Origin of the sequence: Aliamphritea spongicola (assembly GCF_017051665.1) — a bacterium.
GTDB lineage: Bacteria > Pseudomonadota > Gammaproteobacteria > Pseudomonadales > Balneatricaceae > Amphritea > Amphritea spongicola.
The window spans coordinates 1-57671 of the sequence record NZ_JAFIDL010000003.1 but is presented as its reverse complement, the minus strand read 5'-3'; the positions used below and the strand labels follow the sequence as shown (position 1 = coordinate 57671).

The 57671-nt window shown below is 51.1% G+C and carries 43 protein-coding genes and 1 tRNA gene (1 of these 44 running past the window's edge); 28 read left to right on the top strand and 16 right to left on the bottom strand.

The window, feature by feature from the left end; translation table 11 throughout:
- The 7 genes from rnr to JYB63_RS10280 form a co-directional block, all read right to left on the bottom strand.
- Positions 1-2595, bottom strand: partial view of a ribonuclease R gene (gene rnr, locus JYB63_RS10310; RefSeq protein WP_205657800.1) — the 5' portion only. 96 nt of this gene lie to the left of the window's left edge; 2595 of the gene's 2691 nt are visible here — the first part of the coding sequence; it begins with the start codon at positions 2593-2595; its stop codon lies off the left edge, out of view.
- A gap of 131 nt (positions 2596-2726) precedes the next feature.
- A complete protein-coding gene (gene secF / locus JYB63_RS10305) occupies positions 2727-3647 on the bottom strand; it encodes a protein translocase subunit SecF (RefSeq protein WP_205657799.1) in 921 nt (306 codons plus the stop codon).
- A 13-nt stretch (positions 3648-3660) separates the two neighbouring features.
- Positions 3661-5511 (bottom strand): protein translocase subunit SecD, encoded by a 1851-nt coding sequence (gene secD, locus JYB63_RS10300; RefSeq protein ID WP_205657798.1) that lies wholly within the window; start codon positions 5509-5511, stop codon positions 3661-3663.
- Positions 5512-5575: 64 nt separating this feature from the next.
- The gene (yajC, locus tag JYB63_RS10295; RefSeq protein ID WP_205657797.1) at positions 5576-5908 is read right to left on the bottom strand and encodes a preprotein translocase subunit YajC; all 333 of its coding nucleotides are present in this window, start codon (positions 5906-5908) and stop codon (positions 5576-5578) included.
- A gap of 24 nt (positions 5909-5932) precedes the next feature.
- On the bottom strand, positions 5933-7072 hold the full coding sequence (gene tgt / locus JYB63_RS10290; RefSeq protein ID WP_207758359.1) for a tRNA guanosine(34) transglycosylase Tgt: 1140 nt from the start codon (positions 7070-7072) through the stop codon (positions 5933-5935).
- 195 nt (positions 7073-7267) lie between these two features.
- The gene (gene queA / locus JYB63_RS10285; RefSeq protein ID WP_205657795.1) at positions 7268-8317 is read right to left on the bottom strand and encodes a tRNA preQ1(34) S-adenosylmethionine ribosyltransferase-isomerase QueA; all 1050 of its coding nucleotides are present in this window, start codon (positions 8315-8317) and stop codon (positions 7268-7270) included.
- A 154-nt stretch (positions 8318-8471) separates the two neighbouring features.
- On the bottom strand, positions 8472-8888 hold the full coding sequence (locus JYB63_RS10280) for a VOC family protein (protein ID WP_205657794.1): 417 nt from the start codon (positions 8886-8888) through the stop codon (positions 8472-8474).
- A 181-nt stretch (positions 8889-9069) separates the two neighbouring features.
- Between JYB63_RS10280 and JYB63_RS10275 the strand changes: the two genes are divergently transcribed.
- On the top strand, positions 9070-9630 hold the full coding sequence (locus JYB63_RS10275; RefSeq protein WP_205657793.1) for a TetR/AcrR family transcriptional regulator: 561 nt from the start codon (positions 9070-9072) through the stop codon (positions 9628-9630).
- A gap of 81 nt (positions 9631-9711) precedes the next feature.
- On the opposite strand, the gene JYB63_RS10270 is transcribed toward JYB63_RS10275, so the two are convergent.
- Positions 9712-10077, bottom strand: a complete 366-nt coding sequence (locus JYB63_RS10270; RefSeq protein WP_205657792.1) for a hypothetical protein — start codon at positions 10075-10077, stop codon at positions 9712-9714.
- Between the two features lie 200 nt (positions 10078-10277).
- On the opposite strand from JYB63_RS10270, the gene JYB63_RS10265 reads away from it, so the two are divergent.
- From JYB63_RS10265 to JYB63_RS10220, 11 genes are all read left to right on the top strand, one after another.
- The gene (locus tag JYB63_RS10265; protein ID WP_205657791.1) at positions 10278-11669 is read left to right on the top strand and encodes a PepSY-associated TM helix domain-containing protein; all 1392 of its coding nucleotides are present in this window, start codon (positions 10278-10280) and stop codon (positions 11667-11669) included.
- Between the two features lie 180 nt (positions 11670-11849).
- A tRNA-Leu gene (locus JYB63_RS10260) sits at positions 11850-11934 on the top strand.
- An 839-nt stretch (positions 11935-12773) separates the two neighbouring features.
- Complete coding sequence (locus JYB63_RS10255; protein ID WP_205657790.1) at positions 12774-13700, top strand: hypothetical protein; 927 nt, start codon at positions 12774-12776, stop codon at positions 13698-13700.
- Positions 13701-13776: 76 nt separating this feature from the next.
- Positions 13777-14640, top strand: coding sequence for a hypothetical protein (locus JYB63_RS10250; RefSeq protein WP_205657789.1), 864 nt, complete (start codon positions 13777-13779; stop codon positions 14638-14640).
- 205 nt (positions 14641-14845) lie between these two features.
- Positions 14846-15550: a DUF4102 domain-containing protein gene (locus JYB63_RS10245; RefSeq protein ID WP_205657788.1), complete on the top strand. Its 705-nt coding sequence runs from the start codon at positions 14846-14848 to the stop codon at positions 15548-15550.
- A 51-nt stretch (positions 15551-15601) separates the two neighbouring features.
- On the top strand, positions 15602-15844 hold the full coding sequence (locus JYB63_RS10240) for a hypothetical protein (RefSeq protein WP_205657787.1): 243 nt from the start codon (positions 15602-15604) through the stop codon (positions 15842-15844).
- Between the two features lie 261 nt (positions 15845-16105).
- A complete protein-coding gene (locus tag JYB63_RS23730; protein WP_509149405.1) occupies positions 16106-16462 on the top strand; it encodes a hypothetical protein in 357 nt (118 codons plus the stop codon).
- Positions 16463-16769: 307 nt separating this feature from the next.
- On the top strand, positions 16770-19877 hold the full coding sequence (locus JYB63_RS10235; RefSeq protein WP_205657786.1) for a hypothetical protein: 3108 nt from the start codon (positions 16770-16772) through the stop codon (positions 19875-19877).
- Positions 19878-20672: 795 nt separating this feature from the next.
- Entirely contained in the window at positions 20673-20936 is a 264-nt protein-coding gene (locus JYB63_RS10230; RefSeq protein ID WP_205657785.1) for a hypothetical protein, read from the top strand.
- Positions 20937-21241: 305 nt separating this feature from the next.
- Positions 21242-21718 (top strand): BamJ family beta-barrel-assembly machinery protein, encoded by a 477-nt coding sequence (gene bamJ / locus JYB63_RS10225; protein WP_205657784.1) that lies wholly within the window; start codon positions 21242-21244, stop codon positions 21716-21718.
- A 156-nt stretch (positions 21719-21874) separates the two neighbouring features.
- Positions 21875-22777 carry a serine hydrolase domain-containing protein gene (locus JYB63_RS10220; protein ID WP_205657783.1) on the top strand — a complete coding sequence of 301 codons (903 nt, stop codon included), beginning with the start codon at positions 21875-21877 and terminating at the stop codon, positions 22775-22777.
- Between the two features lie 30 nt (positions 22778-22807).
- On the opposite strand, the gene JYB63_RS10215 is transcribed toward JYB63_RS10220, so the two are convergent.
- Together JYB63_RS10215 and JYB63_RS10210 are read right to left on the bottom strand one after the other, a co-directional pair.
- The gene (locus tag JYB63_RS10215) at positions 22808-23062 is read right to left on the bottom strand and encodes a cytochrome C oxidase subunit IV family protein (RefSeq protein ID WP_205657782.1); all 255 of its coding nucleotides are present in this window, start codon (positions 23060-23062) and stop codon (positions 22808-22810) included.
- 128 nt (positions 23063-23190) lie between these two features.
- Positions 23191-23817: a cytochrome c oxidase subunit 3 family protein gene (locus JYB63_RS10210; RefSeq protein ID WP_205657781.1), complete on the bottom strand. Its 627-nt coding sequence runs from the start codon at positions 23815-23817 to the stop codon at positions 23191-23193.
- A 599-nt stretch (positions 23818-24416) separates the two neighbouring features.
- On the opposite strand from JYB63_RS10210, the gene JYB63_RS10205 reads away from it, so the two are divergent.
- The 5 genes from JYB63_RS10205 to JYB63_RS10185 all read left to right on the top strand — a co-directional run bounded on the left by JYB63_RS10205 (position 24417) and on the right by JYB63_RS10185 (position 31253).
- On the top strand, positions 24417-24905 hold the full coding sequence (locus tag JYB63_RS10205) for a DUF2271 domain-containing protein (protein ID WP_205657780.1): 489 nt from the start codon (positions 24417-24419) through the stop codon (positions 24903-24905).
- Between the two features lie 6 nt (positions 24906-24911).
- Positions 24912-27086 (top strand): PepSY domain-containing protein, encoded by a 2175-nt coding sequence (locus tag JYB63_RS10200; RefSeq protein WP_205657779.1) that lies wholly within the window; start codon positions 24912-24914, stop codon positions 27084-27086.
- Positions 27087-27100: 14 nt separating this feature from the next.
- Positions 27101-28471 carry an ankyrin repeat domain-containing protein gene (locus tag JYB63_RS10195; protein ID WP_205657778.1) on the top strand — a complete coding sequence of 457 codons (1371 nt, stop codon included), beginning with the start codon at positions 27101-27103 and terminating at the stop codon, positions 28469-28471.
- Between the two features lie 200 nt (positions 28472-28671).
- Positions 28672-30108 carry an MATE family efflux transporter gene (locus JYB63_RS10190; RefSeq protein WP_205657777.1) on the top strand — a complete coding sequence of 479 codons (1437 nt, stop codon included), beginning with the start codon at positions 28672-28674 and terminating at the stop codon, positions 30106-30108.
- 122 nt (positions 30109-30230) lie between these two features.
- Positions 30231-31253, top strand: coding sequence for a threonine aldolase family protein (locus JYB63_RS10185; RefSeq protein WP_205657776.1), 1023 nt, complete (start codon positions 30231-30233; stop codon positions 31251-31253).
- Between the two features lie 56 nt (positions 31254-31309).
- On the opposite strand, the gene acuI is transcribed toward JYB63_RS10185, so the two are convergent.
- Positions 31310-32296, bottom strand: a complete 987-nt coding sequence (gene acuI, locus JYB63_RS10180; RefSeq protein WP_205657775.1) for an acrylyl-CoA reductase (NADPH) — start codon at positions 32294-32296, stop codon at positions 31310-31312.
- 283 nt (positions 32297-32579) lie between these two features.
- Between acuI and JYB63_RS10175 the strand changes: the two genes are divergently transcribed.
- Positions 32580-33407 carry a FadR/GntR family transcriptional regulator gene (locus JYB63_RS10175; RefSeq protein WP_205657774.1) on the top strand — a complete coding sequence of 276 codons (828 nt, stop codon included), beginning with the start codon at positions 32580-32582 and terminating at the stop codon, positions 33405-33407.
- Between the two features lie 7 nt (positions 33408-33414).
- Here the strand turns inward: JYB63_RS10175 and JYB63_RS10170 are convergent, their stop codons facing one another.
- Complete coding sequence (locus tag JYB63_RS10170; protein ID WP_205657773.1) at positions 33415-34077, bottom strand: ankyrin repeat domain-containing protein; 663 nt, start codon at positions 34075-34077, stop codon at positions 33415-33417.
- 242 nt (positions 34078-34319) lie between these two features.
- Here JYB63_RS10170 and JYB63_RS10165 point away from each other — a divergent pair, with 242 nt between their 5' ends.
- Positions 34320-35324, top strand: a complete 1005-nt coding sequence (locus tag JYB63_RS10165) for a TRAP transporter substrate-binding protein (protein ID WP_205657772.1) — start codon at positions 34320-34322, stop codon at positions 35322-35324.
- Between the two features lie 205 nt (positions 35325-35529).
- On the opposite strand, the gene JYB63_RS10160 is transcribed toward JYB63_RS10165, so the two are convergent.
- Entirely contained in the window at positions 35530-35871 is a 342-nt protein-coding gene (locus JYB63_RS10160) for a winged helix-turn-helix transcriptional regulator (RefSeq protein ID WP_205657771.1), read from the bottom strand.
- A 144-nt stretch (positions 35872-36015) separates the two neighbouring features.
- Here JYB63_RS10160 and JYB63_RS10155 point away from each other — a divergent pair, with 144 nt between their 5' ends.
- Positions 36016-36753, top strand: a complete 738-nt coding sequence (locus JYB63_RS10155) for a DUF459 domain-containing protein (protein WP_205657770.1) — start codon at positions 36016-36018, stop codon at positions 36751-36753.
- Between the two features lie 112 nt (positions 36754-36865).
- Positions 36866-37429 carry a flavodoxin family protein gene (locus JYB63_RS10150; protein ID WP_205657769.1) on the top strand — a complete coding sequence of 188 codons (564 nt, stop codon included), beginning with the start codon at positions 36866-36868 and terminating at the stop codon, positions 37427-37429.
- 44 nt (positions 37430-37473) lie between these two features.
- On the opposite strand, the gene JYB63_RS10145 is transcribed toward JYB63_RS10150, so the two are convergent.
- Together JYB63_RS10145 and JYB63_RS10140 are read right to left on the bottom strand one after the other, a co-directional pair.
- Positions 37474-39996 (bottom strand): putative bifunctional diguanylate cyclase/phosphodiesterase, encoded by a 2523-nt coding sequence (locus JYB63_RS10145; RefSeq protein ID WP_205657768.1) that lies wholly within the window; start codon positions 39994-39996, stop codon positions 37474-37476.
- Positions 39997-40000: 4 nt separating this feature from the next.
- Entirely contained in the window at positions 40001-41638 is a 1638-nt protein-coding gene (locus JYB63_RS10140) for a FecR family protein (protein ID WP_205657767.1), read from the bottom strand.
- 317 nt (positions 41639-41955) lie between these two features.
- Between JYB63_RS10140 and JYB63_RS10135 the strand changes: the two genes are divergently transcribed.
- The 7 genes from JYB63_RS10135 (at position 41956) to JYB63_RS10105 (ending at position 51293) form a co-directional block, all read left to right on the top strand.
- Positions 41956-42627: a response regulator transcription factor gene (locus JYB63_RS10135; protein ID WP_205657766.1), complete on the top strand. Its 672-nt coding sequence runs from the start codon at positions 41956-41958 to the stop codon at positions 42625-42627.
- Positions 42624-43889: a sensor histidine kinase gene (locus JYB63_RS10130; protein WP_205657765.1), complete on the top strand. Its 1266-nt coding sequence runs from the start codon at positions 42624-42626 to the stop codon at positions 43887-43889. Before JYB63_RS10135 ends, JYB63_RS10130 begins: the two co-directional genes overlap by 4 nt.
- Positions 43890-43954: 65 nt before the next feature.
- Positions 43955-45040 (top strand): DUF418 domain-containing protein, encoded by a 1086-nt coding sequence (locus JYB63_RS10125; RefSeq protein ID WP_205657764.1) that lies wholly within the window; start codon positions 43955-43957, stop codon positions 45038-45040.
- A gap of 39 nt (positions 45041-45079) precedes the next feature.
- Positions 45080-46219, top strand: a complete 1140-nt coding sequence (locus tag JYB63_RS10120) for an efflux RND transporter periplasmic adaptor subunit (RefSeq protein WP_205657763.1) — start codon at positions 45080-45082, stop codon at positions 46217-46219.
- 3 nt (positions 46220-46222) lie between these two features.
- A complete protein-coding gene (locus tag JYB63_RS10115; RefSeq protein WP_205657762.1) occupies positions 46223-49360 on the top strand; it encodes an efflux RND transporter permease subunit in 3138 nt (1045 codons plus the stop codon).
- Between the two features lie 60 nt (positions 49361-49420).
- Positions 49421-50548, top strand: a complete 1128-nt coding sequence (locus JYB63_RS10110) for an ABC transporter substrate-binding protein (RefSeq protein ID WP_205657761.1) — start codon at positions 49421-49423, stop codon at positions 50546-50548.
- Between the two features lie 46 nt (positions 50549-50594).
- Entirely contained in the window at positions 50595-51293 is a 699-nt protein-coding gene (locus JYB63_RS10105) for an SDR family oxidoreductase (RefSeq protein ID WP_205657760.1), read from the top strand.
- A gap of 91 nt (positions 51294-51384) precedes the next feature.
- Here the strand turns inward: JYB63_RS10105 and JYB63_RS10100 are convergent.
- Positions 51385-57671: cadherin-like domain-containing protein (locus JYB63_RS10100; protein WP_205657759.1), on the bottom strand; the 6287-nt coding region annotated here is incomplete at its 5' end.

Sequence of the window (57671 nt, the reverse complement as noted above, 5' to 3'; positions counted from 1 at the left end):
CTGCTCGGCTTTACTCAGAGACGCCCGGACAGACTTCTTCTTAGGCTTCACCGCAGGTACTTCCGGATTCGCAGCCGACTTTTTAGCCGGACGCTTACGGGGGGCTTTGGCTTCCTGACCGGCACCGGCAGCTTTATCGGATGGCCAGGCCGTTACAGACGCTTCAGCCTGAGCAACCACCCGCTCTTCCCGAGCCTGAACCGCACCGGGATGAGCCCGCTTATGACGTTTTTTATCCGCCAGTTTCGCCAGGGTGATATCACCGTCGCGGAGCAACTCACGCTGGCTGCGTTTCTTCTTACCGGATTTAGCATCCGGCCGCATGCTGCGGGCTGTTTCCAGGGTTTCACGCAATTCGAAATCAATCTTACGCTCGTCCAGATCAACCCGGACCACCTGCACCCGTAACTTGTCTCCCAGACGGAAGCCTTTGCCGCTGCGCTCACCTTTCAGACACTGACGGGCAGCATCGTAATGGTAGTAATCCCCTGGCAGTGCCGAGATATGAATCAGACCTTCAACGTAGGCTTCTTCAAGTTCAACAAACAGACCAAAACCGGTTACCGCTGACACCACACCGTCGAACACACCGCCAACCTGATCCTGCATGTATTCACATTTCAGCCAGGACATCACGTCACGGGTGGCATCATCCGCCCGGCGCTCGGTCATCGAGCAGTGTTCACCCAGCTCCAGCACCTGCTCCATGGTGTACTGGTGCAGGAAGGCAGAGTTAGGCTCAAAGCCTTCACAACGATCCAGCTGCTTGCTGTCATTGCCGGTATGAATCAGCGCCCGGATGGTCCGGTGCACCAGCAAATCCGGATAGCGACGGATCGGTGAGGTAAAGTGGGTATAAGCCGGATAATTCAGACCGAAATGGCCTTTTTCTTCCGGGCTGTACACCGCCTGTGACATAGAACGCAGCATCATGATCTGGATGATATGCTTATCCGCACGGCCTTCCAGTGCTTCCGTCAGTTCCTGATAGTCGGTCGGGGTCGGTTCATCACCGCCACCCAGCGTCAGCCCCAGCGGACCTAAATAACTGCGCAGGGCTTCAATACGGGCTTCTTTCGGGCCGTCGTGCACCCGGTACAGGGCCGGCTGTTTCAGCTTACGCAGCAAACGGGCAGACGCCACGTTAGCGCAGAGCATACATTCTTCAATGATCTTGTGGGCGTCGTTACGCACCACCGGAATGATCTTTTCGATCTTACGCTCATCACTGAACAGAATCCGGGTTTCAGTGGTTTCAAAGTCGATTGCGCCGCGCACTTCACGGGCTTTACGCAGGCCGTGATACAGGTCGTACAGGTCTTCCAGATGCGGCACCACACTGGCGTACTCTTCACGCAGCGCCTTACCGTTATCACTGTCCGCTTCCTGCAACATCGCGCCTACCTTGGTGTAGGTCAGACGGGCATGGGACTGGATTACTGCTTCATAGAACTTATAACCACTAAGGTTACCGCTGGCACTGATGGTCATTTCACAAACCATGGCCAGACGATCCACATGGGGGTTCAGGGAACACAAACCGTTAGACAGCAACTCCGGCAACATCGGTACCACAAACTCCGGAAAGTACACAGAGTTACCACGTTTGTGAGCTTCGATATCCAGCGGAGAATCCGGGCGAACATACCAGGACACATCGGCAATCGCGACCCACAGACGCCAGCCACCGGACTTTTTCTTCTCACAGTAAACCGCGTCATCAAAGTCTTTAGCGTCTTCACCGTCGATGGTTACCAGTGGCAGGTGCCGCAGATCGATCCTGTTCGTTTTGGCGGACTCTTCAACGTCGGCACTCAGCTCAGCGGTAGCCTGACGAACATCATCATTCCATTGCTCAGGAATATCGTAGTTATGAATCGCCACGGTAATTTCCATGCCCGGCGCCATATGGTCACCCAGCACTTCTATGACCCGGCCGGTGGGCTTATTACGTTTCCCCGGCGGCATTACAAGCTCAGCCACCACTAGCTGACCGTCACGGTAATCCAGCGGCGTTTCCTCATTGGGAATGATCTGGATATCCTGAGTGATGCGCTGATTTTCCGGCACCATATAGCCAAAGCTGCCGTTGCCCTGATACCGGCCAACCAGCTTATGGGTATTGCGCTCCAACACCTCAACGATGGCGCCTTCTTTACGGCCTTTACGGTCTTCGCCGCCCACCCGGACCAGCGCCCGGTCGCCATCAAATACCTGACGCATCTCACGGGCGCTCAGGAAAATATCATCATTGCCTTCATCGGGAATCAGGAAGCCAAAGCCGTCCCGGTGCCCCTGAATACGGCCACCAATCAGGTCCAGCTTACTCAGCAATACATACTGGGCCTTACGGTTACGCATCAGCTGCCCGTCACGCTCCATGGCACGCAAGCGGCGGCGCAGGGCTTCTGAGGCATCTTCATCCTGAATATCCAGCAGGCTTTCCAGCTGCCAGCGTGTCAGAGGCTCACCCTGTTCATTCAGGGTTTCCATTATCAGTTCGCGGCTGGCAATTGGCCGCTCATATTTATCCGCTTCTCGGGCAGCGTGCGGGTCGACCGCCACACCGGCTTCCGGTAATTCTTTTTTAGGCATTACAAGTCTTTAGGTAATTTTGTCTGCATATCAATATAACACCGATCAGTTATAAACGACGGGTTACTTTGCAACAGAAAAACAAAACCGGCCAAAGATGGCCGGTTTGCAATTAACAGTGACAGAACGGCTTATGGCCGCTCGTCCACTTCTTCATCTTCTTTTTCCGGTGGCATAAGGTCTTCTTTACAGACACCCATTGCCAGCAGCACGTTTGCTGCCACATATATGGATGAGTAAGTACCTACCAGCACACCGATCAGCAGTGCAATCGCAAAGCCGTGGATCAGTTCACCACCAAATACCGCCAGCGCTGTCAGTACCAGCAAGGTGGTTAAGGAGGTAACAATTGTCCGGCCCAGAGTCTGGTTCAGGGAGATATTCATAATCTCCTCCGGCGTTCCCTTACGGACCTTACGGAAGTTCTCCCGGATACGGTCAGATACCACGATGGTATCGTTCAGGGAGTAACCTATTACCGCCAGCAGCGCCGCCAGTACTGTCAGGTCAAAGTCCAGCTTAAACAGCGAGAAGACACCCAGTACGATCAGCACGTCGTGTGCCAGTGCTGCCACCGCGCCCACTGAGAACTTCAGCTGGAAGCGGAAGGCAACGTAGATCATGACCATGAACAGCGCCAGCAACAGGCCTAAACCGCCCTGCTCACGCAGCTCTTCACCGACCTGCGCACCCACGTATTCGTTACGGCGCAGGGTCAGGGTCTGGTCTTCATCCGCCTGCAGCACAGACAGCACCTGATCCCCTAATTTAGGATCATGGCTCTGACCCAGACGGATCAGAATATCCACCGGCGAACCAAAGGTCTGAACCACTGCATCATCATAACCGGCGCTCTGCAGCTGGCCACGGATTTCATTCAGATCCGGTGACTGTTCATAACCCACTTCCACCAGTGAACCACCGGTAAAATCGAGACCGAACTTCAGGCCATTCATTACCAGTGAGGCAACTGAAATCAGCAGCACTGCAATCGACAGGCCCGCCGCAATCTTGCGCAGGGCCATAAAGTTAAAGTTTTTTACACTTGCCATGTTATCCCCCGGGTCAGATCGACAGCTTGTTCAGCGTACGACCGCCGTAGGTTAAATTCACTAACGCACGGGTCACCATGATGGCGGTAAACATCGACGTCACGATACCCACGGAAAGGGTAATCGCAAAACCTTTCACAGGGCCGGTACCCATGGCAAACAGGATAACCGCCGCCAGTAAGGTGGTGATGTTGGCATCAAAAATGGTGGTGAATGCCCGTTCGAAACCGGCATTAATGGCCGACTGCGGTGGCAGCCCGTTGGCCAGCTCTTCTTTTATTCGCGAGAATATAAGTACGTTGGCATCCACCGCCATACCGACCGTCAGTACGATACCGGCAATACCCGGCAAGGTAAGGGTGGCAGACATAATGGACATCACCGCGAGCAGCAATACCAGGTTCAGCGTCAGGGCAACGTTGGCCAGCAAACCGAACACCCGGTAGTACACCAGCATGAACAGCAGTACCAGGGCAAAACCGATCTGTACTGAGGTGATACCCAGCTCGATGTTCTGTTCACCCAGGCTCGGCCCTACTGTACGTTCCTCTACGAAGTAGATTGGCGCCGCCAGTGCACCGGCACGTAACAACAGTGCCAGCTCAGATGCTTCACCTGCCCCGTCCAGACCGGTAATCCGGAAGCTGGAGCCCAGAATGCTCTGAATGGTTGCCAGAGAAATGATGTGCTTCTCAACGTACGGTACACGTTCTGTAACCTGTTCACCGTCAACCGTCTTCACGATATTGCGGCTCTTATGCTCAACGAACAGTACAGCCATGCGACGCTTAACCGCGTTACGGGTAGTACGGTTCATCAGCTCACCGCCTTTGGAATCCAGGGTAATGGATACCTGTGGCTGACCGTTTTCATCAAAGGTTGACTGGGCGTTAGAAACGCTGGAACCGGTGATGATAATGTCTTTCTCAAGGGTTGCTCTGCGCGATGAATCCCGGAAGGTGTAAGTCTCTGTTGATGCGCTGGAGGCATCAGTCTTGGCTTCTAAACGGAATTCCAGATTCGCCGTTTTACCGATGATCCGTTTCGCCGCAGCGGCATCCTGAATACCTGGCAGCTGAACAACGATACGGTTACGGCCCTGACGCTGTACCAGTGGCTCTGCCACACCCAGCTCGTTCACCCGGTTACGCAGGGTGGTCAGGTTTTGCTTGATTGCATAATCTTCAATTTCGCGAACCTTGCTCTCCAGCAGGCTGACAACCACGTAGTACGCGCCGTCGGCATCTTCATCAGTGAGCAAGAATTCTGTGTAATCCTGTTTCAGCAGTTGGCTGGCTTCGTCACGGACATCGGCCTTGGAGAACTTCAGCTCCAGGCTACCGTCTTCACGGTGTACAACTGACCGGTAACGCAGCTTTTCAGCCCGCAGCTTGGCTTTAATTTCGCCAACATACACGTCCAGCCGCTGGGCAACTGCCTGCGCCATGTCAACTTCAAGCAGGAAGTGCACACCGCCGCGCAGATCAAGACCCAGTTTCATCGGGCCGGCGCCAACGGAGGTCAGCCAGTCAGGGGTTGTCGGTGCCAGGTTAAGGGCAACTACGTAGTTATCACCGAGAATACGGCTAACCGCTTCTTTTGCTTCCAGCTGGGTTGCACTGTCGGTGAAACGGATTAAGCCACTGGCGCCGTTTAATTCACTGGTTTTAGACACCAGACCTTCGGCCTGCAGCTGCTTGGTCACGCGGTTCAGCATCTGCTGATCTACGGTATAGGCGGCACGGCTGCCGGAAATCTGTACCGCATAATCATCTGGATATAAGTTCGGCGCTGCATACAGACCACCGATAAGCAATATCAGAACGATCAGCGCGTTTTTCCATAACGGATATTTATTGAGCATACTGCCCTTGCCTTCTGTAATCGAAAACGCCATTACCGGTCAGTAATGGCGTTGCTGTGAACGACTAGATTTCTTTAATTGTGCCTTTTGGCAGCGCCGCACTTACGTGGGTTTTCTGGAAAGTCAGTTCGGTGTCACCGGATACTTCCAGAACAACGTAATCATCATTCAAACGAACAACCTTACCCAGGATGCCGCCGGCGGTGATCACTTCGTCACCTTTGCTCAGGCCAGCCAGCAGTGCTTTATGGTCCTTCGCACGCTTTGCCTGTGGGCGCCACATGAAGAAGTAGAAAATCAGACCAAAGCCCACCAGGAAGATGAGGTTGAACATGCTTGGATCCATACCGCCCGGGGCTGCGCCTTCAGCGTATGCTGGTGAGATAAAAAAGCTCATTAGCTTCTCCTAGTTACTGATTTATTAAACATTATTAACTGATTCTGTGTCGGCCAGCGGCGGTGTTTCCAGCCCCCGTAACCGGTAGAACTCATCGACAAAGTCGCTCAATTTACCTTCTTCTATAGCCTTTCGCAAACCAGCCATAAGTTCCTGATAGTAATGCAGGTTATGGATAGTATTCAGCTGCGATCCCAGGATCTCTTTACACTTATCCAGATGGTGCAGATAGGCGCGGCTGAAGTTCTGACAGGTATAGCAGGAACATTCTTCATCCAGCGGTGCGGTATTGGTTTTATTCGCCGCGTTACGCAGCTTCACGATACCGGTACGGGTAAACAGATAACCGTTACGGGCGTTGCGGGTTGGCATCACACAATCGAACATGTCCACACCGCGACGCACACCTTCCACCAGATCTTCCGGACGGCCAACCCCCATCAGGTAACGGGGCTTGTCTGCCGGCATTTTCCAGGCCAGATGGTCGAGCACTTTTTCCATTTCTTCTTTCGGTTCGCCAACCGACAAACCGCCGATGGCATAACCATCGAAATCAATTTCGTTCAGACCTTCCAGTGACTCATCACGCAGATGCGGGTACATGCCGCCCTGAATGATGCCGAACAGTGCAGACGGGTTATCGCCGTGGGCATCCTTGGAACGCTTCGCCCAGCGCAGTGACAGACGCATGGATTCAGCTGCCTGCATTTCAGTGGCCGGGTAAGGCGTACACTCGTCAAAAATCATCACGATGTCGGAACCCAGGTCTTTCTGAACCTGCATGGACTCTTCAGGGCCCATGAACACTTTGGAACCGTCTACCGGCGACTGGAAGGTCACACCGGCTTCAGTGATTTTGCGCATTGCCCCCAGGCTGAACACCTGGAAACCGCCGGAATCGGTCAGGATCGGACCTTTCCAGTTGGTAAAGTCGTGCAGATCACCGTGCTGTTTGATGATTTCCGTGCCCGGACGCAGCATCAGGTGAAAAGTATTACCGAGAATAATCTGTGCCCCGGTGGCTTCAATGTCCCGTGGCAGCATACCTTTCACGGTGCCATAGGTACCAACCGGCATAAAGGCTGGGGTTTCAACATCACCACGGGGAAAGCTCAGACGTCCGCGACGGGCTTTGCCCTCAGTCGCCAGACATTCAAACTTCATAAAACATTCTCTGCTCACAGCAATTCCTAATCGGTATATTGAGCCGGGAAGCTTCATCGTCCCGGCAAACTTCCCTTAGATATAAGGGCATTATTATCAATCACAAGGTGCCGGCTGAAATACAGTTACCAGCCCCTGCTTTAAAGCTTATGGCGAACGGTTAAATGGCTTTGATTGCTCCAGCCACAAACAGTTTCACCCTTGTGCCACACTTTTATCCCGGCGCTGCAAAAACATCGCATCACCGTAACTGAAGAAACGGTATTTCTCTGCAACCGCTTCATGATATGCAGCCATCATGTTGTCGTAACCGGCAAAGGCAGACACCAGCATCAGCAGGGTTGATTCCGGCAAATGGAAGTTGGTCACCAGCACGTCAACGGTTTTGAACTCGTAGCCCGGGTAAATGAAGATATCGGTATCGCCAAAATACGGCGCAATCTCACCGTCACAGCTGGCGGTTTCCAGACAGCGCACACTGGTGGTGCCGATCGCTACCACACGGTTACCGCGGGCTTTAGCCGCTTTAACCGCCGCACAGACTTCCTCAGAGACTTCGATATATTCCGCATGCATTTTATGCTCGGCAATGGTATCCACCTTCACCGGACGGAAAGTCCCCGCCCCCACATGCAGCGTCACAAAGGCTTTTTCTACACCTTTGTCTGCCAGTTTGGCCAGCAGGGCATCGTCAAAGTGCAGACCGGCTGTCGGGGCTGCTACAGCACCGGGCTTTTCGTTGTAGACCGTCTGATAACGTTCCCGGTCAGACAGCTCGTCTTCACGCTTCATATAAGGTGGCAGCGGCATATGGCCAAACTGCTCCAGCGCTTCAATCAGGTTGCCTTCGGAAAGATCAAAACGCAGCTCAAACAGATCATCATGACGGCCAACCATGGTTGCCTTCAGGCCACCGTCCAGTGTCAGTTCCGCCCCTTCTTTCGGCGAACGGCTGGAACGGATATGCGCCAGTGCAGACTGTTCATCCAGCACCCGCTCGATCAGCACTTCAATTTTGCCACCGGACGCTTTCTGGCCGAACATTCTGGCCGGAATCACCCGGGTATTATTGAAGATCACCAGATCCCCTTCGTTCAGCAGGTCCAGCACCTCATAAAAGTGCCGGTGCACCCGGTCACCACTGTTACCGTCAACACAGAGCAAACGGCTGGCAGTACGGTCAGCGAGGGGATAACGGGCGATTAACTCATCGGGGAGTTCAAAATGGAAATCTTTAACCTGCATGGTGGGATCTGTCGGAACTGAAAAAAGGACGGCTATCCTACCGGAAAACGAAGCATATTTCAGCGCCCTCTGAAGGGAAATAGCACAATTAACCGGCCACAGCAGACCTGTACCCGGTTAATAACTGTTTCACTTGCTGAAACAGCCGGAACAATCAGCCCGCCGGGGCAATAAACTCCGTCCGGATACCGCCTGGAATCAGACACATCATGTGGCGGAACGGTGCTTCTCCCAAGGCTTCCGGCGCAAACTCAATCGTCACATTATCCTGCTGCAACAGGCGCGCATGTAACGCATCCAGCGCTGCTGTATCCGCTACCGCCAGTGCCACGTGATGCAAGCCAATATTCTGTTGCCGGTTAAAACTGACCGGCGTCTCAGCCTTAGCCTGCCAGAGGGTAATCATTGTATGGCCATCGCTGACAAACACCGCCGGATAATCCGGCTTCTCCCCCACCTTATTAAACCCAAGCACCCGCTGGAAAAAATCGGCAGTTATCGCCAGCTCAGGCACAGTCAGCCCTAAATGATTTACACCGCGGGTCAGAGCCCCTTCAGAATTACCGGTCATACTGCACTCCAGAGATATATTATTAATGTTAATGAATAGATTTGTTCAGGTACAAAATACCATAACTGAACAGATCTGTTCATTTTTTATAATAAATCCCCTCAACAGGGTAAGGAGAATACTGGAACCCCACGCCCGGCTGACATACACTCTGCCCATCGAAAATACAGCGGACCCGATAATGGCCAGGGATAAACAACAACTTCTGATCGAAACATCATTACAGCTGTTTAACAGACACGGATTTCACGCTACCGGCATTGATACCATCATGGCGGTATCCGGTGTATCTAAAACCACACTGTACAAATATTTCCGCAGTAAAGAACTGCTGATTCTGGCCGTACTGGAATACCGCCATCAGAATCTGGTGGAACTGTTTGATTCCACCATTAAGACATCACGTGAAGCCCATCCACAGGAAAAAGACAGTTATCACCTGCATGCGTTTTTCGATGCGCTTCAGGAATGGTTTGAAGATGACAACTTCTTCGGCTGCAACTTCATTAATGCCAGCGCCGAATTTGCCGACAAAGATCACCCGGTACATCAGTACGCCTGCCGGCATAAGCACTGGTTACGGGATTGTCTGACAGAGTTGCTGGGTAATGCGGCGCTTGCCGATCAGGTAATGCTGCTGGTTGACGGTGCAATTGTGACTGCTCAGGTCCAGAGCGCGCCCCAGGCTGCCGAAACCGCACGACAGCTCGCTTGCCAGCTGTGTGGACTGCCTGCCCGCTGAGAACACTGCGAAACAATTTTTTAGTTAACAGCCAGAATTTCAGCGGAAGGCTTTTTCGACCACAGCCGCCTGCTGCCCGAACTACTCCAGCCCCGCCTGCAAATGCCCGCCGGGTAAAATAACCACCACCGCGTGCAGAGGCCGGTCAGATACGGCGGCAATGTTACCGGCCGATAATGTACGGCTGTAACCGACACCATCCTCCTGCCAGCTCAGGTTAGCCAGATTCCCCTGCAACGCCCGCTCCGGAAAGCCCAGAGAACATTCACTGCCGGATAAGATGCTACTGCAGCTGACGACCTTACCTGTTTCGGGAATCTTCAGTTTCACCTCATAAACAACCTCTGAAGTACGGTTCTGGATAATCAGTTCATTGACGGTCTGGGGCTTCACCCCGCAGGCGGCCAGAGCGGCACAGGTAATGCACAGCAAGAAACGTGTAACCATATGAATTTCCGGTGTTTAAATCAGTAAGACTTACCTTACAGTACCATAGCCCCAGAATAAAAATATGCCACCTTGCAGGTGCAAATGTGAGATCAGAAAACTCCCCTGCGACAAACCGCCACGCGACAACAGGTCACATTTCCGGACACGTAACCGGTTGCTAAAGTGCCGCGCTTTCAGAGCCCGATACAGGAACAATCATGTCGCCTTCATCTTTACAGCCAGCCCGCTACCGCGCCGCCTGGCGCTGGCATATGTATGCCGGCCTTTACGTCATTCCTTTCATGCTTATGCTCAGCCTCACCGGGCTGATCATGCTGCTGTATCAGCCGGTCATCGCTCCGGCATTGCACGGCAAACTGCTAACCGTTGAACCGGTCGCTTCCGAATACCTGAGCTGGCAAAGTCAGCTGAAGGCCATCACCGCAAAGTATCCACAGGCCACGGTTAACCAGTTTCGTTTACCGGAAACAGCAGAACAGAGCAGCCACTTCACAGTAAAAACCTCTGAGGGCGAAAACCGGAATGTCTATGTGAATCCGTACACCGGGGAAATATTGGGCAGTAATAGTAAAGATGGCAGCCTCTATGCGCTGGCGGACGAAATACACGGGACGTTTTTGCTGGGTGAAACCGGCGACGCCCTTATCGAACTGGCGGCCGGATATACCCTGGTGCTGATACTGACAGGGCTGTTCATGTGGTGGCCCCGCCAGCAACAACACTGGTACCGGCTGTTTATTCCACAATTGAGCAAGAACGGACGCTCACTGTGGAAAGAACTGCACATCAGCACCGGCGCCTGGCTGGCACTGGCGCTGTTATTTCTGAGCATTACCGGCCTTTCATGGACAGGAATCTGGGGGGCCAAAATCGTCCAGCCCTGGAACACCTTCCCTACCGGCGTATTTGGTGGTATTCCAACCTCAGACAAAACCCATGCCAGCCTGAATCCCGGAGTCATCGAAGAGATTCCCTGGAACCTTGAACAGGCCCCTTTACCACTGTCTGGTTCTGCTGCCGGCACACAGGCAATTCCGGCAGGCACACCGGTTAATCTCGATACAGTGACCGGTTATGCACAGCAACTGGGTATGACATCCTTCCGGATCAACCTGCCCCGCTGGGAAGATGGCGTCTACTCCATTGTGGCCGCCACCATGAGTAAAGACCGTATTTCGCCGCTGGATGACCGCACCCTGCATATTGATCAGTACACCGGAAAACTGCTGATGGATATTCAGTTTCAGGACTACAGCCTGATAGCTAAAGCCATGGCGATCGGCATCCCCTTACATATGGGGCTCTGGGGAACAGCCAACCTGATACTCAACACAGTTATCTGTATGCTCACACTGTTCCTGTGCATCAGCGGCATCATCCTGTGGTGGAAAAGACGTCCCATCAAAGCAGGTGTCAGCCTGAATCCTCCGGCAGCGATTGAAGCCAAACGCTGGAATACCGCCCTGATCATCTGGGTAACGATTGGTGTCTGCTTCCCACTCACAGGGGCAAGCCTGATTGCTATCTGGCTGCTGGAACAGATATTCAGCCACCTGTTTAAGCGCAAAGCTAAGCTGCAGCGCAGCTAAACCGGCCGGGCAAACGCAACCTGCTGTTTGCCCGCGCTCTCTCTGCAAATACCTGAAACCCTGCGTTTTTTCAGTTTATTTCTGTTTGCTGATTGACGCCTAACAATGGATTCGTATAATACCGGGCACTTGCTTACGCTCGGACATTTACCGGAATAAGTAAGTTGCGAAATGATATGTGCCGGTGTGGTGAAATTGGTATACACGACGGATTCAAAATCCGTTGCCTTCGGGCGTGGCGGTTCAAGTCCGCCCACCGGTACCACTCAATTAAGCCTCGTTTCTCTTCGGGAGAGTCGGGGCTTTTTTGTGCCTGTAAGAAAGATAATTGGTATACACGACGGATTCGCTTTTCATAACATCTAGCGTTGCCTTCGGGCGTGGCGGTTCAAGTCCGCCCACCGGGGCCACTAACTTAATCAAGTCATCGATTAAGTATTAAAGCCCTGTTCATAGGGTCTACAGAGAAGCGGAGCTTTGTAGCGACCGCTTTTTTGTGCCTGTAATTTCGGCTTCTGGTGCATACCTTATCCCATCTGTGCAATATCTATGCGTCACGACATCCAACGCAATACAACTAATAACTATTAGTTACTCTTTATCTACAATATCAGCTTAAAAAGTGAGACCACCAAATTCCCGATTAAAAACCAGGTCTTTCAGGTCAGCTTTGTGCCATTAGCGGACCTTGGAAATACGTGGCTAGAACGGAAGCTATGCTTCATGCTCGTGACTAAACGTCGTTTCGCGACTTGCTCGACAAAACATAGAAAGCAACCTAGTAGTCAATTTTGGATGACTGAGATATAGTTCTGGTTGATGGGAGAAAGGAGTACCCGTATCAGAGTCTGTGATATTTCTGCGCAATGCAGGTAGTTCAGGCGGGTATTCAGGATGAACACTACTAATCCTTTTTCCTCTCTGGCAGCCCTTGCCCTCGCAAATCGAGCCATAGACTCCTACTACTTTCTGCCTCTTCGGTACATAGCTTTTCTACCCATGAATTTAAAATGTACCTTACAAGGTAGCAAAGCTTGCAAGCTTTTAAACCTTGTAAGGGTGGACCATTAAATTGTTAAGTGAATAGAGAAAGGAATCTTATCTATGATTATCAATAAAAAGAGAATCAGAACGCTTGGTGCATACACAAAAGGATTAGAAGAAGGACAACCTATAGTTGTGAGCGTTGGTATTTCAGATATTGATAGTGACGCAGCTATAGATATTGGACTTAGTCCTGATTTTTCTCCAGGGGAAGTTGTCCTTCCAAGAGCTGTCGGCAACATCACTAAATTCAATGCCGAAGGCAAAGAAATCCCACAAAAGGACGAACCAAAGGAAACGCACTATAGACAGCAAGAATGGACTTGGAAAGAGTTCAGAGGTAGATACGACTTCGAGGAAAAGTCAAAAATTGTAGACATCCCATACGAGCGTTATCCCAGAGAATATATAGAGCCCCCCGCTGTCGAGTTGAATATAGCGACAAATTCTAACAGTGAAAAATTTATCATTTCAGATCCAGTAGAATTTACATCGGAGAACGATGATCTTCTGGTTCATATAATCAACCTATTTTTGGAAATATTTGGGCATTGTGAGATCAGGAGTGAGAACCTTGATTCTATTATTCGTGCTCCTCTTCGTAAGCTAAATTGGGATGTCCTTCCTCCAGGGAAGAAGCCTTGGGGCGAGCTAAAGCCACTTGTACGTGAGGCTACAGGTAATCTTTCGGATGGAAACAAAGTGGTTATTGATAAGCGCCTAGAATCCATCAATGTACATGAACCTGACTTCGTTGCAGTAGGTAGAGCAGGGTTTTCAGGGTACTTGATCTTTGGTTTTCCTGAAAAGAATCTATACATTCTGGAAAGCACGCAAACAAACAACGCTACATACGTTATAGAAAATAATTGGGAAGTTTTGTCTGGGTTAACTAAAGCTGAAATTTTAGAGAATAACCTACATAAAGAACGGGTTTTCCACAGAGAGAGCTGGTTTAATGAAATTAATAGAGTTTTGTGTGGATGAATCACTTAACAAAAACAGTCAGTTGACACGCGATGCGCTCAACTGCTGTAAGCGTTAGGCTCCCAGGAGGGTAAAAATGAGTGAAACTGCGGGTACGATTATAAAGCTACTGGCAGCCCTTACTTCACCAAAGGCATGCGTTAAGTACATAACAGTTGCAGTGGCTTTATTGATCTCCTGGAAATACCTTGAGCCAGTTATCTCAGAGACTCAAATATCCAAAGAACAATTATCAATTGTCCTGCTCCTACTTGGTGTAGGGTGTGGCTCACTTGTAGGACAAGCAGTATCCTGGGCTACTGAGTTCTTATGGAAACAGCATAAGTCAAAAAAAGAAGCGGCGCTTGAACAAGAGATGGAATTAGAAGAAGCCAAGCGTGAAAGAATTGAGAAAGAAGAAAAGGAAAAGTTGCTATTAACAAAGATTAAAAGTTCGTTTGAGCATCTACATTTCGAACAGAAAGCCACCTTAAGAAAGTTAACTCTAAAAAATGAAACTCTAGATATGTCTGAGTTAAATAACTCAGCACTAGAGAAAAATGGGTACATTCAAAGACTAGTACATGTCAGGATTACAGATTACATGACCCAAATTAATCCCCTGATCAGTAATTTCATTAAAGAACAATGGTCAGCCGAAAAAGAATCAAAGGTAAAATCGTTCCTAGAATATAACGATCATGCAGAGAAATTGCTTGAGTTACTTGAGGAAGATAATCAGGACAAGGACTTTCCTGTTGATAAAGAAGTTCTAAAAAGCACTTCACATTACTCAGAGGGTGTTCGGGGGCAAGATGACGATAGAGAAAATAGCACAGGCTATTGGCTGTGGTTCGAGGACTATCTCTTAGAGGAGTTCGAGAAAAAAACTGGAAAATCGTATGTTGATGAAGCTTTTATTTCCTTACAGAGAATTACTGACGATGAAGTCACAGCCTAACAAGCGCATGTTGTCGGACTGTTTTTCCGCTGCGCTCCAAACCAGCCGCAAATGCGGGCGTTAATGACCGATATGTGTCGTTAGCAGACCTTCTGTAAGAGATGATTGAGTCCGCTTTTGGCACAAAGCTACCCTCGTGCTCATCCGTAACTATTCCTTTTTCAATCATATATAAAAACCCCGGATATCTAATTCCGGAGGTTTTATGAGCAAGAAATTCAATCCCACCAACGACCGTATCCGGTCTTTACCCGCCAACGATAAATCATCTTCATCCACTGAACTTGAAGTTACAGATACGGAATTAACCGGGCTGAAATGTCTATCAGGGAAATCTGGTAATAAACGCTTCCTGCTGCGCTATACCTTCAATGGCCGTAAACGCAGCATCAATCTTGGCCGCTTTCCTGATATCGATGTAGCTGCAGCACGTAAAGCTATTCGCAGCTATAGAGCTATGCTCGCTAAAGGCAGAGACCCTAAAGGTGAACAGGAAGTACAGCAGCAAATACCGACCGTAAGCGAGTTCTTCTGGCATACATTTCTGCCTCTTCAGAAGAAGCACAAGAAAACCTGGAAGTCTGACATTGAACGTTTCAAGTTACATATTGAGCCCCTGATCGGTCATCTCAGATATACCGACCTTAAAACCACACATGTTCAGCAGATTCAGCTGAAACTTAATGAACCAACTAAAGATCGTCCAGCCTACGCCAACGCAACCTGTAACCGTGTATTAGCCGTACTGAAGAGCATGGGTCAATTCGCTGTACGCTTCGACATTGTCCCTGTAAATGAGGCAATGAAGATCAAACTGCTAAAAGAAGATAACGTACGCACTCGTTTTCTGGATGCAGGAAAGATGAAGGCGCTGATTCGCGAAGCTCTCGCCTATAAACGTACCCCCTAAATCGATGCGTTTATCGCCATTCCGGCGCTCTCTGGCACCCGTAACAGCGAAATGCTGAACGGTATTGAGGAGCCGTATCGAGCGGTTTCAGTCACTACTGATGGTTTCCTGACTAATGCGCCATTAAACAGGATCAGAATGGATGGCCCAGCATGTCAGTACTTCCGAGAGTTGTATCGACATATAGACACACAAGGCGAAGATATTCTGGAAGAAAAAAATCGCGCTTATCAGATTATCGTGGCCAAAACTCGTTGGCAGGCTACAGTTCTTAAAGCAGCAGGCTGGGAATAAAAGAAGGTAACGGCCAAAGCAGGTATTAAAGTACCGAGCTACGAAGACGATCATAATGAATATTTCGTTATGCTTTATCTAGAACGCCACCCAGGTGAAAAACAGATGCAAGCTCTCTCACCTCTACACGTGAAATGATGCTCTATAACAAAGATCTGCTCATGAACCACCGAATGCAGAACATGAATCTCGAACCAGACTGCAAGCGGCGTCTCATTAATCCACGAATGATTCCTGTACTGGATCGTATGCATGTAGCTTGTGACTCAGAGCCACACCAGGCTTTGGAAGAAGGTGACTATTACCGCACTGTTCGATAGCTGGAGGGCTAACGATAACTGCTTAAAAGAGCTCGAAGACTGGGATGAATGGGAAGAGTACATCGAATCTTCAATCGCAAAGCGACATAGCAAGATGCGTTTGCAGGACGGTGAAAAGTCTGACGGTATACTGTGCCGAAACTTCCTTCGCGCCTATGCTCGCGAGTCCCACGGCCTTAAGCGCAAGATGAAAAACGCCGAACTCATAGAATGGCTGAATTCAAATGGTTCCTCTGCCAAGCACAGTCACGTTAGCGGGGGTAAACGTGCAAAGATGTACTGGGCACAGCTCCTATAACCAAGCGCACTGTTGCGCTTCTGGAGCGCATTCTGGGCGAATTCCCAAATTTCCAATACGAGCCTTTCTTCAATCATGATCGCCTGTCAGAGCTTCATACACGACTTTCTGAGGTTTAATCCCTTTACTCTGCCCGTGCTGACTCTGTCAGCACAACATTTTTCTCACTTTTCACATTAAAATTCACCCTAGACTGAAGTTGAGGGCTACTAACTATTCATAAATGATAAAGATACTTCGGTTTGACACCCTATACCTGCGAGACTAGGTTTAACCTAATAATTTCACAACTGAATTGTAGCCCCCCATGCCCCAGATATCGTTATTTTTTATTGCCTACACATTATTGCTAACTTTATTTTACAGTTCAGGCAATGCTTTAGCGGTTGAAACAAAAGCCGACATAACCGCCCCTGAAAAGCTGCAAAGACACATGATTTATACAGCCAACGCTAAATATTTCATTAATACAAACCGCAGTTATGAAACATTGATATTAATTAAATACGCTAATGAGTGGCACAAGCAAAACCCAGGAGCCAATTCATCTGAATTAATGAAAGCAGTGAACACAGTAAAAGACCAGCACGCTGACATGATAAAAAAATCATACGGGAATTTTGATTTAAACAATACCTTACAGGCTAAAGCGGCTTATTCATTGATAAATATTATAAAGGGCGACTCTGAGAACAGCATGAAGGGAGTGATCGCCGAGGAAATAACAAAATGGTGGTATGAAATGGGCAACACTATTATGTCTCCAACAAATCAGATCATAGCCCAAGCAAACCTCTACTCAAACTTTTTAAACACAAATAAGTTACTTGAGAATACTTTGGCAGAGTCATTGCAAAATGCTGAAGACAGTACTGACTTTGAAGTTGCATTTGATCGCCTTTTCTCTCGTGAGTTTGGCGCTAACATTAAAGACAGTGCAGAAGACATTATCAATAACAACCCTATTTTCTCAACACACTTGGACGTCAAAACTCTAATCAAGAAAATGAACGCCGGCGAATTAACCGATAAAGAACTACTAAATTTATCAAGTGACATCAAAAAAGTAATCACAAAAAAAACTGATAATATAATTTCAAAACTTGAGAGTAATTCAGAAATACTGACCGGGATCGAAGCTTATATAGATAATATAAAATCCAATGAATCAAAACGGATCAATCGTGAAAAAGATAATCTTGAACTAGAAGGCTATCGAGCAAATATATATATACTAAGCACGTTAATGAATGCTCTCGGAATTGAAGGTACACCACAACTGACAGCTACACTTGATGCCGGTCTTGACATCGCTCAACTACTCTCAGACTACGACCACAATAGAGAGCTGTCCAGTTTTGCTGCTAATTCAATTATAGCAGGAGGAATAGTCTCAACCGCAATTACCTTGGTTGGTGCATTTTCAGAACCGAAAGCAACGACTGACCAGTTAATTCTCGAGAATATAGCCTCTTTATCTCGCCAAATAGAAAGCTTCAGAGTTGAAGTACATAATAGGTTCAATTATATAGATGATAGATTAAATAATATTTTGATGATGACTTCAAAAAACTTTTTAAACATGCGAGATGAGCTATCGCAAATAAATTATCTTAGCCAAAGGACTCTGGAACGCACTCTGAGAATCGAACAAAAACTACAATTCTATGCAGAAAGACAATCAGCTCTTTTTCGTGAGAAGTTCTATGTAGATGAAGAAAGGATGATAAATAAATGCTATCGGCTAAAATCTGATATCCCGGCCGCTAAGCCCACTGAAACTCAATTCGATGATTGTCTAGACCATTTTAAAACCACTGCTAAAACTGTTTCTCAATTAACTGGATTCGACCTTACATCTGACACTCAATTTAACCTTTATTCCAAAGCATGGTCTCAGACTCCTCTGCATGCCCCCTACAGCAGAATCATTAAAGAACTGGACTATATTTTTTCAGAGGATAAGACAAACTTAGCGTATTCTTCTATCAACCAAGGCGTGTTTTTGTCAGCACTTTCCTCTTATATGTTAACGTTAAATACATGGCCCATATTAAGGCAGAAAGTTAATAAGTCAGCGTTGGCAGATTTCAAACATTTGATGACTCAGATCGACGAACAACAGGCAACGTTATACAAAGGTACAGAACACTGGAATTTGGCCAAAGTTGCAAAAAGCTATTTGGCTCTGCTTGAGGCAATAGAAACACAGCTCTATGAAATCGCCCTGACTACAACAGAAGTAAACCTCTCTGGCTATGGCTTTAATTATCAGCTGTTTTTAGATGAGCAGCACAAGCTGCAAAATAATGAAGTTCTCTTGTCCGATTTCTCAGAGTTTGGTCTCTGTGGAGAATCCTGGGGCTACTCCAATGACACACAATATGAAATTGTTACCGCTTTAAATGGAGATTTATATGATGAAGAATATAATTTTCAACTATCAAACTTTCCATATCTAGCGACTCCAGATGAGCTATTAAAAAGAATCGAACATATAGATAAGACACAAGGACTAAACCCTATTTCCAACAACCCACAGGAGTTAGAACTGTGTTATGAATTTGAAACAAACTGGTCATGCAAAGACAATATAGAAATAACAGAATATGATTTCGAGGGTGAACCAATAGATTTCATTGGGTACTGTTTACCTTACTACGGGCCCGCCCTATATATCAATTTTATTAAAGATAACACCCCGATATTTTATACAGAGCATAAGATACATAAAAATATAGTATACAAAACTCCCCCTCCTTATAAATTAGATGTTGGCTCTGAATCAATCAATCTACATAATACCGCCATATCAGACCTTGACAATAGACTGGATGAAATACTGAAAAGTTTAATGCAAGACATGAGTAAAAACGATAAGTTTACTGATGATAGATATTGGAGTAAGGCAATTCTGGACAACAACTTTTCATATCGACTTAAAGAAGCTAGAGAACACTACCTTTCAAGTATTAACAAAACTTTCAAATTAGACTCAGAGCTAAGAAGAAATATTGTCATGGCAACATACTTTCAAAATGTTCTTATAAGACTGATGCACACAGAGGAGAGCTTAGTTATAGCAAAAGAAATACCTGAACTAATTTTATTCTCGAATCCTCACGAGCTACCTGATCTTTGGGGTCTGAGCAAGCTTATAGAAAGCAATGCAGCAATCATACACATGGATAACAATATAAATAATTCATTTAACCCCATCAGATTTATAAGTTTACCCATTAACAGTGACATATTATATCCCACATCCGAAAACCTATTTAATCCTGAGATAATAAGAAACCTAATAAGACAACTAGAGTCTTATAACTTCAATGAATTACCTATAAAATCCTTAATCTCCATTAAAATTAAATTCGATATTGAAACAATGGAAGAGAAGCTTTCGCCAAACTAAAACATAAAAAAGTGAAATTATTTGAGAAAACTAATAACAAGTAGTAATCAAAGCAACTTTTAACTGTTTAATAACCTTCATTGAATCGTCCAGTTTTAGTAGATACTTTTATATCTCACCACTTACGAAAAACATAGAATATGCAGATTAAAAACCCACCAAAATCTATTGATACTATCTAAAATACATCAACCTCTTGTTATTAGAAAAGCTATAATTCAGTCCTGCCTTCCGGTTTTTTTCTGCTGAGCAAGACATATATATGGCGTAACCTTCCTATTATCATCTCTTTTAGCCTTCCGTATACCTGTTTCCCAGCATACAGACAGACTTATCCTACGACTGCAGTATCTGATCCACACGCCCGACGTTCAACGAGGCGAACCGCATGACCAGATTGCTATCGTTCTTCATTAGCCCTCGATATCTAGCTTAGATAAAACCAACTTGCCCCTTGATAGTCCGGAATGAATACTCAACTTTGGATCTAAGGCTGTCTTTAATATGCTCGGTTTTCAATTGAATCTTATTAATGTGAGGATATTTCTTCAGCTCTTTGAGCCCACTGGGTATTTCAGCGTTATGTCAATGAGCCTCTACTTCTTCGAAACTCTTTTCAATGCTCACCACCACGATAACCACTGTCGGCGAAGATAAAATTATCCTCACCACAAAGAAAGTCTTCGGACTAATTTAGATAATATTCAATTGCCACAATGGTGGTAAAACCAACAGGAAAAATATCCAAAATGCATTACCAAGTAGTCTTGATTAACGACTCACAAGGTACTGTTGATGAGTACGACCGTCTCTCACGCCCAGAAGTTGATCTCGACTGCTGAACCAGATAACACAAATACATCTCTGGTACGCATCAAACACCAAAGAAAGACAATAAAAACCATCTATCAATCCTATATACAACCGTATAAATCAGAAAAACTCAACGCTTTCCAAAAACTCTTCACTAGGGCTTATGCCTTGCCTTCGGGCGTGGCGGTTGCTCTTAAGTCAGTGCCCACCGATACCACTTATCTTCCAAAAGAAGAAACTCAGTGATCAAACGCTGTTTCAGTCTTCGATTTTTTTATGCCTGAAATTTGGTATACACGACGGATTCACTTTCTAAAACATTCTCCAGTAGAGCTTAAGTATTACCTTCATGCGGCAATCAGAATACCTGACGACATAGTAAGAATACCTTCCGTTAATTCTTACACTCCTTCTGCTATCCCCACCTGTTCCCCCCTAAGACGCTCCCTGATTAAGCGTTTCCTGTATTTTGGTGCAGCACGCAGAGAATATCTTTACATAAGGATTACCTTGTCATTAAAGTAACCGTTTTTATCCGGAACTCTGTACCTATGACTGAAATAATCCTGATTGCTGCCGTCGTCTGTATTGGCTGGCTATTGATTAGATCCAAGAAACAAAATCAACAGCAGGCTGAAAAGAACCGTTCAGCCGGTTCTGAATTTTTAACAGTGAATGCTGATAAGCCGGAAGTAACGACGACTGCCAGCGGCCTGCAATATGAGATTCTGCAAACAGGCAGTGGCGAAGAACATCCGAAAGCCTCGGATAAAGTGAAGGTTCATTATCACGGTACCCTGATTGATGGCCGGATATTTGACAGTTCGGTCGATCGTGGCGAGCCAATCAGTTTCGGCCTTAATCAGGTGATTAAAGGCTGGACAGAAGGTGTTCAGTTGATGGTTGTCGGTGAAAAGCGTCGTTTGTTTATTCCGGCTGACCTGGCCTACGGCAATGGATCAGCGGGTATTATTACGCCCGGCTCCACGTTGATCTTTGATGTTGAGTTACTGGCCATTAATCCCTGAGATCGCACGTAATCTGAATAACTCTGTTACCGCAATTGAAACCAGGCCGGTTTATCTGATCTGGGCTGGTCTGTTCTGGGCTGGGCTGGTCTGGTTTAAGGCAATACTGGATTTCAGATGACACACCGCTACCCAAACAGCCACCCGGATACCTGAATGGATTCACTTCAACAAACGGTTGAAAATCACTACCCTCACATTTATACCGTATCGGTGTATCAGTCCGGTGAGCTTGTCTCTGAATTTGCAAAGCCTGGCTACAAACATAAAGTGCGCACTGTCCGGTCGGTCACCAAGAGCATCATTGCAACCTTGTACGGCATTGCGATTCAGCAGGGATATCTGAAAAACCTTGATACGCCGGTCATGTCGTATTTTCCCGAATACCGGTCCGGTAAGCTGGATGCCAATATTGATAAAGTTACCATCCGCCACTTGCTGACGATGACCTCAGGTTTAGACAGCTCTGACCGGCAGCCGAAAGGCTATTTCAGAAGTAAGAACTGGGTAAGATTCTATCTTGAACGTCCGGTGAGATATGAACCGGGCACCCGGTTCCAATACAGTTCGGCCGGTTCTCATGTACTCTCAGCCCTGTTGTATAAACTCACCTCTCTGAATGTGCACGACTTTGCCAGGCGGCATTTATTCATGCCTCTGGGCATTACCCGCAGCCAGTGGTCACATGATCAGCAAGGCTATTATCATGGCGGATTCGGGCTCGACCTTTCCTCAGTCAGCCTGTCTAAAATAGGTCAGCTGTATCTGGATGGCGGTGCAGTGGACGGTAAGCAGATCATTTCTCCGGCCTTTATGTCTGAAGCCACCCAAAAACAAGTATCCGGCGGCTTTCCTGAAAGTGACGGCTATGGCTATCACTGGTGGACAGGCACTCACGGTGCAGTGGACTATTTCTACGCTGCCGGTCTGGGCGGGCAGTATATTTTCATCGTACCGGAGCTGAACCTGCTCACCGTCATTACCTCTGAATCACGGCGGCCACACCTTGAAAATAAGAAGGTGTTCACTGATCTGATTTTACCGCGCTACATAGCCTGAGCCTTTACAACAGCTGACAGATACACACCTCTACCTTTCCAGATCCACCAGATTGGCGATGCCTTCCGGAAAGAGGTACACCAGCAAAATCATGACGGGCAAAACCACAAAATACAGATTCATGGCAATGCGAAAATACCGGTGGGCATTGCGCAATTCCATAAAGTAATCGACCACCAGCCAGCCTTTAACGCCAACAGTAATTGCAATCACCAGCGTGATGATCAGGCTGGGTTCCGCAGACTCAGCAATCAGCGCACTGCCCAGAGTCAGCGTGATCAACACCAGCCAGACCCAGTTCTTAATTGCAGAGCTCTGAATTAAAGAGTTCTGAATTAAAGAGTTCTGAATTAAAGAGCTCTGAAAAAAAGAGTTTTTCAAACAAGCGTTCTTAAATACAGTAAACATAACAACTACCTCAGTACATAAAGCAGCGGGAAGATAATAATCCACACCAGATCAATCATGTGCCAGTAACAGGCAATCGCTTCCAGGCCTTCATGGTTCTCTGCGGAGTAAGCACCTTTCTTAAGCCGGTAGATGGCCCAGAGTATTGCACCGCCGCCCCAGCCCACATGCAGAAAGTGATTGAAGGTCATGTAGTAATACACGGTGAAGAACAGGTTGGTTTCGATTTCGATACCCTGTTCTATGTTCCAATAATATTCCCAGGTTTTAACCACCAGATAGAAAACCGCACAGATAATGGTGCCCCACAGCCAGCGTATGGCCGTTGTAATACGGTTCATACGCACACTGGCAACCGCCTTTGCCACACAGAAACTGCTGGTTAACAGCGCCAGGGTATTCAGGGTGCCGGCCAGGGTATTGAGCTGCAAAGGCCCCTGATTAAACACTTCCTGATGAAAAACTTTGGCAATGAAATACACCAGAAACATCAGAGCAAACTCTGTCATTTCAGCGTAAATGCCCACCCAAACGGCACCATTGCCCGGAATCCGGTTCGGTTTCGGCAGAAAACTCAAAGGCTGCCCAGTCTCAGGAATCCCTCTGTCTGCAATCACACTGCTATCAGCCATAGCGAAATGCTCCTTCTGTGCCCGGAAATAAAACGTGGAACAACAACAGCCATTCTTAAACAGTCACAGACCACGCTTTTCATGAATAAGGTACAGATATAAATAATTAAACTTGAATGAGCACAGAATAATCCCCAGGAGCATTGCATCTATTGATTTCGGTTAACTTTTAGCAAAAAATTTTTTACACCGGCAGGTAAATATCCTTCAGCAATACCTGCAGCTACCCTGATAAATCAGGTCTTATTCAAACGAAAAGGAAGCGGCAAACGGGTATATTTCAAACAAAACAAATCCTTCCCCGACATAACATGTTTGTTTCAGAGCCATCCATGCCGATTGACCTTCATCTGTAACCCACTGATTTAAATACCGTTATTTTCGAAAAGTGACATATATCATTCAATTACGAACTATTCTCATTACCTATTGACATAAGCCTTTAAATACCAATAATGCCTCACGTTCTCATTATCATTTAGATTAGATTTACTGAGGGATTCCTTTCAATACCAGGGGAAGCTTCCGGTAATACACAGATTCAAGGCACCCGGTCATCTGATCAGGTGATGTACTTAAAAAACCACTGGAGACCTGAAATGTCGCTTCAACTACCGGCTAAATTACGCTCGTCCCTTCTTGTCTTGCTATCGCTACTGGCGTTCACCGCGCCTGCTAAAGCAGATGAAGCAGTCGTGCTGGTTCAGTTAAACGAATACAACGGCCCTGAAGCATACTTTCACCTGTACCTGGTGAATCCGGAAGGCAAGTTTGACCGCACACTCTGGGTTTCCGGGCCGGATAAAATCTGGTGGCCGGATTCTAAGCGCTGGTTCGGATACCACTCCCGCGCCCGCGAGAATGTCGATGGCATCACCGGTGCATCCACAGCAGGCGGCGCACGTTCAGTAATGCGGGTTGATATTGACCCAAGCTGGGTAGATGCCGGCTATAAACTGCGTGTGGAAACATCCGTCGAGAACGCTGATAACGTTCAGGCCGATGCCGAGATCGAACTGACCAAAGCCAACCAGCGTACAAAAACGCCTGGTACTGGCTACGTCCGTTACATCCGTTACAAGCTCTAAATCAAAATGTGGCGTCAGATACACCGCTGGGCGGGAGTCATTCTTGGTCTGTTACTGATCTTTCTGGCAGTAACAGGATCAATCTTATCAGTCGACCCGTTACTGAAACGGTTTGACCGCAACGTCCACGACCTGGGTGACATGACTGTCGGCGATGTACTGCGCCTGTCTGCCAAAAAGAATCCCTACTTTGAAATCGACCGGATCCGGATCGATTACTCCGGCCGCGTACTCCTGCGCGGGGCCGATGCGGCCGGATCACGCGAAGTACCGTTCAATCCCTCTAATGGCCGGTTAGCCCGTAAAGACAGACCCGAACCTATTATGGATCTGGTTAACAGCCTGCACCGTAATCTGGCACTGGGACCAGACGGACGGCCAATTACGCTCATCAGCGTCATTGCCATGCTAGTGCTGATGATCACCGGATTCGTTCTGCTGGCCCGGCGACTGGGCGGATACAGCCGGCTCTTTGGCAAAATTAAAGGCCGGGGCCTTGATAAGTGGCATACCGTCGCAGGGCGGTTACTGATTATCCCCCTTTTCATAACAGTGCTGTCAGGTACCTGGATGTCGCTGGTATCAAACGGTCTGGTGCCTTCCGGCGTGGATGATACACCGGAATATCCGGAAACACTGACCCAGGCCGATCCGGTTCCGGCTGCCGAACTGGCTGTCTTTGACACCATTGCGCTAAGTGAACTGACTGAGCTGAGCTTCCCTATCTGGTCCGACTGGTGGGATGTCTATGTCCTGCGTCAGGGAGGTACTCTCTCCTTTATTGACCGTCATTCCGGAGACATACTCAGCCAGGAAAGCGTACCGTTCTTAACCCGCGCACTGGATCTGTTCACCCTGTTACATACCGGACAGGGCGCATCTCCCTGGGGTGCAATCGCAGGCCTGATTTCACTGTCAGTACCGTTCTTTACCGTGACAGGATTCATCATCTGGTTACGCCGGCGCCATCCTAAGCCCCGCGGAATGGTCTCGCTTGCTAATGCCGACGTAGTCATACTGGTTGGCTCTGAAACAGGCACCACCTGGGGATTCGCGGTTCACCTGGCACAACAGCTTCGTGATGCAGGAAAAGCCGTTCACCTCAGCGGAATGAATAAAACCTGCCATATGCGCGAAGACGCGACCTTACTGCTATTGGCAGCAACCTATGGTGATGGCACGCCACCGTCAGGGGCTGCACAGTTCCTCGAACGTTTACCCGGCTATCAGGGTGGTCAGCACTTTGCGGTTCTGGGCTTTGGTGATAAGGCATTCCCGGCATATTGCGCATTTGCCATCAATTGCCAGAATGCACTGACGGCCTCTGGCCGCACCAGCCTGCTGCCCATGGGAGACATTAACCGCCGTTCCGCACAGGCCTTCACTGCCTGGGGACACAAACTCGCGGTTCCACTGGGACTTAACAGTCTGGTACTGGATTACACACCACCCCGGCCGAAAACACGACAACTGGAACTGGCTGAACGGGAAGACTTCACCGGTTATGACGGCACCGCCTCAGCGATTCTGCGCTTCCGGGCGCCGAAGAAACGCCGTCTGCCAGGATTCAATGCCGGAGACCTTCTGGGTATCGTCCCTCCGCAGGACCCGGTAGCGCGATTATATTCTCTGGCGTCATCAAAACGTGAAGGCATGGTTGAACTTTGCGTCGCCAGCGTCAAAGGCGGCATTTGCTCGAATTACCTGTTGGGTCTGGAACCCGGGCAGCAGATCGATGCCTATGTGGAACACAACCCTGACTTCCGGCCTGCCCGCCGGGCACCCACCATTATGATCGGTGCCGGTACAGGTATTGCCCCCTTTGCAGGCATGATCCGCAATAACCGGAAACAGCCCATGGAACTGTTCTTCGGCCTGCGCCATCCCGACAACGATTTTTATTACCGTGACGCCATTCAGGAGTGGCAGAGTGACGGACGCCTGAGCGGCTTCCACCCGGCATTCTCCCGTCACGATGACCAGGCCTATGTTCAGGACCGCCTGCGCGGTGCCAGCGACATCGTGGCTCAACACTTACACCAGGGTGCGACCATCATGGTCTGCGGTTCATCCCGCATGGCACAGGCTGTCGCACAGGAAATTGACACTATCTCCGCCAGTATAGGACTCAGCATTGCTGAATTACGTCTGTGCGGCCGTTACCTTGAAGACATCTACTGACAGAGGACCCTGCAATGAAACTCGGAACCTTGTTTTCCACCATCGCGGTTACCGCACTGCTCGCCACCAGCGCGCATGCTAAAAACCCTTTCCTGACGAAAAAATTCTGGAAAGACGCAACTATCGAGGACGTGCAGGCCAAGATGGATGAAGGCTACAGCCTGCTCGAAAAACAGAAAATCGGCCGCCAGGCTCTGCACTACGCGCTGCGTGGCAATGCTTCTCTGGATGTCATGCGCTGGTTACTGGAACAGGGTGTCCCTTACCGGCCTGAAGGCGGTAAAGGTGTTTATGCTGAACTGTACGCTGCCCGCTATGGCGATCTGGAACTGATCAAACTGTTCGCGGAATTCGGTGCTGACTATAAAGTTGAAGACTATATGGGTGAAACCCCGCAATACTGGCTGTCGAAAAACAAAAAGTTCCGCCCGGGTATCGTCGAATACTTTGAAGAAATCGGCCTGGATTTTAACCAGCAGAGCCGTTTAGGTATCACGCCGCTGGGCGCTTTCGCCTACAACAAGCGGGCAATGGAAATGTTCGAACTGCTTGAAGATAAAGGCTACGATCCGGGTTACATCGACGGTGAAGGCCGCGACCTATTCATGCGCGCACTCACCAAGAACGACAATGTCGAAATGCTCGAAAAGTTCTACGACATGAGCGAAGAACCGGAAGTGGCTGATAACTACGGATATTCCGGTGTACTGCTGACCGTTGCTGATGAAGCAACCTCTGAAGAACGCCTGGCGTTCCTGGAAGACAAAGGCTTCGACCTGCACATCACCAATGACCGTGGCCAGACCGCCCTGCATATGCTGATGGCTAACCGTGAAGAAGAAGCCGAAGGTTATGAAGCACTGATGTCACGTGGCTTTGACGTAAATGCAAAAGACAATGCCGGCAACACACCGTTGATTCTGGCACTGGCATTTAAAGAGCCTGCCGTTATCGAAACCCTGCTGGACGCAGGCGCCGACCCACTGGCCGTCAACGATAAAGGCATCACGCCCCTGCTGGCAGCCCTCCTGCGAGGCGAAGATTTTGCGCCGGTTATTGATCGCCTGATTGCCGCGAATGCGAATCTGACTGACAAAGACGCAAAAGGCGGTACCACTCTGACCTATGCGGTTAAAGGTGGTCAGCCAATTGAATTGCTGAAGCAGATCGTTGCTGCCGGCGTTGATCTGGACGCGAAAGACGGTGAAGAAACCACTGCTCTGATGTACGCAGCCCTGCTGGGTAAAGACACATCAACCATGGAATTCCTGCTGGAAGCAGGTGCAGACAAATCAGTCACTGATGTCTTTGACGATACAGCCATGCTGATGGCTCAGGAAAATGCCGCGCTAAAAGACAGCCCGATTCTTGCCAAATTACAATAAGGCCTGAACCGGACTCCGACCGGAGCGTCTACACAGACGCTCCGGTTGTATAGCTTTTCCCCCAACAACCCTATCCTGCCGTTTCATACCCTTTCACACCTGATCTATCAGCCATTTGTCAGGTTACATACCCGGCATTCTCTAGTAAATTAGGCGCTTCACCTGTCCTTCTCCGTCAGCCGGTTCAGCAAATAACGATTATGAAAAGCGCCAAGTTCGTTCAGGGATCAACCTTCAGACACGTATCCGTGATGACACTCAGCAGTACTGTTGGTCTGCTGGCGCTGTTCGCTGTTGATCTTGTGGATATGTACTTCCTCAGTTTGCTTGGGCAGGAAGAACTTGCTGCGGCTATCGGCTTTTCCGGCACCCTGCTGTTCTTTTTAACCTCTGTGGGCATCGGTATTCAGATCGCCATGGGCGCGCTGGTGTCCCGTGCTGAGGGTGTCAGCAACCGCGAGCTGGTCGGCCAGTACACATCCAGTGTATTGCTGTTCAGCCTGATTGCTGCATTGCTGGTAACGCTGCCCGCCTGGATCTGGCTTGAAGACTTACTGATGTTCCTCGGTGCCCGGGATGTAACCCTCGGCCTGGCAATTGATTACAGCCAGATTCTGCTGCCCAGTACACCGTTGCTGGTCTGCGGTATGTCTGCAGCCGCCACGTTGCGGGGGCTGGGTGATGCCCGTAATGCCATGTACACCACCCTGGGGGCAGCCATTGTAAATGCCCTGCTCAACCCGCTGTTTATCTTTACCTTCGGCCTGGAAATCAAAGGGGCAGCTATTGCTTCGGTGATCTCACGGGTAGCACTGGTGGGCATCGCACTGTACGTGGTTATTCGCCGGCATAATATCCACTGTAAACCGGATTTCGGCCAGATGCGCCTGGACATGGGCGCTATTCTGCCTATCGCGGTTCCTGCGGTACTGACCAATCTGGCAACGCCGATTGGCGGTAGCTATGTGCTGAAAACCATGGCAAGTTTCGGTGACAGCGCGGTGGCCGGCGCAGCCATTCTGGGCAGAATCACCCCGGTCGCTTTTGCGCTGATATTCGCCCTATCCGGTGCAATCGGCCCGATTATCGGTCAGAACGCCGGCGCAGACCGCTATGACCGGGTCAGATCCACCCTGCTGAATGCCCTGCTTATTAACTTTGTCTATATCCTGTTCGTCTGGCTGGTGCTGTATCTGGCGGGAGATATGATCATCAGCGCCTTCAGCGCCACCGGAGACGCCGCCTACCTGATCGACTTTTACACTACCTGGCTGGTGATCGGTTTCAGCTTTAACGGTGTGCTGTTTATTGCCAACGCCGCTTCAAACAACCTAAACCATGCCACCCAGGCCACCTTATTTAACTTTGCCAAAGCCCTGTTCGGCACCATTCCGCTGGTTTATCTGTTTGCCCAGTGGTTCGGTGCCGCCGGTGTACTGGCCGGTGAACTGGCCGGAGCTGCGGTCTGGGGCACAATTGCTCTGGCGGTTGTGTTCTGGCAAATCCGGCAGCTGGAGCGGGAACATACCTGTGTGTCCTGCACAGAACCGGAGGTTGCAGAAGCCATGGCTTCGCCTTTCAGCTCATCCCAATGTCAGTTGGGCTGTTCCTATGTGAAGGCTAACGAAGAAAAATAGAGTCGATTCGGGCAGAGCCGTTTAATCAGCATTCGGTCTGCAATATTTTACAAGCCGGCTAACCTGCGCCCTTTTATAGTACTGCTTTACCTGACAATACGATTCTTAGAGCAGCACAAATCATGACGAAATACAGTTTTCTGGATGACTACAGTGAAGGCTGTCATCCGAATATTCTTCACGCGCTGGCGGACACCAATCTGATTCAGCAAACCGCTTACGGACACGATGAGTACACCGCCAAAGCTAAACAACTGATTAAGCGTGAAATCGCTTCAGAGCAATCTGACGTGTATCTGGTGGTTGGTGGCACGCTGGCAAATATTATTGTCATGTCATCCTGCCTGCGTCCTCACGAAGCCGTTATTTCCGCAGATACCGGCCATATCGTGGTACGGGAAACCGGCGCGATTGAAGCCACCGGACATAAAATCATTAACGTCGTGAATCAGCAGGGCAAAATCACCGTCGGCGATCTGGAACAGGTGTTGGTTGATCACTCCCATGTACCGCACATGGTTAAACCAAAACTGGTGTACCTTTCCAATGCCACCGAGCTTGGCACCCTCTACAGCAAACAGGAATTAACGGCGATTTCGGAGTTCTGCCGGGAGAATGGTCTCTACCTGTTCCTGGACGGTGCCCGCCTGGCCACGGCACTCACTGCTGAGAAAAATAATCTTACTCTGAAGGACATTGCCAAACTCACCGACTTATTCTCGATGGGCGCAACCAAGAACGGCGCGCTGATCGGCGAAGCGATTGTTATCAATAACAATTCGCTGGCTGAAGACTTTACCTTTCATGTAAAACAGCGTGGCGGCATGTTATCCAAGGGGCGCCTGCTGGGTATTCAGTTCGTCGAATTATTCAAAGACAACCTCTACTTCGAACTGGCAGAACATGCCAACAAGATGGCGAAGAAACTTTCTGAAGGCTTACTGGCCCATGGGCTAAAACTGGAAGCAGATACAGAAACCAATCAGATTTTCGCCGTGTTACCGGATGAACTGATTGCCCGTCTGCAGGAGAAATTTGATTTCTACGTCTGGTGCCGTAAAACGGCCGACAGTTCTGTGGTGCGCTTAGTCACCGGCTGGGCAACGCCGGAAGAAAAAGTTGATGAGTTTCTGACGCTTTTATAACGGTATTACGCAAAAAACGGCGCTAAGTGCGCCGTTTTGGCTTATATCAGCCAGAGTCAGGCAATCTCAACAATCACCCGGCCCTTGATCTTACCGTCGACAATATCAGTCGCCTTTTCAACGATCTGATCAAAGCCCACGGTCTCGGACAGCAGTTCCAGTTTTTCCAGATCCAGATCCTGCTGTAGCCGTGCCCACGCTTCTTCACGGGCAGCTTTCGGTGCCATCACCGAGTCGATGCCCAGCAGGGATACACCCCGTAAAATAAACGGCATCACAGTCAGTGGCAGATCCGCGCCCTGTGCCAGACCGCAGCTTGTAACTGCGCCGCCATACTGAGTCTGAGCAATTACATTCGCCAGTGTATGGCTGCCGATAGAATCAACCGCAGCACGCCAGCGTTCCTTACCCAGTGGCCGGCCTTTTTCAGAAAGCTCTGCCCGGTCAATCACACTGCTGGCCCCCAGCTGCTTCAGAAAATCCGCATGCTCTGTACGTCCGGTGGAGGCAATCACCTCATAACCCAGCTTCGACAGAATTGATACGGCAACACTGCCGACACCGCCATTGGCACCGGTCACCAGCACCGGTCCCTGATCCGGGGTAATGCCGTGTTTCTCCAGCGCCAGTACGGATAACATCGCGGTATAACCGGCGGTGCCGACGGCCATACATTGCTTCGGTGTCATCCCGGCAGGCTTCTTAATCAGCCAGTCACCTTTTACCCGGGCCTGCTCAGCATAGGCTCCGTAATGTACCTCACCGACACCCCAGCCATTCAGCACGACGGCATCACCGGGAGAAAATTCTGAGTGATCGCTTTCAATAACCGTACCGGCGAAATCGATGCCCGGAATCATTGGCCATTTACGTACTACCGGGCCTTTACCGGTAATCGCCAGGCCATCTTTGTAATTGATAGTTGAGTACTCAACGGCCACCAGCACATCGCCGGGCATCAGATCCTCGCGGCTTAACTGCACGCATTCTGTCTGTTGCTGTTCACCGTCTTTCGAAATCTGTAACGCTTTAAAAGTATTCATAAATTCTCTCTGTAAACGTGGCGTGATCAGACGCTTTTATCAATCTTTCTTTCGGTCTTCCCGACTCTTTAAGAAGCTGGCAACCGCTGAAATATGACCTATAAATCCAGTTTTTAACAATATAGATTATAAAAATCTATTTGTATGACAAATATTAAAATATTTTATTTAGAGAATAATTGTCAAGCCCAACCAAAGGCTGATACTGTTAACCAACGTTATGTAAACCACCTGATACCGGACCGGTTTACCGTTGTAACCGCTGTAAATTCAGGAAATTATCTTGTCTGAAATAAAGTCTGCAAAAACGTCTGCTAAAAAATCATCCCCGGAATCTGCTAAAAATACTTCAGCAGCACCGGTAATCTCCCCTGTTCAGGCACAGGCACCCTTTGGCAACATTGTGACTGCCAGCGCAACCAAGCAGATAGCAGAACAGCTGCGACAGGCAATTCTCAGCGGTGAGTTGAAAAAAGATGACCGTCTGCCCACAGAATTCGAACTGGCAGCCCAGTTTGATGTGTCCCGCCCGACTATCCGTGAAGCACTTAAACGGCTGGCCGCACAAAATCTGATCCGCTCCAAACGGGGCCCCGCCGGCGGTACCTTTGTAAACGGTTTTGAAATGAAAGATGCCACTGAATTCCTGGCATCTTCGACCATGCTGATGATCAGCATGGGCGCGGTAGAGATGGAAAACATCATTCAGACCCGCAAGATCCTTCAGGCCGAGTGTTGCAAACTGGCACTGCAAAACTGGTCTGATACTTACATGGCCGGATTAAATCAGTGTCTGGACCACCAGCAGGACAGCTCGATATCCGACAGTGAGTTCTGTGCCGCGGACGTTGCCTTCCACCGCTACATTACCGATGCCACTGAAAACCCTATGCTGCAGATGATCGTCTACTCCATCATTGATGCGCTGGTACCGGTGATGAATATGACCATTGTTCGCCTGCGCAGCCGGGAAAAGATCATTGGTTTTCATCAGCAGATCTGTCAGGCATTCAGTGAACAGAATCAGGATCAGCTGTTAACCGTTCTGAATGAATTACTCGATTATCTGAATGATACGTTTAACCAGCAGCACGAAGCTAAACAACAATAGCTGCTGGCTATTCATTCACAGGGCTTTGCAGCACGGTAATCAGTGCCTGATAGCCCTTATCCCGGGCATGATCCAGCGGTGTTTTACCCTTCTTATCGGAGATATCCCGGTCTGCTCCGGCCGCTAGTAATATGCGTACCGCACTGACATAATCCTCACCGCCGTCGCCCAGAATCACCGCTTCCAGCAGTGCTGTCCAGCCCAGGTTATTGACCCGGTCCAGCGGTGCACCAGCCGCGATCAGCAGCTCCATAATTTCCAGCTCAGCCTGATGGGTGGCATAAATCAGCGCTGATCCCTCGTACACAGAGGTTATCTGGGTCGGATCTGCCCCGGCCTGCAAGGCAAGCCGTGCAATTTCCGGATTACCAACCGACACAGCAGTATTAAGGATATCCCGGTGTTTGTAATTCATTGCGCTGGGATCAGCACCTTTCGCCAGTAACAACTTCACCAGCGGTACACTGTTCATCTGTGCAGCCACCAGCAAGGGTGTATTCCCTCTGCTATCCCGGGCTTCCAGTAACGATGCATCCTGTTCAATCAGGGTTTCCACTGCGTTAGCGTCCGCCTGCTGAATGTTCTGAAACAGCGGCCCACTCGCCTGAACAGCACCGGACCAGAAGCACAGGCTGATCAGGGCACCGTATAACGGGCTTTTTACGTTCATATCTCTCACCTTTTGTAACACTTATTTCCCACCGGCACTTCACAAAACAATAAATTTCATACCTAAAAGATCCACTGAGAAGCCCGCTGCATCTGGCTTTCAGGGAGTTGGGTCTACATTTCGCAATACGTTGGATCTAATTGCCGGCAAAAAATTTATCTGATTATCCCAGTCAGTCTACTGCTTATAACAGACTCATTTTGCCGGTAAAAATTCACCGGTTTTATACCTAGGAGCTATACATGAAACATAAAAATAATATCGCTAAAGCTGTCTCCCTTGCCGCAGGCTTACTGTTTTCTGCAAGTGCCCTGTCCGCAAACTGGAACATTGCAGTCGGTGACGGTGGCAGCAGTGCTCAGGAAGCACTGGGGCTGAAATTCATCGAATTGCTGGAAGCAAAAACCGGCGGTAAACACTCCGCTAAACTGTTCCTTAACGGCCAGCTGGGTTCTGAGCAGGATACAGTCAACGACGTTGCACTGGGCACCACCGACTTCTCGATTCTGGCCAGTAATAACCTGACGCCGTTCTCCCCAAGCCTGGGTATTTTGTCCCTGCCATACATCTTCGAAAACCTGGATCAGGCCATCGCTGCTACTGAAGGTCCGATTGCTGATGAACTGGTTGAGAACACCATCCGTGATTCCAACACCCGCATTCTGGGCTGGACCTATTCCGGCTTCCGCGTGCTGAGTAACTCCAAGAAACCAATCAAGAAACTGGCAGATTTGGATGGTGTCGTCGTACGGGTACCTAAAAATGAGATCATGATTGATACCTATAAATCCTGGGGGATCAATCCAACGCCAATGGCCTGGTCTGAAACCTTTACAGCCCTGCAACAGGGCGTAGTGGACGGTCAGGACACCCCTTACACCACCATTTACGCGATGAAATTCGGTGAAGTGCAGAAGTACATTGCCGACCTTCACTACCTGTTCCTGCTGGAGCCTCTGATCATCTCTGAATCCCTGTTCCAGGATCAGGATGCCGCTACTCAGAAAGCCATTCTGGAAGCCGGTAAAGAAGCTACCCAGTACAGCATCACCTGGCTGAAAGAAAAAGAAGCAGTCATCAAAGAGGAGCTGGTCAACAAGTACAACATGCAGATCGACACCCTGCAGGATGAAGCGGAATGGGCCAAGCGTGCTCAGGAAGCGGTATGGCCGAAGTTCTATGACAGCATCGGCGGCAAAGACAAAGTGAACGAGCTGCTGCGCTCACTGGGCCGCGCTGAAATCTGATCGTAAACCCGTATGCCCTGCGGGGCATACACCTTGCTTATACCTCTGTATTTCCCAACGAGCCAATGGATACGGGACATACATGTACTTTCCGGTCACGGGCATCCTCTCCTGAGTGTCCACTTGACCGAACGGGCCGCCAGTTGTTCACCCTGGCGGCTTTTTTATGTACCTCTACATCCGTGGTTGTATCCACCCTGATCAATCATTCACCCCGGGTTGCATAAAAGTTATCAACTACCCAGTCATCCACTTCAGCAATCAGAACCCCGAGGGACTTACCCAGTTCAGTTAAGCGGTAATCTACCCTTGGTGGCACTTCATGGTAATCACGGCGTTCCACCAGACCATTTTCTTCCAGCAACCTCAGCGTCTGGGTAAGCATTTTTTGCGAAATACCCTCAATTTCCCGCAACAGCTCCGAGCTACGCTTCGGCCCTTTATATAACAGCGGAAAAACCAGTAATACCCATTTATTACCGATAACGTCTATCAGCTTTCGCGACGGGCATTGCGCCAAATAAGGATCAGGAGTCGGTCTGTTCATAAACGCTCTCTCTTATACATTTTTAATAGGCACTTTTTTGTACGTACTGTTCTTTTAGTTAGCCTTAGACCTATTATAACTGCGCCGGCATCAGCAACAACTCACACGTGTGTTTCAACCGTTATCCGTATTTGAGGTGTAACCATGAAACGAACTTTTTTACCCGCAGCAATTTTACTGACAGCCCTTTCGTCCTTCACTGCCAGCGCAGACGAAGCACGCATTCTCGCCTTTGGCGACAGTAATACCTGGGGCTGGTCCCCAACCAGTGAAGGCTTCCCGGCAGGCCGCTTTGAGGATGATACCCGCTGGGCCGGCGTACTTGATAACGCCCTGCCTGAAGCAACGGTTATTGTTGATGGAATGATTGGCCGGCGCTCTGATATAGATGGCCGCAATGATAATGGCCTGGTCAGAAAAGAAGACTTTAACGGCGCCGCCGCACTGCCGGCAGCAATCGCCCGCAACATGCCGCTGGATCTGGTGGTCATCATGCTCGGAACCAATGACCTGCAAGCAGGCACTGAACGGGCACCGGCTGACATTGCACAGGCGGTCTTCAAAATGGCCGCTGATGTCAGCCAGTCAGCACAAACCGTTTTTACCCACTACCCGGCACCGGATGTCTTAGTGGTTGGCCCCGCCGCCATGGGTGATACCAGCAAAACAGGACTAAGCGGCCTGTTCCAGGCCGGTGAAGCAGCATCAGAGCAGCTCAGTGCAGCATTCACACAGGAAGCAGCCCGCACCGGCATTACCTTCTTCGATGCCAGCAAAGTCACCGATACCGACGGCATTGACGGTGTGCATTTCAGCGCCAGCAACCACGAAACACTGGGGAAAGCACTGGCACCGGTGGTACTGACGCTGATTAACGACTGAACACCATCAAGCCCGGTGCCCTGTGCCCTGTGCCCGGAGCCCAGCGACCAATACAAAGCCACCAGGCTTTACTGACCTCACAGAACTTATCTGAATTACCGGAACACATTTTATGATTACTATTGCGATTGTTTACCACAGCGGATTCGGCCATACCGAAGTACAGGCCCGTCATGTCGAACAGGGGGCCGCTTCTGTCAGCGGTGTACACACAGAACTCATCAAAGCCGAAGACCTTACCGGTCAGGCGGATAAACTGAACCGGGCGGATGGCATTATTTTCGGCTCACCTACTTATCTGGGAAATGTATCCGGCCCGTTCAAAAGCTTTATGGATTCAACCTCTGACATCTGGTTTCAGCAACAGTGGAAAGACAAAATAGCGGCAGGCTTTACCAACTCTCACAGCATTGGCGGAGATAAACTGAGTACGCTGATTTCGATGGCTGTATTCGCCGCTCAGCATGGCATGATCTGGGTAGGCCAGACAGAAATGAATACTTCACCGGAACATCAGCAGGGGCACCCGGAGGCCATAAACCGCAGCGGCACCATGCTGGGTGCGGTCGCATCATCGGAGGACGCCTCTCCTGAAATTACCCCGCCGGAAGGCGATCTGGCTACCGCCCGGCTGTTCGGTAAACGGGTGGCGGAAATCACCAAACGTTTTAATTAAACCTGCCTGATACAGGCAGTAAAACCTCCGGTTACGCCGGAGGTTTACAGGCTTTCTTCGGTATCTTCAGATGCCGTACGCTTCTTACTGCTGTCAGCAATCATGATATCCACCAGCAGATCGGTGATCTGATCAGCATCCAGCGGGCGGCCAAAATAATGCCCCTGAAACTCATCACAACCGTGCTCCCGTAAAAAACGGGCCTGTTCTGCGGTCTCAACCCCTTCCGCAATGATCCTTAAGCCAAGACGCTTACCCATCGCAATGATGGTCTGGGTAATTTCCGTCGCCGCTTCATCAGAGCCGATCTCACGGGTGAATGACTGATCAATCTTCAGCCGGTCCAGCGGGAAATGTCGCAAACTGCTCAGGGATGAATAGCCGGTACCGAAATCATCCACCGCCAGATCCACCCCCTGAGCTTTCATCCGTTTCATAATGTTGACGGCCTGATCCATATCCCACATGAGAGAACCTTCAGTAATCTCAAGCTCAATATTACCCGGGGTAATACTCATGTTTTTTATCGTCTGGGCAAGCCGCCGTTCCAGCTCAGGGTCAGCAAACTGCAGCGGAGAAACATTAATAGCCAGACGCAGATGCGGTAACCCGGCGTCGTGCCAGTCCTGAAGCTGCTCACAGGCAGTTTTCAGTACCCAACTGCCAATCATCGGAATCAACCCTACGTGCTCAGCAACCGGAATGAAAATCCCCGGCGGAATACGCCCCAGTTTCGGGCTGTTCCAGCGCAGTAACGCTTCCACCCCCACCATCCGGCCATCATCGGCACGGACCTGCGGTTGGTAATACACTTCAAACTCATTGCGCTCCAGCGCATGCACCAGCGCCTGCTCAACCTGAGAACGGAGTTCCAGCTGCAAACCTGCCCCCTGTGAATAGACACACAAGGTATCACTGTCATCCACCCGGGACTTGAACATCGCGGTATATGCATTGCGAATCAGGCCGTCTGCATCAAAGCAGTCATCCGGCCATAACGAGGCACCGATGCGGGGCGTCAGTAACAGATAGCTTTCATCATCCATCTGCAGTGGTTTTTGCAGGGCCTGTAACAGACTCAGCGCAGCATCTTTGACATGTTCCGCTTCCTGAAGGTCTGTCAGCAGAACCGCAAAATCATCACCGTTCAGATGCGCAATAAAATGCTCATCGCTGACCACTTCCCGCAGCCTGCTGCCAACCTTCTTTAGCTGGGTATCATCCACCGGGCATTCCAGCGTGGTACTGGCAGAACCTGACCAGTTGAAATGAATCACCAGTAAACCGACACAGCTTTCAGCGCCCTGCTGTTCAGCAATGGCCTGGTTTAACCGCTGGCGGAGCATAACCGCATTCGGCAGACCGGTTGCCACATGGTGCTGAACCTGATGGGCCAGTTGTTGTAACAGTTTATGCTTAAGCCGGGCATCAATACCCAGTTGCCAGACATTCCACAACGGCCAGGGTAAGGCCACAATGATCAGTGCCGCTGCCGGTGCAAACCATAACTTCCAGCCCACCAGTAACGTCAGACTCAGTGCCGGAATGCTCCACAGCGCCACCAGGGTAAACACCAGCCCGGCCCTTAACGGCAACAGCACAACAGCCAGTGTCACTACGATAATGAAAGCCAGTGTAATGCCCGTATACCAGGCTGAGGATACCTGATTAATGCCTTCTCCCCGTAACAGGGCATTCAGGATATGAGCATTAAGTTCGACACCGGGAATTCGTTCATGGGCCGCTGCAGCTGGTGTTGACAGTGCATCCCCCAGCCCGGTGGCGGTAGCGCCCACAAGTACATATTTGCCACGAATCGCTTCAGCAGGCACCCGGCCGGAAATAATATCTGCCCAGGAATAGGTTTGCGGACGGTCGCCGGTTTTGGCGAAGGGAATCATAATGCTTTGCTGACGCAGCCAGTAATCCGAACGGATCACCGGGGTGTTTTCAACATTGATCAGGTTATCCAGTTGCTCGGTCTCACCCTTTACCCGCAACATCGCCATCGCCAGTGCCGGCCAGCGGGCATCGCCTACGCCACTGTAGAGAAAAAACCGGCGGCACAGGCCATCAACATCCAGTTCAACATCTACATGCCCGATGGCTTCCGCACTCACCGCCAGATCCGGCAGAGGCATCACTTCACTGATAAGGGAGCCTGGCATCTGTACCCCCGGGGCGATACTCAGAACACTGCGGCCACTGCGGGCCAACGCCTCGGCAAAGACTTCATCTGCCTCCGGATCATTTTTCTGGGGTTCCACAAACAGCACGTCAATGCCGATGACGGCGGCATCCATCTCGGTGAGTTTATACACCAGCTCCGCGTGACGTTTACGGGACCATGGCCAGCGCCCCAGCTGTTGCAGGCTGTAATCATCGATTGCCACAATGACAACCTGATCACTCATGCTGACCGCATGGGCCGGTAACATCTGGTCATAGAGCATCAGATCCAGACGTTCCAGCCCGCGGTTAAATGTCAGCCCCAGGCCGCTGACTAACAGCAGCAGGATCAGACATACCGCATACAGCCGACTTCGAAGGGATTCTGACAATTTCATAGCTTTACAGGATCAGTAACAGCATTGCCGCACCGGATAACCACAGTGGCGTGTAATCCGGAATTGGCAGGATTCGCTGTACAGTGCCCCACGGGCCCTGATAACCATCAGATTCAACACTGCGGACCCGCAGGTAACGAACCTGTCCTTCTACCGCATCAAAACTGATACGGGCTTCATCCTGCATCTGATCAAGCAGCAGGTCTTCAAAGTTTTCATCGGTCGCCATCTGTACCTGATATTGCTGCTCCGCAGAGCCCGCACGCCAGGAGGCAACCAGTTTGCCGTCTTCGGCTGCACCTACTGCCGCTTCAACTTTCTCCGGTGCCGGTTTTACTTGCCAGCTTCGGGAAATGCCTACCGGACCGTGCTCACCGCTGGAGGTGATACTGGTCAGACGCCAGTAATATTTTCCGGGTACAGGTAAATCGGCAGTATCAAAACGGCTGCCGGTAATATCATCCTGATCAACCACTAATTGGGTAAAGGCTTCGTCTGTCGCCACTTCTAACCGGTAACGGGCAGCATCCGCAGACGCAGTCCACTGCAAGACTGCCGTTTCGCCCCGCAGAACCTGTTCAGGTACCGGCTGTAACTGCAACGGCGGCTGGGGATGGGCATCCAGCACAAATGGCTGTACACTGTTCAGACCTTCAAGCCCCAGAGAATCGATCGCCCGCACCCGCAGGTAATACTCACCATCAGCAATATCCGGTAAAGCAATCTTGGCGTATTCGCTGATCCGGCTCCACTGAACCACATCAAAATCAGCATCGGCAGACACTTCAGCGCGGTATGCCTGAGCCTTATCAACCGCCGGCCAGCTCACCAGTTGGCTGATATTGCGTACCGGCGCATCAAAAGCCGTCAGCCCTGGAGCCGGCAACAGCTTGCGGGGCTTAATCGGTGCCTTACCTTCAGCAACCTGAGTACCGAAGCCACGTTTCACCAGTGTGTGTTTACCGGCACCGCTGACTTTTACTTTGCCGTGTAACACTTCGATATTGGATATCTTGCCATCTTCACCGACCAGTGCCCGGTATTCGGTACCGCGCACCGCACTGATAGCTGAAGGGGTCTGTATTTCGAACCGGGAACCCGGTCCCGATGCCGGCGTTACACGGGTATCCATCCGTCCCTGAATCAGGTTAAGACGGGAATCCACCATACCGGTTTTACCGTGTGCACTGAGATGATCAAAACGGATCAGGCTGTCGGCATACAAGGTCAGAATACTGTCATCCGCAAAACGGATCGCCAGAGTGCTGTCACCGCCGGTGCGGATCTGGTCGCCGAGGAACACTTCATCACCGTGCTGCAGAGCCACCTGCTCAGAAGAGCCGGCCCGCTGCAGCTGCGCATCGCCTAACAGCTCATCGACCGTGGCCGGTACGGGATTACTGCGAATCCATTTCAGCGGGATACGCAGTTTGATGCCCGGCGGCATCTGCTTAGGATTTTCAATACCGTTAATTTTGCGCAGTGCTTCAAACCGGGTGACCCGGTCCAGATACTGTTCACTGAGATTCCAGAGGTTATCGCCTTTGGTGGTGGTATAGATCCAGTCCTGCGCCATTGCGACTGAGGTGAAAGAAGACAGTACTGATAATACCGTTGCAGCGATTATGCGGCGGCCAAGCATCGTTATATATCCTTCTTAACTTTGCGGTCTCAGCTCCCTGATACTGCCGGATACTGACGCAAGCTATGTTTCAGGGAAGACCCCTGTTCACTTCATCAGCCTTCACTCTAGCAGCACAATCCCCATTGGCCTACCCGATAACCGGCTGAACCTGCCATTTTCAGACATAAGTTTGATATTCTACAAGAAGTTAGCTGCAGACTATAGAGATATGGCGTTCTCAGATAAGCAGGAGTTGTAAGCTATTAACAACGGTTTAACCCTGCAACAGTTACACTGATTCGACGTTAACGCTGAACACCACCCGGGAAACAACTATGCAGGTACTGATTGTAGAAGACGACGCCGAACTGGCGGCCGCCATTGCCGACTACCTTTCACTGTTCGAAGTGGAATGCGACTTTGCCTACAGCGGCAGCGCCGGACTGGAAATGGCCCGCCACGGCAGTTTTGACATCATCATTCTGGACCTTATGCTGCCGAAAATGAACGGTTTCAGTGTCTGCCAGACCCTGCGGGATCAGGGCTACAGCATCCCGGTACTGATGCTTACCGCCTGTGATACCGATGCCGACCAGTTAGAAGGCTTTCTTGCCGGCGTGGATGATTACGTCACCAAACCCTGCGCCATGCCGGTTCTGTGGGCCCGGCTGCAAGCTATATACCGGCGTAATAATCCGCCATCGGATACGCTGACCATCGGCCCGCTGAAACTGGATCTGCGGAGCGAAAAGGCCTGCCGCAGTAATCAGCCCCTTAAATTGTCCCCTATCAGCTGGAAGATACTTGAACTGCTGGCCCGCCACAGCCCCGAAGTGGTTCCCCGCAAAACCATCGAACAGCATGTCTGGCCTGGCGGACAGGTCGAAAGTGGTAACTTCAACGTCCAGCTACACATGTTGCGTAAGGTAGTAGACCACCCCTTCGACTCGGTGCTGATCCATACTTACACCGGCAAAGGGCTTTGCCTGAAGGAAGTACAGGAATGAAAACCCGCAAAACCGCCATCCCACTGGCACAAACTCTCAGGCAACAACTGCTCTGGATCGGTTCAGTGCTGGCTCTCGGGTTTTTAATCCTGATTTTCAGCCTCGGAATTTATTCCGCCGACACCCTGTCCGACAAACTCATGTGGCTGGAAGCGGAGTCCGTCGTCAGCCAGAGTCCGGATCAGCCCCTGCCCAGAACCCCGGGGATGAGCGCCTGGCGGCAATGGCAAAATGTTCCGCTAGACCTGCAACAGGTTTTTGATATCAGCAACCTGCAGCCGGGAGACTCATTAGAAACAGAACAGCGCAACGCCAGTGGCAACTATGAATATCTGTACCTGTTATTTATCGAAGATCCCCGCCACGGCAAGCTTTATCTGATCAGCCGACACCCGGCGGATCAGGTTGAAAATGCTTTCGGTGATTTTCTCAGTGAAACCCTGCTGCAGGCAGCACTGTTCACACTGGTGATTATGCTGATTATTTTTCTGGTGATTGCCTGGGTTCTGCGGCGGACACTGGAGCCTCTCAGCCTGCTCAGTGAATGGGCCGGCCAGCTGAAAACCCATCCCCGGGAGGCAACCGATATTCAGTTTCCGATCACCGAACTGAACCAGTTGGCCAGGCAGCTACAGGAAGGTGTTTCCCATGTGCAGGCGGTGAATGAACGGGAGCAACAGTTCCTCAAACACGCCAGCCATGAATTGCGTACACCGCTGGCCGTAGTGCAGGCCAGCCTGGATACCCTGCAGGTGCAAACGGCCAACACGGTTGCCAGCCGGCCGGTTAACCGGGCGCTGAAAGCCAGTAACCGTATGATGCAGCTCTCTGAAGCCCTGCTATGGCTGGCCCGTGAAAGCAATAAAACCATCCCCCAAATCAGCGTTGATCCTCATGCCCTCTGTGATCAGCTGATCAGTGACCACCGTTATCTGCTGGAAGGACGCGATACTCAGATCAGCCAGCATATACTCACCCCGGAGCTGATCATCGAAGAGCCGTTGCTCACAGTCGTACTGGCAAACCTGATCCGCAATGCCTGCCAGCACAGCGGCCCCGGCAATATCTCTCTGCAGCTGAACTCACACGGTGTCAGCGTCACCAATCCTGCTGAAACACATCAACATAATCCGGAACCGGGCTTCGGTCTGGGGTTGCAGCTGGTTGAACGGATCTGCCAGAAACTTGGCTGGCAGTTTCACTTCTGCCTTGACCGGAACATCGCTGTTGCCAGTGTTTACTGGAACCGTCCTGCACCTTAAAAAGCCTTTAAGATGTGTTCTGTCATGATCTTGCCTGAATCTATTTTTCAGGCAGGAGTTAGCGAGTGTCGCTGTCACAATCACACACACTGAACACCACACGGCTGGACGGACTGGATATTGCCCGGTTTCTGGCCTTTGTGGGGATGGTCATCGTCAACTTCAGGATTGTCTTCAGCGGTGACTCCGATAACGACTTCAGCACACTCGGACAACTGTTAAGCCTGCTGGAAGGCAGGGCTGCCGCCACCTTTGTGGTGCTGGCAGGTATCGGCCTGGGGCTGGCGAGCATGCGGGCCGCCTGTGAACAGTCAACCTTTGCAACTGCTGTCGTCACAGTGAAACGGTCAGTATTTCTGATGGTCCTGGGTCTGCTGAATATGCTGATCTTCGATGCTGATATTCTTCATTACTACGCAGTTTATTTCTTTTTCGGAGCACTGTTGCTCTCCCTTCGCACTGGCTATCTGATCACTCTCATCATCAGCCTGAACATCTTCAGCCTGTTACTGATCCTCACACTAGACTTCAGCGCTGGCTGGAACTTTGCAGACCTCAGTTATACAGACTTCTGGACCCCGGGTGGCTTCATCCGCAACCTGTTCTTCAATGGCTGGCATCCGGTCACGCCCTGGCTGGGATACTTACTCTTCGGCATTGTTCTAAGCCGCTGCCAGTTGCAGCAAAGCAACACTCAGTGGTGGTTAATCGCCGCAGGCACAGCGGCTGTTGCCGGTGCTGAATTTGCCAGTGCACTGCTGATGCCCTTATTAAGCAGTATTGATCCGGAATTGGCGGATCTGGCGACCACCGATGCTGTGCCACCGATGCCCCTCTATTTCCTCGCCGGCTGTGGCGCAGCAACAACCATCACCGGTATCAGCCTGTTGCTGGGCCACCGGTTACAGCACAGCAAATTACTGAACGTCGTAACGCCGGCGGGCCGTCACAGCCTGACCCTGTACATCGCCCATATTCTGCTTGGCATGGGGCCGGTCGCACTGCTGGGAGAAATAGGCACTCTTAGTGTCTTCGCCTCGCTGATGACAGCAATCGTATTCTGTGGCCTGTCCCTGCTGTTTTCATATTACTGGTCGCGCCACTTTAAACGGGGCCCGGCCGAAAGCCTGATGCGCAGGCTGGCCGGTTAACCGGCCCGCCAGAGCTTTTATTCTTTACAGGATAAATCAATGACTCAACAATCCTCTGTTGCTCCCCGCCGTCGCTGGCTGTGGTTAATCTTCGCCTTTACCGCACTGGCGACAGTGATCGGCTGGCTTAGCACCACTGAAGACACTATTAATATCAGCCATACCGAAGCGGCCCCGCCTCTGCCGGTAGTCAGCTTTGAAACCGTCACTCCCCAACCGGCCAGCATCAGTATTAACGCATTTGCCGAAGTCCGCCCCCGCTGGTCTGCAGAACTGAAAGCCGCCGTCAGCGGGCGGATTACCGAGGTGACTGATGCCGCACTGGCGGGCAGCCACGTAGAAGCAGGCAATGTTCTGATCCGTCAGGAGAACAGTCCTTATATCGCTGAAGTTGCTCAGGCGGAACAGGCGCTTGCGGATGCCCGCCGCCAGTTGTTACGGGCGGAAAGTAAAACCACCGCCGCACGGCGACAATACAAAAGCCGCGGCACCCAACCCGCTAACGAGCTGGCACTGCATTTACCGGAACTCAGGGTTGCTAAAAAAACCGTGGCTGCTGCTGAGGCCCGTCTGAATGCAGCCCGCCTGACACTGCAAAACGCGACGACCCTGGCACCCTTCTCCGGCTTTATCACAGAACGGATGGTCAGCCCCGGTCAGACCGTGAATACCGGGGATGCCATGATCCGCCTGGTGGATGACAGTCAGCTGGAACTGACTGTTGAGCTGAGCCGGAACGAATGGGCACTGTTACAACAGCCTGTCGCTGGCCGGCAGGCACAGCTGTTTGCTGAAGATAACCGGCCGCTGGGTCACGCCGACATCCGCCAGGGCGGCGGATTTCTGGATCAGAAAAGCCGCCAGTACCGGATATTTCTGGAAATCAGCAATGCCACCGAAAGCCCGGTACTGTCCGGTGATTTTGTCAGGGTAGCGTTACCGGGTATCACCATTCCCGATGCCCTCAATATTCCCGCCAGCGCTCTGACCCAGGCAGGAAAGCTCTGGTATCTGGACCGGAACAGCCAGTTGCAGCACCTGATGCCCGACGTTATCAGCCGGATGCAGAGTCGCCTGATCATCCGTAACCCTGACAGCCAGATCAGCAGCTGGCGCATTGCCACAACCCCGCTGGCAGCATTTCTGCCGGGTATGCGGGTCAGCGGCAGGGAGGAATAAGCAATGCAAACAGCCGTACGCTGGTTTATCTACAACCCGGTCGCCGCCAATCTAATGATGGCCTTTATTGTCTTTGTGGGGGTAATGACCACCCTGACAATCCGCATCGAGGGCTTTCCAAGAATCCCACCGGAATCGGTACTGATCAGTACCGACTGGTCCGGGGCAACGGTTGCCCAGGTGGATGAACTGGTTACCCGTAAGATCGAACAGTCACTGGAAGGGCTTCCTGGCGTTCGCAGTATCAGCTCTGAGTCTGCCAATGGCTCATCATTCATCACCGTAGGTAAAGCCGGCGGACAGGACCTGCAACAGTTGCTGGATAAAGTTCGCCTGCGTATCGACGGCGTTCAGGACCTACCTGAAAAAGCCAAACGCCCGGTCATTGAAACCGACGGTTTTGATATTCCTGCACTGTATATCAATCTTTATGGCGATACCGATCTGGCAACTTTGCAGACCCTTTCCGAGCGCCTCAAAGAAAACCTGCAGGCCCGGGAAGAAATTTCCCGGCTAACCACATGGGGAATCCAGCCACGGGAAATCCGCATTGAGATTCAGCCACAGCGAATCCGGCAGTTAGAACTGACACTTGCGGACGTTACCGCAAAAATCCGCGCCAGTTCTCTGGATTTCCGTGCCGGTACCCTGCGTACCCGGGATGGCACCCTGTATCTGCGCACAGATAACCGTGCCCGCTTCAGCCATCAGTTCGCGACCATTCCCATTATTGAACGGCCGGATGGCAGCCAGATTTTACTGGGGGATATTGCCGATATTCAGGACACATTTCTGGAGGGGGATTTTCTGTTCCGCTTTAATAACGCCCCCACCACCGGCATGGAAATACTGGTTGGCAAGAAAGAAAACTTACTGGAAATATCTGCCGTGGTGCATGAGGTTATTGATGCGTTTCAACCACAACTGCCTGCTAACGTCGATATTACTGTCTGGGGGGATTCATCAGAATACATTGCCGACCGGCTTGAACTGTTGAAAACCAACGGTGTACAGGGTCTTTTGTTAGTGGTGCTGATGCTGTCGGTGTTCCTTAAAGTCCGGCTGGCCTTCTGGGTAGCCATGGGGATTCCAATCTCAGTGATGGGGGCGCTGGCCGTGGCCGGTACCGGCTGGGTGGATTACTCGCTCAACGATATCACCACCTTCGGTCTGATCATCGCACTGGGCATCCTCGTGGATGATGCGGTGGTGGTTGGCGAAAGTGTTTTTGAAGAACGCCTGAAACATAAAGATGCGTATGCCGGCACCGAAGCCGGGGTTGAAAAAGTCGCGGTGGCCACTGTATTTGGCATCCTGACAACCATTGCCGCTTTTGTTCCCATGCTGCTGATGGATAACCCGCTGGGCAAAGTACTGGCGGGCTTTTCCGGTATTGTTATTCTGGCGCTTATTTTCTCGCTGATCGAAAGTAAATTTATTTTACCGGCCCACCTGGCTCACCTGAATCTGGATAGCCACCCGCCCCGCTTTTTACTGGCCCGACTGTGGCGCCGGATTCAGCAAACCGCCCGCCGGGGGCTACTCGGCATCCGGGATCATATCTATGCCCCGTTACTGAAACATGCCCTGCGGCAACGCTATGCCGTGCTGGTGATGTTTATCACCGCCGGTACTCTGGGATTAGGTATGCTCTATATGGGCAAGGTAAGAACAGTCTTTTTCCCTGATGTTCCAGGCCAGCTCATCCGGGTCAATCTGGTGATGGACGCCCGTGCGCCTTTCCGCCTGACCCGCCAGCACATTGAACATATCCAGGCCACCGGGGAAGCCCTTAACCAACACTTGCAGCAACAGGCCGGACTGGAAAAACCGCCCATCCGCAGCATGTTTCTGATTGCACCCAACGCAAAATCTGCCCAGATATTTGCGGAACTGACACCCACCGCCGACCGGCCAACACTGGGCGTACTGGACATTGCCCGGCAATGGAGGGAAAACACTGGACAACTGGAAGGCAGTACTGAACTGATTTTCGCCGGTTCAGAAGATATTGCCGGCGGTTTTCAGATTCGTCTGCAAAGTAAAGACACTCAACAGTTAGCCGCCGCCAGCCAGGAGCTGCAAATCTATCTGGCCGGAATCGCGGGGGTAAGCGAACTGCGCGACAGCCTGGTGACCGGCCAGCCGGAACTGGAAATAAGCTTACGGCCCGAGGCCCGCACGCTGGGATTCACCAGTGAATCTTTAGCCACACAGATTGGCTACGCATTCGGTGGAACCGAAGTACAAAAACTGCGCCGGGACAGTAACGAAATCAGAGTGCTGATTCAGAACGCCAGGGCTGACCGGGACACATTGGACGACTTGCTGCAAACCCGGTTACGCAGCAGCACCGGTGCCTGGATCCCCCTGCATGCGGTTGCTGAATTCAAAGGCACCTATGTAGCAGGCACCCTGCACCGGCGCAATGGTAAACGGACAAATACTGTTTCCGCCGCCATTGACCGCAGTCAAACCTCACCGGAAGAAATCGGCCAGGCAATTTTTGGTGAATACGCCAAACGGTTGCAGGCTCGCTACCCCGGTGTCGAAATCTTGCCTGCCGGTGAGCTCGAAGAAATGGGTGGTATCCGTAAGAACCTCATCAAGGCACTGATTCTTGCGGCTGTACTAATTTATATCCTGATGGCGGTGCCGCTGAAGTCTTACTGGCAGCCGTTTATCATTATGTCGATAGTCCCCTTCGGGTTTATCGGTGCGGCTATGGGACACATGATTATGGATCTGCCCCTGTCACTCTTGTCATTTTTCGGTATGCTCGCGCTAACCGGCGTGGTGGTAAACGACAGCCTGGTGATGATGACCCGCTATAACGATGCCCGGCGCAACGGTATGGACATATCCGACGCCCTGCAGGACGCCGGCACCGGCCGCTTCAATGCAATCTTTCTGACGACTGCTACCACGGTTATCGGCCTGGTACCTCTGCTGTCGGAAACCTCTGAACAGGCGCAGTATCTGATTCCCGCAGCCGCTTCATTAGCCTACGGTGAGCTGTTTGCCACGGCCCTGATGCTGATTCTGGTGCCGGTGCTGATTGCTATCGCAGAAGACATTAAATCACTGTGGTACAGGCTTTTTACCTTCGGAAATGAGACTGCCTATAATGATGATCCTTAACTTCCACACTGCTGAATCTTACTTATAATCTGAAGTGTAATACCCGTTTTTGAGGATTCAATGCTCAAACCGATAACGTTTTTTCGCAAGAACACCTTTACCGCCGGCCTGCTGTGGTTGCTGTTTACAGCCTTCAGCACTGCGCCGGCCGCTGACCCGCTCACCCTGCGTATGCTTACCTGGCAGGGTTATGCACCGGTCTCACAGGTCGACAAGTTCCGGGAGATTATCCTGAACAAGTACGGCCTGTCCCTCAATATCCAAATCGCCTATGTCGATTCCTCTGATGACTTTTTTAACACCATCCGGGCGAAACGTGTGGATATCATCGCCCCCAGCCACAGTGTCTTTAATGACTCACGTTATAAATTCCTCAGCCAGCAACTGCTGCTGCCGATTAATCTGGAAAATGTACCTAACTATGCAAGCCTGATGCCCCGCCTTAAAGCGCTCCGGTATGCCGATGCCAGTGAAGACGTATTCTTTGTGCCATTGACTTACGGCCCTTACGGGCTTGCCTATAACCAACAACAACTCCCTGTCGCGCCCGGCTCCTGGAAAAGCCTGTGGAACCCGGTATATGCCGGCAGATATACCGTGAACTCCGATTACTATGAAGCCAATATCTATATTGCGGCACTCGCATCCGGCATGAGTATCGAAGACATCAAGAATGTGGATAAACTCAACACACCTGAGATAAAGCAGATGCTGACAACGCTGGTGAGCAATGCCAGCCAGCTCTGGGGCGGTGTCGATCTGGCCAGCGACCTCAGCGGTCATACCCTGGCCACATCCTGGGGATTCTCTTTCCCGGCATTACGGCAACAGGGTGAACGCTGGAAGATGGCCTGCCCCCGGGAAGGCACCACCGTCTGGATTGATGGCTACGCCCTTAGCAAGACTTTACAGGGCCGCCCTCAGCATAAAAAAATCGCCGAGGAGTGGATTAACTTCACCCTGAATAATGATTTTCAGACACAGGCAATTTATCAACAGCTCAACAGCTTTCCTGCCAGCGAACAGGTGTACAGCACGCTGAAAAACGCCGGTACCCTCCCCCATGATGAAGCGTGCATCAACTTTGATTTTAAATGGCCTGAACTGAACAGCCGGGAACGCAATTTTATGAAGAGCATCTGGCAACGGGCACTGCAACAGGCCGGAGAACCGACCAATAGCAGCTGAGTTTCTGCTATGCTCCGGGACTGATAAAAATAACTGAGTCCCGACAATGACGACTTCCACAATTCTGATTACCGGTACCAACCGGGGTATAGGACTGGAACTGACCAGACAGTTTGCCGCCAGTAACTGGAGAGTTCTGGCCTGTTGCCGCCAGCCACAGCACGCCAGCGACTTACAGGCACTGGCGGCACAATACAGCAATATCGAGCTCTTTGAGCTGGATGTTACGGATTATGCACAGGTCGCGGCTTTATCTGATCAGCTTAAAGATACCCCCATCGATATTTTACTCAGCAACGCCGGATCGTACGGTCCTAAAGGTTATGGCTTCGGAGACGTTAATCCGCAGGCATGGCGGAATGTGCTGGAAACCAACACCATTGCACCACTGATGCTGGCTCAGGCCTTTGTTTCCCAGGTTGCAGCCAGCCGACAAAAACTGATTGCCGTAATCAGCAGTAAAGTTGGCAGCATTGCGGATAATCAGGGCGGTGGCGGATACATTTATCGCTCGTCTAAAACCGCTGTGAATCAGGTAGTGAAAAGCTTATCGGTTGATCTGGCCCCGATGAATATCAGTGTCGTCAGCCTGCATCCTGGCTGGGTACAGACCGAAATGGGCGGGCCAAATGCGCTGATCAGTACGACGGAAAGCGTCAACGGGTTACAACAGATACTGCTACAGGCCGGACCGGATCAGAGCGGGCAGTTTCTGGAATACAACGGCAACACCATTCCCTGGTAGAGCCGGCACCTAACCGCAGACAATAAAAAACCACCGCCTGCAAAGGACGGTGGTTTTTTTATTCATGCAGTCTGTCGCCTGATATTCAGGACTACATTGTTTCCAGACTGCCGGATGCCAGCATCTGCTGGAGGATATCCAGATCGGTATTACCGCCGTTATTGGTCAGATCAACGTTCTGCAGCCTGATCACCATGTCGTCCTTGGAGCTCTCCTGTGACACAGAATTCCCAGCGACATAATCGCCATCACTGTTCACATGCACCAGAGTATCGTTACCGACTTTTTCAAAGTTCAGATAAGCATCCAGATTATTGGCTGTTTCCGCAGTATTCAGCAGACTGGTGAGATCCAGCACGTCACCTTCGCTCTGATCAAAATCCAAAATGGTATCAATCTCAACTGTACCACCCACATCTGAAGACAGGTACGTGAAGCGGTCGGCTCCGTCACCACCGGACAACTGATCTGTACCCAGACCACCGAAGATGATGTCGTCACCGGCATCACCCCAGATAATGTCATTACCGCTGCCACCGGTCAGGGTGTCGGTGCCATCCCCGCCCCGCAGCTGATCATGGCCGGCATTACCGTTCAGGGTATCGTTACCGATTCCGCCATCCAGAATGTCATTCCCACTGCCGCCATTGAGGGTATCGTTACCGGTACCACCGGATAACAGGTCATTACCGTTATTGCCGTTCAGCGTATCGTTACCGCCGGAGCCGTCAATATTGTCATTATTACCGGTACCGTTCAGCGTATTGTTGCCCTGGTTACCCGCCTGATTATTGGTCGTCTGGGCAATATTCACGGTAATATTCTCAGTCGCCGTACTGGTGGAACCATCAGTTTCCGTAGACGTCGCAGTCACCGTCAGGTTGATATTTCCGGTAAATCCGCTTGCAGGCGTCAGCATCAGACCGGCCAATTCAGCCTGTGTCAGCGTCCAGACACCGCCACCGTTATTGGTACCGGCACTGAGGGTTGCCCCGGCAGGCACACCGCTGATCTGTACCGTCAAGGTTTCTGAACTGTCAGTCACACCGGCGGAAATGGCCAGTGGTACAGACGCTTCATTCAGTACGGTGCCATCAGACTGGGTCAGCTGATAGCCTGTTACATTCAGATTTGAATGTACACTCTGGTCCCGGCCATTCATAACAATGAAGGAAACCTGATACGTACCGGGCACAGTCGCATTCACGGACTGAGTACCGGATGCACTGCCCGCGCCTGAACTGGTCCAAACCTGCTCTGACGAGCTCAGCTGTACGATAGTGGTATTGCCGTTCGGATCAGTAATCACCGCAAACGCCAGGTCGTTAAAGCCACGGCTGATATCGTTCTGGCTGGTTTCACCGTTATTGAAAGTCCAGTCCAGCGCGAGGGTATCACCGCTTTCCAGATTAGCTTCATACGTCACCACCTGGCCACGGGTCGCGTTCACGTTGCCGTTATCTGTCACCGCACCGGAAGGCGGATTAAATGTATCCAGCACACCGCTGTTCAGGCCAAGCTGATTTTCAATGTTCGACTGAGAAACATTGGCCGAAGTATTTATCTGCGTCAGCGGCTGATATACCCCCTGAACATTTGGCACCACCCACAGGTCCGGTGTATCAGCCACCGGGGTCACCTGCAATGCTACCGTACGAGTCAGGCTTTCACCGGTCAGACTGTCTGTCACGGTGTATGTAAAGCTGTCATTGCCGCTGAAGTTTTCATCCGGCGTATAGGTATAAGTACCGTCGCTGTTGAATACCAGCGTGCCATCAGATACATCCGTCGCCATTGTATAAGTGAGCGTGCCGCCACTGGTGGTGCTGTCATTCCCGGCGACAGAACCGTTCAGCGCAACATCCTCTGCGGTCGAAGCACTGTCATCCCCTGCGGTGAGATCAGCAACCGGATCAACCGTCAGGGTAACGGTCTGAGTAGAGCTCTCGCCGCTGGCCGCATCAGTTACCGTATAAGTGAAGCTGTCGCTGCCATTGAAGTTCGCGTTAGGCGTATAGGTGTAGGTGCCGTCAGCATTAAAGGCTAACGTACCGTTGCTCACGCCAGTCGCCACTGCATAGGTCAGGGCTCCGCCACTGGTGGTAGAGTCGTTGCTGGCTACCGTGCCATTTACCGCCGTATCTTCGTCGGTGGTTGCCGTGTCATCGGCTGCAGTCAGATCCGTTACAGGGTTCACAGTGATGGTCACGGTTTGTGTAGAGCTTTCGCCGCTGGCCGCATCGGTCACTGTGTAGGTGAAGCTATCACTGCCGTTGACGTTCGCATCCGGAGTATAGGTATAGGTGCCGTCGGTGTTGAACACCAGGGTGCCGTTGCTCACGCCAGTCGCAACTGCATAGGTCAGGGCTCCGCCACTGGTGGTGGAGTCGTTGCCCGCGACGGTGCCGTTTACGGCAGTGTCTTCATCAGTAGTCGCGGTGTCATCCGCAGCCGTCAGATCGGTGACCGGGTTAACGGTAATCGTTACCGTCTGCGTAGAACTCTCACCGCTGGCCGCATCCGTTACCGTGTAGGTGAAGCTGTCGCTACCATTAAAATTGGCATCTGGGGTGTAGGTGTAGGTGCCATCGGTGTTGAACACCAACGTACCGTTGCTCACGCCAGTCGCCACTGCATAGGTCAGCGTTCCGCCACTGGTGGTGGAGTCGTTGCTGGCTACCGTGCCGTTTACTGCCGTGTCTTCGTCGGTAGTTGCGGTGTCGTCTGCAGCCGTTAAGTCCGCTACTGGATTCACGGTGATCGTCACGGTCTGGGTGGCAGTTTCGCCGCTCGCCGCATCGGTCACGGTGTAGGTGAAACTGTCGCTGCCGTTGAAGTTGGCATCTGGCGTGTACGTATAGGTGCCATCGGTGTTGAACACCAACGTACCGTTGCTTACACCGCTCGCCACGGCATAGGTCAGCGTGCCACCACTGGTGGTGGAGTCGTTGCCCGCCACCGTACCATTTACTGCGGTGTCTTCGTCGGTGGTTGCCGTGTCGTCTGCAGCGGTCAGATCCGTCACAGGGTTAACCGTAATATTCACAGTCTGGGTCAGGCTCTCGCCGCTCGCCACATCGGTCACGGTGTAGGTGAAGCTGTCGCTGCCGTTGAAGTTCGCGTTTGGCGTGTAGGTATAAGTACCGTCGCTGTTAAACACCAAAGTGCCGTTCGCTACACCGCTCGCTACCGCATAGGTCAGTGTGCCGCCACTGGTGGTGCTGTCGTTACCCGCAACGGTGCCATTTACGGCAGTGTCTTCGTCGGTGGTTGCGGTATCGTCTGCAGCCGTCAGGTCGGTCACCGGATTAACCGTAATGGTCACGGTCTGAGTGGAGCTCTCACCACTGGCCGCATCGGTCACGGTGTAAGTGAAGCTGTCGCTGCCGTTGAAGTTAGCATTCGGGGTGTAGGTATAGGTGCCGTCTGCATTAAAGGCTAACGTACCGTTACTTACACCGGTTTCTACCGCATAGGTCAGCGCTCCGCCACTGGTGGTGGAGTCGTTGCCCGCTACCGTGCCGTTTACGGCGGTGTCTTCGTCGGTGGTTGCCGTATCGTCTGCAGCGGTCAGATCCGTCACAGGGTTAACCGTGATGTTTACGGTCTGCGTAGAACTCTCGCCGCTCGCCGCATCGGTCACGGTGTAGGTGAAGCTGTCACTGCCATTGAAGTTAGCATTTGGGGTGTAGGTATAGGTACCGTCGGTGTTAAACACCAGGGTGCCGTTGCTTACACCGGTCGCCACCGCATAGGTAAGGGCTCCGCCACTGGTGGTGGAGTCGTTGCCCGCCACCGTGCCATTTACCGCGGTGTCTTCGTCCGTAATTGCCGCATCATCAGCCGCGGTCAGGTCAGTCACAGGATTAACCGTGATGTTTACGGTCTGCGTAGAACTCTCGCCGCTAGCCGCGTCGGTCACCGTGTAGGTGAAGCTGTCGCTGCCATTGAAGTTAGCGTTTGGTGTGTAGGTATACGTACCGTCGGTGTTGAATACCAGGGTGCCATTGCTTACACCGGTAGCCACTGCATAGGTCAGCGTGCCGCCACTGGTGGTGGAGTCGTTGCCTGCAACGGTGCCATTTACGGCGGTGTCTTCGTCGGTAGTTGTCGAGTCATCCCCTGCAGTCAGGTCTGTCACCGGGTTCACGGTGATCGTGACGGTCTGCGTAGAACTCTCCCCGCTGGCGGCATCAGTTACCGTGTACGTGAAACTGTCGCTACCGTTGAAGTTCGCGTTTGGCGTGTAGGTGTAGGTGCCGTCGGCATTAAAGGCTAAAGTGCCGTTACTTACACCGCTCGCAACTGCGTAGGTCAGGGCTCCGCCACTGGTCGTGCTGTCGTTGCCTGCCACCGTGCCGTTTACAGCGGTATCTTCATCGGTGGTTGCGGTGTCGTCTGCAGCCGTCAGGTCTGTCACTGGGTTAACCGTGATCGTTACCGTCTGCGTAGAACTCTCACCGCTGGCCGCATCCGTTACTGTATAAGTAAAGCTGTCCGAACCATTGAAGTTAGCATCCGGGGTGTAGGTATAGGTGCCATCGGTGTTGAATACCAAGGTACCGTTGCTTACACCGGTGGCTACCGCATAGGTCAGAGCTCCGCCACTGGTCGTGCTGTCGTTGCCTGCCACCGTGCCGTTTACAGCGGTATCTTCATCGGTGGTTGCGGTGTCGTCTGCAGCCGTCAGGTCTGTCACTGGGTTAACCGTGATCGTTACCGTCTGCGTAGAGCTTTCGCCACTCGCCGCGTCGGTTACCGTGTAAGAGAAGCTGTCACTGCCGTTGAAGTTCGCATTTGGCGTGTAGGTGTAGGTGCCATCGGTGTTGAATACCAACGTGCCGTTCGCTACACCGGTGGCGACTGCATAGGTCAGCGGGCCGCCACTGGTGGTGGAGTCGTTACCCGCTACAGTGCCATTTACCGCGGTATCTTCGTCGGTGGTTACCGTGTCATCGGCAGCCGTCAGATCGGTCACCGGATTCACTGTGATCGTGACAGTTTGCGTAGAACTCTCGCCACTGGCCGCATCAGTTACCGTGTACGTGAAACTGTCGCTGCCGTTGAAGTTGGCATTTGGCGTGTAGGTGTAGGTGCCATCGGTGTTAAACACCAGAGTGCCGTTCGCTACACCGCTCGCCACTGCATAAGTCAGCGGGCCGCCACTGGTGGTAGAGTCATTGCCCGCTACCGTGCCGTTTACCGCGGTATCTTCGTCAGTAGTGGCCGTATCGTCTGCAGCAGTTAAGTCAGTCACCGGATTCACTGTGATCGTGACAGTTTGCGTAGAACTCTCGCCACTGGCCGCGTCGGTCACGGTGTAGGTAAAGCTATCGGAACCGTTAAAGTTCGCGTTTGGCGTATAGGTATAAGTACCGTCGGTGTTGAACACCAGGGTACCGTTGCTCACACCGGTGGCTACCGCATAGGTCAAGGTGCCACCACTGGTGGTGGAGTCGTTGCCCGCAACCGTGCCGTTTACGGCGGTATCTTCGTCAGTAGTGGCTGTATCGTCGGCAGCGGTCAGGTCAGTGACCGGATTCACGGTGATCGTTACCGTCTGGGTGGCAGTCTCGCCGCTCGCCGCGTCAGTTACCGTATAGGTAAAGCTGTCACTGCCACTGAAGTTAGCATTTGGCGTATAGGTATAGGTGCCGTCGGTGTTGAACACCAACGTACCGTTGCTCACACCGGTGGCTACCGCATAGGTCAGGGTGCCACCACTGGTAGTGGAATCGTTGCTGGCTACCGTGCCATTTACCGCCGTATCTTCGTCAGTAGTGGCTGTATCGTCGGCAGCCGTCAGGTCGGTCACAGGGTTAACCGTGATCGTTACCGTCTGGGTGGCAGTCTCGCCACTGGCCGCATCGGTCACCGTATACGTGAAACTGTCCGAACCGTTGAAGTTCGCATCCGGCGTGTAGGTGTAGGTGCCGTCAGCATTAAAGGCTAACGTACCGTTGCTCACACCGCTCGCGACTGCGTAGGTCAGGGCTCCACCACTGGTAGTGGAGTCATTGCTGGCTACTGTACCGTTTACCGCGGTGTCTTCGTCAGTGGTCGCCGTGTCATCGGCAGCCGTTAAGTCAGTCACAGGGTTGACCGTGATCGTTACCGTCTGAGTTGCGGTTTCGCCGCTGGCCGCATCGGTCACCGTATAGGTGAAGCTGTCCGAGCCGTTAAAGTTCGCGTTTGGCGTGTAGGTATACGTACCGTCGGTGTTGAAGACTAACGTGCCGTTCGCTACACCACTGGCCACCGCATAGGTCAGAGCCCCGCCACTGGTGGTGCTGTCGTTACCCGCTACGGTGCCATTCACCGCCGTGTCTTCGTCGGTGGTTGCGGTGTCATCGGCAGCCGTTAAGTCTGTCACCGGAT

Excerpts from the sequence above, each read along its gene's own strand:
- JYB63_RS10200 (WP_205657779.1), top strand. The coding sequence starts at position 24,912 with ATGTGGCGTCAGATACACCGCTGGGCGGGAGTCATTCTTGGTCTGTTA.
- JYB63_RS10120 (WP_205657763.1), top strand. The coding sequence starts at position 45,080 with ATGACTCAACAATCCTCTGTTGCTCCCCGCCGTCGCTGGCTGTGGTTA.
- JYB63_RS10110 (WP_205657761.1), top strand. The coding sequence starts at position 49,421 with ATGCTCAAACCGATAACGTTTTTTCGCAAGAACACCTTTACCGCCGGC.
- JYB63_RS10160 (WP_205657771.1), bottom strand. The coding sequence starts at position 35,871 with ATGAACAGACCGACTCCTGATCCTTATTTGGCGCAATGCCCGTCGCGA.
- JYB63_RS10250 (WP_205657789.1), top strand. The coding sequence starts at position 13,777 with ATGAGTGAAACTGCGGGTACGATTATAAAGCTACTGGCAGCCCTTACT.
- JYB63_RS10135 (WP_205657766.1), top strand. The coding sequence starts at position 41,956 with ATGCAGGTACTGATTGTAGAAGACGACGCCGAACTGGCGGCCGCCATT.
- JYB63_RS10270 (WP_205657792.1), bottom strand. The coding sequence starts at position 10,077 with ATGGTTACACGTTTCTTGCTGTGCATTACCTGTGCCGCTCTGGCCGCC.
- JYB63_RS10275 (WP_205657793.1), top strand. The coding sequence starts at position 9,070 with ATGGCCAGGGATAAACAACAACTTCTGATCGAAACATCATTACAGCTG.
- JYB63_RS10205 (WP_205657780.1), top strand. The coding sequence starts at position 24,417 with ATGTCGCTTCAACTACCGGCTAAATTACGCTCGTCCCTTCTTGTCTTG.
- yajC (WP_205657797.1), bottom strand. The coding sequence starts at position 5,908 with ATGAGCTTTTTTATCTCACCAGCATACGCTGAAGGCGCAGCCCCGGGC.
- JYB63_RS10280 (WP_205657794.1), bottom strand. The coding sequence starts at position 8,888 with ATGACCGGTAATTCTGAAGGGGCTCTGACCCGCGGTGTAAATCATTTA.
- bamJ (WP_205657784.1), top strand. The coding sequence starts at position 21,242 with ATGACTGAAATAATCCTGATTGCTGCCGTCGTCTGTATTGGCTGGCTA.
- JYB63_RS10220 (WP_205657783.1), top strand. The coding sequence starts at position 21,875 with ATGGATTCACTTCAACAAACGGTTGAAAATCACTACCCTCACATTTAT.
- JYB63_RS10185 (WP_205657776.1), top strand. The coding sequence starts at position 30,231 with ATGACGAAATACAGTTTTCTGGATGACTACAGTGAAGGCTGTCATCCG.
- JYB63_RS10265 (WP_205657791.1), top strand. The coding sequence starts at position 10,278 with ATGTCGCCTTCATCTTTACAGCCAGCCCGCTACCGCGCCGCCTGGCGC.
- secD (WP_205657798.1), bottom strand. The coding sequence starts at position 5,511 with ATGCTCAATAAATATCCGTTATGGAAAAACGCGCTGATCGTTCTGATA.
- JYB63_RS10190 (WP_205657777.1), top strand. The coding sequence starts at position 28,672 with ATGAAAAGCGCCAAGTTCGTTCAGGGATCAACCTTCAGACACGTATCC.
- JYB63_RS10115 (WP_205657762.1), top strand. The coding sequence starts at position 46,223 with ATGCAAACAGCCGTACGCTGGTTTATCTACAACCCGGTCGCCGCCAAT.
- JYB63_RS10130 (WP_205657765.1), top strand. The coding sequence starts at position 42,624 with ATGAAAACCCGCAAAACCGCCATCCCACTGGCACAAACTCTCAGGCAA.
- queA (WP_205657795.1), bottom strand. The coding sequence starts at position 8,317 with ATGCAGGTTAAAGATTTCCATTTTGAACTCCCCGATGAGTTAATCGCC.
- JYB63_RS10255 (WP_205657790.1), top strand. The coding sequence starts at position 12,774 with ATGATTATCAATAAAAAGAGAATCAGAACGCTTGGTGCATACACAAAA.
- JYB63_RS10170 (WP_205657773.1), bottom strand. The coding sequence starts at position 34,077 with ATGAACGTAAAAAGCCCGTTATACGGTGCCCTGATCAGCCTGTGCTTC.
- JYB63_RS10165 (WP_205657772.1), top strand. The coding sequence starts at position 34,320 with ATGAAACATAAAAATAATATCGCTAAAGCTGTCTCCCTTGCCGCAGGC.
- JYB63_RS10155 (WP_205657770.1), top strand. The coding sequence starts at position 36,016 with ATGAAACGAACTTTTTTACCCGCAGCAATTTTACTGACAGCCCTTTCG.
- JYB63_RS10245 (WP_205657788.1), top strand. The coding sequence starts at position 14,846 with ATGAGCAAGAAATTCAATCCCACCAACGACCGTATCCGGTCTTTACCC.
- JYB63_RS10105 (WP_205657760.1), top strand. The coding sequence starts at position 50,595 with ATGACGACTTCCACAATTCTGATTACCGGTACCAACCGGGGTATAGGA.
- acuI (WP_205657775.1), bottom strand. The coding sequence starts at position 32,296 with ATGAATACTTTTAAAGCGTTACAGATTTCGAAAGACGGTGAACAGCAA.
- JYB63_RS10210 (WP_205657781.1), bottom strand. The coding sequence starts at position 23,817 with ATGGCTGATAGCAGTGTGATTGCAGACAGAGGGATTCCTGAGACTGGG.
- secF (WP_205657799.1), bottom strand. The coding sequence starts at position 3,647 with ATGGCAAGTGTAAAAAACTTTAACTTTATGGCCCTGCGCAAGATTGCG.
- JYB63_RS10230 (WP_205657785.1), top strand. The coding sequence starts at position 20,673 with ATGAGTACGACCGTCTCTCACGCCCAGAAGTTGATCTCGACTGCTGAA.
- JYB63_RS10195 (WP_205657778.1), top strand. The coding sequence starts at position 27,101 with ATGAAACTCGGAACCTTGTTTTCCACCATCGCGGTTACCGCACTGCTC.
- JYB63_RS10150 (WP_205657769.1), top strand. The coding sequence starts at position 36,866 with ATGATTACTATTGCGATTGTTTACCACAGCGGATTCGGCCATACCGAA.
- tgt (WP_207758359.1), bottom strand. The coding sequence starts at position 7,072 with ATGAAGTTTGAATGTCTGGCGACTGAGGGCAAAGCCCGTCGCGGACGT.
- JYB63_RS10240 (WP_205657787.1), top strand. The coding sequence starts at position 15,602 with ATGCTGAACGGTATTGAGGAGCCGTATCGAGCGGTTTCAGTCACTACT.
- JYB63_RS10140 (WP_205657767.1), bottom strand. The coding sequence starts at position 41,638 with ATGCTTGGCCGCCGCATAATCGCTGCAACGGTATTATCAGTACTGTCT.
- JYB63_RS10235 (WP_205657786.1), top strand. The coding sequence starts at position 16,770 with ATGCCCCAGATATCGTTATTTTTTATTGCCTACACATTATTGCTAACT.
- JYB63_RS10145 (WP_205657768.1), bottom strand. The coding sequence starts at position 39,996 with ATGAAATTGTCAGAATCCCTTCGAAGTCGGCTGTATGCGGTATGTCTG.